We start from the raw sequence: 54,507 nt of genomic DNA, 5'->3' as shown, positions 1-54,507 counted from the left end.
GCTCGACGTCTCGACCTTCACGGCCGAGGAGCTGCGCGCTGCCGTCGAGGCCGCCGAGAACTGGGGCACCTACGTCACAGTTCATGCCTATACGCCCGCTGCTATCAAGCGTGCGATTGCGGCAGGCGTGAAATGCATCGAGCATGGCCATCTGATGGACGAGGCATCGGCCAAGCTGATCGCCGACAACGATATCTGGCTCAGCACGCAGGCTTTTCCCGATGAGATGGCCGAGGCGTTTCCGCCGGGCTCCGGCGAGCGCGCCAAGGCCTATTCGGTGTTCGCCGGAACGGAGAAGACATTCGAGCTGGCGAAAAAGTACAAGCTCAAGATCGCCTTCGGCACCGACATCCTGTTCTCGGCGCAGCTCGCGACCCGGCATGGCGAATTGCTCGCCAAGTTCGCTCGGTGGTTCACGCCTGCCGAGACACTCGCCATGGCGACCGGCACGAATGCCCGCCTTCTCGAGCTGTCCGGCCTGCGCAATCCCTATCCGGGCAAGCTCGGCGTGGTCGCAGCCAACGCCCTGGCGGACCTCTTGCTGGTCGACGGCAATCCGCTCGAAAACATCAACCTCGTCGCCGATCCCCACAGGAGTTTCGTGGTGATCATGAAGGATGGCCGGATCTTCAAGAATACGTTGGCGCGCTGACCGGAGCGCGGGGCCGACCCGGAGCCGGCTGCCTCCGCCGGACCTTCGGTTGCTCGAACGGGCCGCTTGTCCGCCGAACCGCCGTTCCTGCGCGAGCGGAACACGGTAGGCCGTGCTTGGTTGGAGTGCCTTGAAGGGCGCGCCTTCCAGCTTGGAGGCCAGCCGGAAGAAGCGCGGGGGGCATCATGATCATGATCGGTGAGATGGAGTTGATCGGCAGATTGCTCATCGGCACCGCTGCCGGCGTCGCCGTCGGCTTCGAGCGGACGCGCAAGCAGAAGAGCGCGGGGATTCGGACCTTCGGTCTGGTCGGGCTCGGGACTGCGGCGGCGGCCTCGATCTTCAGCGATCCCAGCCAGACCGATGCGGCGAGCCGCGTCGTGCAGGGTATCGTGACCGGGATCGGTTTCCTTGGTGCCGGCACCATCGTGCTGCGCGATCGCGAGCTGCACCCGCGCGGCCTGACGACCGCGGCCGCGATCTGGGTTACGGCCGCGCTCGGCTGCGCCGCCGGCCTCGGCGACTGGCCGATCGTCGTGACGGCGGTGTTCGTCGCTCTTCTGCTGCTCGCGGTCGACCATTCCATCGAGCGCTGGGCCGGCGGCGATCGGGACTTGGAGGCCGAGGCTTCGGGCGCCACGCAGGATCGCGAGGGCGCGCCCTCGAAGGCGCCGGAACCCTGATCCGATGTAGCCTTGGCGCCGGTCTCGCGGCGATCAGTGGATGGATTCGTCGCGGCGCAGTTCGAAGGCGAGCATGGCCTCGGCCAGTGCCTCCAGTTCGCGCGCCTTCTCGGGACTGTCGGGCGTAATGCTCAACTCGGCCACGCGCCGCTGCGCCTGCTCGTAGTCTTCGTCCGTGTGAACGGCGATCGGCGTCTTCATGGTCAAGCCCTCTCGCTGCTGCCGCGAAGGTGAGCTTGCGCGTGCAACCATGCGGCTTCAACGGATAAGGAGGCTGATGGTTCGTCCCGGATGGGCGCGCCGCCGCGGGATTCCGCCGTACCGCGAAGGCAGTAGGGCGCTACTCCCCCCGTCCCCAATTGCGCAATTGCCTGATCGACGGTCTCGCCCGCCAGAGATCAGCCGCGAGTCGCAGACCGAAGAACAGGGCGAAGCTCGGCAGGGCTGTCGCCACGGGCACGGTCGCCAGGCCCATCGCACAGCCGCCTGAATCGCCCGCGCCGCATTTCGGATCGAAGATCATCGCCGCGATCATGATCAGAACCGCCAGCACCGGGCCGACGACGAGGCCGAGAAGGCCGCTCTTGAAGGCGCGCCACAGCATTCCCGCGATCCTCCCAGGACCAGCGCCCGGCCGGCGCGCGCTCACGATAGCGCAGGGATTACGCAGCGTCGCGGCCGCACATGCGCGCGCGGTGACCCAGCCGCCATCTTGCCGCTGGCGGCGCGAGGCCGTAAACGCGCCGGAGCCGCGCCGCCATGATCACGCCCGAAAGCGGGGCCATGCGCTGCGCCCGATTGCGGGATCTGCCCGCGACCTCCCTGCGGCGTTCGGGCGGTCTGGTTCTGTAGCTCCGCAGATCGCGGCGGCAAGGAGTGTCGATGTCCTCGTTCGGCTCTGGGCTCGATCGGCTCGTTGGCTTCGCCTCGGCCAGCCATTGGCGAGCCTGCCTGCTTCTGGTCCTGCTTTCGCTCGGCGCCTTCCTGCCGGGTTTTTCCAGCTTGCAGCCATTCGACCGCGACGAGCCGCGCTTCGCCCAGGCCAGCAAGCAGATGCTGGAGACCCGCGACTTCGTCGATATCCGCTTTCAGGATGAAGCCCGCCACAAGAAGCCGGTCGGTATCTACTGGCTGCAATCGGCCACTGTCAGCGCCGGCGAGGCGCTGGGCGTGCCGGCGGCACGCACCACGATCTGGCTCTATCGCCTGCCATCGCTGATCGGCGCGGTCGCGACCGTGCTGCTGACCTACTGGGCGCTGCTCGCCTTCGTCGGTGCGCGCCTCGCGCTGCTCGGCGGCGCGCTGATGGCCGCCGCCGTGCTGCTCGGCGTCGAGGCCCGGATCGCCAAGACCGATGCGGTTTTGGCCGCCTGCGCCGTCGCGACAATGGGTGCGCTTGCCCGGACCTGGCTCGACTGGACGCGCTCGCTTGCCTTCGTGCCGAGCCGCCATAACTGGCTGGTGTTCTGGGGGGCGACGGCGCTCGCCTTGCTGATCAAGGGGCCAATAGTGCCAATGGTCTGGGGGCTAGCGGCGCTGGTGCTGAGCATCAGGGAGCGCTCCCTGCGCTGGTTCGCGCCGCTGCGGCCCAAGGCCGGCCTGCTGCTCTGCCTTATCGTCGTGCTGCCCTGGTTCATCGCCATCGCGCTGAAGAGCGGCGGCGAGTTCTTCGCCGAGAGCGTTGGCAAGGACATGCTCGGCAAGGTCGGCGAGGGGCAGGAGAAGCATTGGGGGCCGCCGGGTCTCTACCTCCTGCTGTTCTTCGGAACCTATTGGCCGTCGGCCGCGATCGCCGCCATGGCCGTGCCGTTCGCCTGGGTCCGGCGCCGCGAGCCGCAGATCCTCTTCCTGATCGCCTGGATCGTGCCGTCCTGGCTGGTCTTCGAGGCGGTGCCGACCAAGCTGCCGCATTACGTCCTGCCGCTTTACCCGGCGATCACGGCGCTGTTGCTGCTCGCGATGATCAATGGCGGCATCGACCGTTTCCGGCGCGGCGCGAGCCTCACGGCCGCGCTCGTCGTGCTGGTGCCGGCGGCGCTGGTCGGCGTCATCCTCTACGGCAACTGGACGCTCGACCGCACGCTGCCCTGGCTCGCCTTGCCGGTCCTGGCGCTGGCGCTGTTCTTCGCTTTCCTCGGCTTCCTTGCCTTCCAGCGCGGCGAAACCGAGGGCGCGCTCTGGCGTGGCGTGATCGCGAGCCTGCTGCTCAGCGCCGGTGTCTTCGGCCTCGCCGCGCCGAGCCTGCGCTCGCTGCAATTGTCGCCGCGGCTGGCGGAGGCGGTGCGCTCGGTCGGCTGCGCCGCGCCCAAGGTCATGACCGTCGGCTATCGCGAGCCCAGCCTCGTCTTCCTCGTCGGCACCGATCTCGCGATGGGCTATGACGGCGCTGCTGCCGCCGCCTTCCTGCGCGAGCCCGGCTGCCGTGTCGCGCTGGTCGAGCAGCGCGTCTCCCAGGGCTTCGCCGAAGGCATCGCCGGAATTTCGCCGGCGCCGCGCCTCGCCACCACGATCCAGGGCTTCAACCTCAATGGCGGCAAGCGCCTCTCGATCAGCGTCTATGTCCGCGACTGATCGGCGCTTGCCCCGTGGCGTCGCTTGACGCAGTTTGCGCCCGTAACTGCAGAAAGACCCGTTTCCGTGACCGAATCCGTGCCTTCCGCCGGCCCGCCGCGCCTCAGCATCGTCGTTCCCGTGCGCAACGAGGCGGGCAATATCGCGCCGCTGGTCGGCGACATCGAGGACGCCTGCAGCGCGATCGCGCCGTTCGAGGTGATCTATGTCGATGACGGCTCGAGCGACGGCACGGCCGCGGCGCTCGCCGAACTCGCTGGGAGCAGGCCCTGGCTGCGCATCGTCCGCCATGCTCAGTCCTGCGGTCAGTCGGCCGCCGTTCGCAGCGGGGTCCGGGTGGCAACGGCGCAGATCGTCGCGACGCTCGACGGGGACGGCCAGAACGACCCGTCCTTCCTGCCGGCGATGCTGGCACAGCTCGAAGCGGCCGGGCCCGGCGTCGGCCTGATCCAGGGGCAGCGCGTCGGCCGCAAGGACACCGGTTTCAAGCGCTTCCAGTCGCGCATCGCCAACAAGGTCCGCGGCGCCGTGCTGAAGGATGCGACCCGCGACACCGGCTGCGGGCTGAAATGCTTCCGCCGCGAAGCCTATCTCGCTTTGCCCTATTTCGATGCGCTGCATCGCTTCATGCCGGCGCTGGTCGTGCGTGAGGGCTATGCTGTCGCCCATCATGACGTGCGTGACCGCCAGCGCCTGACCGGCGTCTCGAATTACGGCTTCTTCGACCGGCTCTGGGTCGGCATGCTAGACCTGATGGGCGTATGGTGGCTGATCAGGCGCCGGAAGCGGGTGCCGCAGATCGTAGCGGAGGCGCGCTGATGCTCGTCGACCTGCAGAACATGATCGGGGACTATTTCCACGACGTCTTCGTCAACAATGTCGACTGGTGGGTGCTGCTCGGCGTCGTCGCGCAGGGCCTCTTCACCATGCGCTTCGTGGTGCAGTGGATCGCCAGCGAGAAGGCGCAGCGCTCTGTCGTGCCGATGACCTTCTGGTGGTTCTCGATCGGCGGCGGCACGCTGCTGCTCGTCTACGCGCTCTACCGGCGCGACCCCGTCTTCATCCTCGGGCAGGGATTCGGCGTCTTCGTCTACCTGCGCAATCTGCAGTTCATCCTGCGGGCCAAGGCGCGCGGCGAGGATACCAACTCCGGACCGGGCTGAGCGGCGCGCTCAGTACTCATCCGCGCCGAAGCCGTGGCGCGCCATCATGGCGCGTTGCCACTCGCTGCCCAGAAGTCTGACGAGCGCATCGTCGAAGCGCTGGCGCAGTGCCGCGCTTGACCTGCCGAAGGCGAAGGCGCCACTGGCGGGCGCTCCGTCGCTGGCGGTGACGACTGCAAGCGACGGATCCGGCCGGCGGGCGAGATGGCCGCGATGCGCCATGGCGACGCTGGCATAGGCGTCGGCCCGGCCATCGCTGACCGCCTGCACGGCTTCCTCCTGTGTCGCCACCCGCAGAATTTTCTCCGGCGCGATGCCGGCGCGCAGGCCAGCCTGCTCCTGCACCTGCCCGCCGACGACCACCAGCCGGGCATTGGCGCTCGCCACCGCCCGATAGCTCTTCAATCGCCCTTGGTCGCCCGAGCGCACCAGCAGTCCGTCAGCGAGCGACCAGACCGGCCGGCTGAAATCGACGATCGCCTGCCGCTCCGGGGTGATGAAGAGCGTCGTCGTGAGCGTCCAGCGGCCGGAGGTGAGGCCCGGCAGCAGCTCGGCGAAGGTGGTGAGCCGTGCCTCGAAGCTGGTGACGCCGAGCGCGCTGAGCGTCGCGGCCACGAGCTCGACGTCGCTGCCCGCGGCTCCGCCGCCCTGGCCGGGGTAGCAGAAAGGCGGCTCGTCGAGATAGGCGAAGACCACCGGGCCGGGCGGCATCGGCGTATCGGGCCTCAGGCGGCCGCTCGCAGCCGTGCGAAGCCGGCGTCGAGGTCCTCCTTGAGGTCCTCGAGGTCTTCCAGCCCGATATGCAGCCGGATCGTCGGCCCGGCGAAGCCAGGCTTGGTGGCCGTGCGGTAGGCCGTGCAGTCGAAGGGCAGGACGAGGCTTTCATAGCCGCCCCAGGACGCGCCCATGCCGAACAGGGAGAGCCCGTCCAGCATCGCGCCGACCGCCTTGGTCGGGACCGGCTTGAGTTCGATCGCGAACAGCGAGGAGGCGCCGGTGAAGTCGCGCTTCCAGATCGCGTGGCCGGGATCGCTCGGCAGGGCAGGGTGCAGCACACGCGCCACTTCCGGACGCGCCGCGAGCCAGTTCGCCATCTCGATGCCGGCCGGCATCTGCTCCTTCAGGCGAATGTGCATGGTGCGGATGCCGCGCAGGGTCAGGAAGGCATCCTCCGGCGCGATGATCACGCCGAGCGTCTCCCAGGCCTCGCGCAGGCGCTTATAGAGCTCCGGCGTCCGCGCCGAGACCGTGCCGATCAGCACGTCGGAATGGCCGGCATAGTACTTCGTCCCGGCCTGGACCGAGAGGTCGACGCCGAACTTGTGGGAATCGAAGAAGAGCGGCGTCGCCCAGGTATTATCCATCAGGACCAGCACGTCGCGGGCATGGGCCGCCTCGACGATGGCCGGGATGTCCTGCATCTCGAAGGTCTGCGAGCCCGGCGCCTCGGTCCAGACCGCCTTGGTGTTGGGCTTGAACAGCCCGGCGATGCCGGCGCCGATGGCGGGGTCGTAATAGGTGACCTCGACGCCCATGCGCTTCAGCATCTTGTCGCAGAAGATCCTGGTCGGCCGATAGACGCTGTCCGTCACCAGAAGGTGATCGCCGGAGGAGAGCACGGCCAGCATCGGCAAGGTGCAGGCGAGCAGCCCGGAGGGGCAGACTACGGTGCCGGCGCCGCCCTCCATCGTGTTCAGCGCCGCCAGCAGCGCGTCGATCGTCGGGTTGCCCTGCGTGCCATAGGTGTAGCGCGCCTTGCGGACCATGAAGTCTTCCATGTTCGGATAGACGACGGTCGACCCCCGGACGATAGGCGGATTGACGAAGCCATAGGAATCGGCCGGATCGCGGCCGGCAAGGACAAGGCGGGTCTTCTCGCGCAGGCGCGAGAATTCGGGCGAAGACAGCTTTTTCATGGGATCTCGGCCGGGCCGCGGGGCAGGAACGGGGCAGGAATCGGAGGCGGCCACACTTGACCACCCCCTGAAACTCGCATGTGATGTTTGAGGTGAAAAGAGGCAGGCGCGCAGGGGAGCCGTTGCTTGACGCTCATGGGTCGCTCTGGCAATCGACCGACGCCGGACACCACTCAGGAGTTGTGCATCAAACGGGACAACCAAGTCGCGACGATGCCAGGTTACCGGCACATTCCCGTCGGCAGTTGCCGGTGGGGAAACCAATGGGAGAGAGTACTATGAAAAAGATCATGGCAGCCGCGGTCGCCGGGCTGGGCCTGGCGTTCGCCGCGACGACGGCGCAGGCGCAGGCGCCGCAGACCCTGGCCCAGGTGAAGAGCCGCAATACCTTGAACTGCGGCTCCAATACGGGCCTTGCCGGCTTCGGTCTGCCGGATGCCCAGGGCAATTGGGTCGGCCTCGACGTAGACCTCTGCCGGGCGATCTCGGCGACGATCTTCAACGATCCGACCAAGATCAAGTTCATCCCGCTTTCCGCCAAGGACCGCTTCACCGCGCTGCAGTCCGGCGAAGTCGACGTGCTCGTCCGCAATTCGACCTGGACGATGTCGCGCGACACCGCCCTCGGCCTGCTCTTCACCGGCGTGAACTACTATGACGGCCAGGGCTTCATGGTCCGCAAGAAGCTCGGCGTCACCTCGGCGCTGCAGCTCTCCGGCGCCTCGGTCTGCACCCAGCAGGGCACCACGACCGAGCTCAACCTCGCCGACTTCTTCCGCGCCAACAACCTGAAGTACGAGGTCGTCGCCTTCGCCACCTCGGACGAGACGGTCAAGGCCTACGACTCCGGGCGCTGCGACGCCTTCACCACCGACGCCTCCGGCCTCTATGCCGAGCGCCTGAAGCTGACCGCGCCGGACGACCACATGGTCCTGCCGGAGATCATCTCGAAGGAGCCCCTCGGACCGGCGACGCGCAATAACGACGCGCAGTGGTTCAACCTGGTGAAGTGGGTGCACTTCGCCATGGTGAATGCCGAGGAGCTCGGCGTGACCAAGGCCAATGTCGACGAGATGCTGAAGTCGCCGAATCCGGAGATCAAGCGCCTGCTCGGCACCGAGGGCAAGTTCGGCGAGGCCATCGGCCTGACGCCCGACTGGGCCTACCGGATCATCAAGCACGTCGGCAATTACGGCGAGAGCTTCGAGAAGAATGTCGGCCAGGGCTCGCTGCTGAAGATCGCGCGCGGCCAGAACGCGCTCTGGACCAAGGGCGGCCTGCAATACGCCCCGCCGGTGCGTTGATTTGATCGGGGCGGCCGCTTCGGCGGTCGCCCCTTTCTTACCTCCAGAAGCGCTGGAAAAGCTGGTTTGCGCGGGCCGGGTGGGCCGGTTTTTGCCAGTCGACAGAGAACGGGCCGAACCCGTTCCACGAGACAGGGGAAAGGCATGATCAGAATCATCGGCGCGGCGCTACTCGTCGTCGCCAGCGTATTCGGCACTGCGCATGCGCAGGCGCCCCGGACTCTCGATCAGGTCAAGAGCCGCGGCGCCCTGAACTGCGGTGCCAATCCGGGCCTGATCGGCTTCGGCGCTCCCGACGCGCAGGGCAACTGGAGCGGGCTCGACGTCGAATATTGCCGCGCCATCGCCGCCGCGATCTTCGGCGACGCCTCCAAGGTCAAGTTCATCCCGCTCTCGGCCAATGACCGCTTCAAGGCGCTGCTGGCCGGCGAGGTCGACGTACTGATCCGCAATTCGACCTGGACGATCTCGAACGACACCCCGCCCGGACTGCTCTTCGTCGGCGTGAACTATTTCGACGGCCAGGGGATCATGGTCCGCCGTAAGCTCGGCGTCACCTCGGTGATGCAGCTCTCCGGCGCCTCGATCTGCGCGCAGCGCGGCACCACGACCGAGCTCAACCTCGCCGACTTCTTCCGCGTCAACAAGCTGAAGTACAAGGTCGTCTCCTTCGATACCGGCGCCGAGACGATCAAGGCCTATGACGCCGGCCGTTGCGACGCCTTCACCACGGATGCCTCATCGCTCTACGCCGAGCGGCTCAAGCTGACGGCGCCGGATGACCACATGGTGCTGCTGGAAATCATCTCGAAGGAGCCGCTCGGCCCGCTGACGCGCGACAACGACTCGCAATGGTTCAAGCTGGTGAGATGGGTTCACTTCGCCATGCTGAACGGCGAAGAACTCGGTGTCACCAAGGCGAATGTCGACCAAATGCTGAAGTCGGAGAATCCCGAGATCAAGCGCCTGCTCGGCACCGACGGCGCGTTCGGCGAGGGCCTCGGCTTGACCAAGGACTGGGCCTACCGGATCATCAAGCATGTCGGCAATTACGGCGAGAGCTTCGAGCGCACCGTCGGCAATCGCTCGGTATTGAAGATGATGCGCGGCCAGAACGCGCTTTGGACAAGTGGTGGCCTGCAGTACGCGCCGCCGATCCGGTGAGCTGAGACGGGAGCGGACACGCCAGATTCGTACGCTCCACACGCCTTTCTCGTTGCTGCCAGGAAAGGAGACCGGGCGGACCGGGGGCTGGTCCGGGACTTGCTAGCTAACCGAGAACGGGCAGGAACCCGTTCCGAAAACAGGGGACAGCAAGATGAAGAAGCTCATGGGCGCGGCGCTCATCGCCGCCGCCGGCGTGATGGGAGTCTCTGCAGCACAGGCGCAGGGCGGCGGTGTTCTGGCCCAGGTGAAGAGCAAGGGAACGCTTACCTGTGGCGTCGGCCCCGGTCTCGCCGGTTTCGGAATGCCCGACGCGCAAGGCAACTGGAACGGGCTCGACGTCGACCTCTGCCGTGCCATCGCCGCGGCGATCTTCAACGACCCTTCCAAGGTCAAGTTCATTCCGCTCTCGTCGAAGGACCGCTTCACGGCGCTGCAATCGGGCGAGGTGGACCTGCTCTCGCGCAACACGACCTGGACGATGTCGCGCGACACCTCGCTCGGCCTCAACTTCGCGGGCGTCAACTATTATGACGGCCAGGGCTTCATGGTCCGCAAGAAGCTCGGCGTCGACTCGGCGATGAAGCTCGAAGGCGCGTCCGTGTGCACGCAGCAGGGCACCACGACCGAGCTGAACCTTGCCGACTTCTTCCGCACCAACAAGATGAAGTACGAGGTCGTCGCCTTCGCCACCAATGACGAGACGGTCAAGGCCTATGAATCCGGACGCTGCGACGCCTTCACCACGGACGCGTCGGGGCTCTATGCCGAGCGCCTGAAGCTCAGCGTTCCCGCCGATCACATCGTGCTGCCCGAGATCATTTCGAAGGAGCCGCTCGGGCCGGTCGTCCGCCATGGCGACGATCTCTGGCTCGATGTCGTCAAATGGACGTATAATGCCATGCTGAATGCCGAGGAGCTCGGCATCACCAAGGCCAATGTCGACGACATGCTGAAATCGGAAAACCCCGAGATCAAGCGCCTGGTCGGCACCGAAGGCAAGTTCGGCGAGGCCATCGGCCTGACCAATGACTGGGCCTACCGGATCGTCAAGCATATCGGCAATTACGGCGAGAGCTTCGAGCGCAATGTCGGCATGGGCTCGCTGCTGAAGATCGCGCGCGGCCAGAATGCGCTCTGGACCAAGGGCGGCCTGCAATACGCGCCGCCTATTCGCTGAACTTTAGCGGCGTGCGGCTTTCGGGCCGCGCGCCGTCCACCTTGTCTCCGCATGGGTGAGCCGCACAAAAATGGCCGCGATCGGTCTTTCGAAGGATCGATTCCGGACCTCGGCCGCCAGATTTGAAAAGGGCGTCAGACGTGTCCACGATTTCCACGGAGCCGGTCCGACCGGGCAGAGCATCGCTTCTCTACGACCCCAAGATCAGGGGGTATGTCTATCAGCTGGCCTTGCTCGCCGTCGTCGGCTTTCTGATCTACTCCGCCGCGTCCAACGCCATCGAGAACCTGCGGGCGCAGAAGATCGCCTCGGGCTTCGGCTTCTGGCACAACGCCTCGGGCTTCGACGTCAACCAGAAGCTGATCCCCTATGATGCCTCGACCGGCACCTATGGCCGGGCCTTCTATGTCGGCTTGCTCAACACGCTGCTCGTCGCCGCGATCGGCATCGTGCTCTCGACCTTCCTCGGCTTCTTCGTCGGCGTCGCTCGGCTCTCGACCAACTGGGTCGTGGCGAAGATCGCGATGGTCTATGTCGAGGTCATCCGCAATCTGCCGCTGCTGCTGCAATTGTTCTTCTGGTACAATGCGGTGCTGAAACCGCTGCCCAATCCGCGCCAGTCGATCCAGCTGCCGGCGGGGGCACTGCTCAACAATCGCGGCCTCTACATTCCCGATCCGCATCTCGGCCCCGGCGGCAGCCTGATCGTCTGGGCCTTCCTGCTCGGTATCGTCGCAACGCTGGTCTTCCGTCATTGGGCCCACAAGCAGCAGGCGGCGACCGGCAAGCAGTATCCGATCGGGCTGGTTGCGCTCGGCCTGATCGTGCTCCTGCCGCTGGCGGTCTATTTCGTCACCGGGCGCCCGGTCTCCTTCGTCTATCCGGAGCTCGCCGGCTTCAACCTGCGCGGCGGCATCCAGATCTTCCCCGAGTTCGTGGCGCTGCTGCTCGGCCTGACCACCTATACGGCCGGCTTCATCGCCGAGGTCGTGCGCGCCGGCATCCTCGCTGTCTCCAAGGGCCAGACCGAAGCGGCCAATGCGCTCGGCCTCAGGGCCGGGCCGACGCTCAAGCTCGTGGTGATCCCGCAAGCGATGCGCGTGATCATCCCGCCGCTGACCTCGAACTACCTCAACCTGACCAAGAACTCCTCGCTCGCGGTCGCGATCGGCTATCCCGATCTCGTCCAGGTCTTCACCGGGACGGTGCTGAACCAGACCGGCCAGGCGGTCGAGGTCGTCGCCATCACCATGGCGGTGTACCTCACGATCTCGCTGGTGACGTCGCTGTTCATGAATATCTACAACCGGCGCATGGCGCTGGTCGAACGGTGAGGGCGCCCCGATGACCGATGCAACCACCGAACTGGCGCCCTACGCCTTCGTCCGCAAGGAAACCCTCGAACAGCAGGCGGCGCCGCTTTCCGTCGCCGGGCCACTGGCCTGGGTTCGCAACAACCTGTTCTCCGGACCGGTGAACACGCTGCTGACGCTGCTCTGCGTCTACATCGTCGTGGTCTCGGTGCCGGAGCTCGTCCGCTTCTACTTCATCGACGCGGTCTGGACCGGTGCCAATCGCGATGCCTGCCTCGCCGAAAAGGTCGGCCGGCCGGTCGGGGCCTGCTGGGCCTATGTCGGCGACCGCCTGCAGTACTTCATCTACGGCTCCTATCCGATCAGCGAGCGTTGGCGGGTCAACATCGTCTTCGCCCTGTTCGCGATAGGCGTGGTCTGGATGCTCTGGAACCAGGCTCCGAAGAAGAAGCTCGGCCTGTTCTACTTCTTCGTGCTGATGCCGATCGCCGCCTATGTGCTGCTCCTCGGCGGGGCTGGCGCCGAGCGCCTGCTGCGCAACGGCCTGATCGTGTCGCTGGTGCTCGCGGCGATCTATGTCGTGCTCTCCTTCGTCCCGCAGCTGGTCGGCTCCTATCTCGGAGCGGCCAACCTCGCCGTGGTCCGGGAGGCTTCGCCGCTGAAGCGCTTCTCCGGCCCCAAGCAGCTGGTGCTGTTCGCGCTGGTCGTTTTCGTGCTGCTCGGCCTGCTGGCGAGCTCGATCGGCCTGCCGCGCGTCGATACCGGCCTCTGGGGCGGCATGACGGTCACCTTCCTGATCGCGGCGGTGGGCATCGTCTTCTCGCTGCCCTTCGGCATCCTGCTCGCTTTGGGCCGGCGCTCGAAGCTGCCGATCATCCAGCTGCTCTCGGTGATCTTCATCGAGTTCGTGCGCGGCGTGCCGCTGATCACCGTGCTGTTCATGGCCAACACCATGCTGCCGCTGTTCGTGCCGCAGGAATGGTCGCCGGACCGGCTGCTGCGGCCGCTGGTCGGCGTCGCCATGTTCGCCGCCGCCTACATGGCGGAGGTGATCCGCGGCGGCCTGCAGGCGATGCCCAAGGGCCAGTACGAGGGCGCGATGTCGCTCGGACTCGGCTATTGGAGCATGATGCGGCTGATCATCCTGCCGCAGGCACTGCGGATCGTGATCCCGGGCATCGTCAACACCTTCATCGGGCTGTTCAAGGATACGACGCTGGTCACCATCGTCGGCATCTTCGACTTCCTGCGCACCATCGAGGCGACCCTGGTCGACCCGACCTGGGCGACACCGACCACCCGCGCGACCGGCTATGCCTTCGCTGCGATCTTTTATTTCCTGTGCTGTTGGGGCATGTCTCGCTATTCGATCTCGGTCGAGAAGCGGCTTGCCGCCGGCCAGAAGCGTTGAGGAGGACCAGAAACATGGCCATGGCAGAGACCAAGACCAGCGCCGCGCGCCCCGCCGCCCTGAAGCAAACCTCGCTGAACACGGCGACGGCGGTCGAGATGATCGGCGTCAACAAGTGGTATGGCGAGTTCCACGTGCTGCGCGACATCAACCTCAAGGTCGGTCGCGGCGAGAAGCTGGTGATCTGCGGCCCGTCCGGCTCGGGCAAGTCGACGATGATCCGCTGCATCAATCGGCTGGAGGAGCACCAGAAGGGCCAGATCATCGTCGACGGCACCGAGCTGACCAACGATCTCAAGAAGATCGACGAGATCCGCCGCGACGTCGGCATGGTCTTCCAGCACTTCAACCTGTTCCCGCATCTGACGATCCTCGAGAACCTGACGCTGGCGCCGATCTGGGTGCGCAAGATGCCGAAGAAGGATGCCGAGGAGATCGCGATGCACTATCTGCGCCGGGTCAAGATCCCGGAGCAGGCGGCCAAGTACCCGGGCCAGCTCTCGGGCGGCCAGCAGCAGCGCGTCGCGATCGCCCGCTCGCTCTGCATGAGCCCGAAGATCATGCTGTTCGACGAGCCGACCTCGGCGCTCGACCCGGAAATGGTCAAGGAGGTGCTCGACACCATGGTCTCGCTCGCCGACGAGGGCATGACCATGCTCTGCGTCACCCACGAAATGGGCTTCGCCCGCCAGGTCGCCGACCGGGTGATCTTCATGGACGCCGGCCAGATCGTCGAGATGAACGAGCCGAACGAGTTCTTCAAGAACCCGCAGCACGAGCGCACCAAGCTCTTCCTCAGCCAGATCCTGCACTGAGGTCGTCCATTTCCGACTTCAGCTCGGCTTTCGAGAGCGGCGTCCGCACAAGCGGGCGCCGTTTTTAGTCATGGCGGCGGTCGGGCGCGCCGCTTGGATCTGCGTTCACGATCGGTTCAAAAATTCTTGCCCATGGTCGCACCAAGTCCGCGGCAGCGTTATCGGCTGCCGCCGTGTTTGGAGAAAGACCATGAAGCGCATCATCCCCGCCCTCGTCGCGGTTCTGCTGGCCGGCGGCGGCGCCTATGCCCAGAGCCTGAACATCGGGCCGGGCGGCATCACGGTCGACCCGCGCACCCCGCATGAGCGCGCGATGGATCGCGAGATTCGGCGCGAGGAGAGGGCGCGCGAAATCCGTCGCGAAGAGCGCGCCCGCGAGCGCGAAGCCTATGAGCGCCGGCGCGATTGGGAGCGTCGTCGCGACTGGCGCGACGGCCGCCGGGGCGAGCGCTGCCGGACCATCACCACCACCGAGGAGACCCGCCGCGGCGCGGTGCGCCGCACAACCCGCATCTGTGATTGAGCGGGTTTTCCGGACGGCATCGGGCCGGCGCTAATCGCGCCGGCCTTTTTCGTTCCGGGCCCGTTCAAGGCCTACGCGGAACTTTTTGGCGATTTTCCCGTTGTTTGCCCCGAAAGCGGAGGAAAACGTCATGAAACTTCTTCTCAGTACGCTCGCCGTCGGTCTGATGCTCGGCACTGCGAGCGCGAGCGCCCAGTCCGTCAACATCGGTCCCGGCGGCGTCACCGTCGATCCCCGCAGCCCGCGTGAGCGCGCGATCGACCGGGATATTCGCCGCGAGGAGCGCTGGCGCGAGCGCGATCGTTATGAGCGCCGCCGCGACTGGCGAGCCGAGCGCGGACGCGATTGCCGGACTGTGACCGAGACCCGCGAGACCCCGCGCGGCGAGGTCAGGCGCACGACACGCGTCTGCGACTGACCACGCGAAATTCCACAGCAGGAATCGAAAGGCCCGTCCCGTGGCAACGGGGCGGGCCTCGCTCTTGTAGGTCTGCTGCGCGGTGCGGGTTACTTCGCGTCGCGCGCCTTCACGGCCGTGCCCGGAAAATCGGAGAACAGCCCGTCGATGCCGAGCGCAAGGAACGCCTTGTACTCGGCCGCCGGATCGCCCTTGAAGTCGGAGGCGAGGCGCTTGGGTTCGCTGCGGAAGGTCCAGGTGTGGACGAAGAGGCCCGCGGCGTGCGCGTCCTTGACGACATTGGTCGGCGCAATCAGCACCCGGTCCTGTTCGTCGATCTTGCCGTCGCCATTCAGGTCCTTCGGCTTGCCGTCGTCGCCGATCACCTGCTTGCCCGCCAGAATATAGGGCTTCCAGGGGCCGACACCATCGGCATAGGTCTTGATCTCCTTCAGACCCTCGGCGGTGACGAGATCCTTGAAGGTGCGCTTGTCGCCGGTGACGACGAAGTCGTAGGGCTTGTCGAAGGGGGCGGCGAGCACGATGCCGCCGTCCTTGTCGACATCGTCGGCATCGACCAGCTGGACGAGGCGCAATTGCGTCTTGCCGCGCAGATATTTGAGATTGGCGGTCTCGAAGCTCTGGATGATCGCCGGCGAGCTCTTCTCGGTCCAGCCGGCGGCCTTGAGCTGGTCGAGCAGGCGGTCCTCGAGCGGCAAGCCGATCGCGGCATGGAAGATCGGGTGCTTGGTCTCCGGATAGATCCCGATGGTGCGGCCGGTCCGGGCGCTCTCGGCCTTGGCGAGGTCGATCACCTGCTGCAGGGTCGGAATCTCGAACTTGCCGTTATGCGACTGGTCGCGATCGGCGAAGGCCTGCTTGGCGCGCAGGGTCTTGAGTTCGGCGAGGGTGAAGTCGCCGGCGAACCAGTCATTGGTGTCGACGCCATCGACCTTCCTTACGGTCTTGCGCGCGGCGAATTCCGGCCGGGTCGAGACGTCGGTGGTGCCCGACAGCATCGGCTCGTGTCGCGCCACCAGCACCCCGTCCTTGGTCGCGACCAGGTCCGGCTCGATGAAGTCGGCGCCCTGTTCGATCGCGAGCTTGTAGGCTTCCAGCGTGTGCTCGGGCAGGGTGCCGCTGGCGCCGCGATGGGCGACGATCAGCGCCGGCTTGCCGTCGAGCGTCGGAGCCTGGGCGAGGGCGGCTGGCGCCCCCAAAGCGAGGGCGAATATGGCCAGCAGCGAGGCCGAATGCAGCAAAGGCTTCATGACGATCCGATCCTTGGTCGCAAAATCAGGCGGCAAGCGTGGTCGGTCGATATGACAGCGCTTTGAAGGCGGCGCTCTTGTTATTGGGGCGCCGGTGTCCGGCGCCCATTCCGTCGAATATCAGCGCCGGCCGCTTTCCAGCTTGGTCTTGGCATCGACCGGCTTGGCCGGCGGCGGGGTCAGATCCTGCTGCTGGGTGGCGCAGGCGGCGAGCGAAAGGCAGAACAGGCCGGCGAGGGCAAGGCGGGTAAGCTTGGTCATTGACGGCGTCCCGAAGCTGGGTTGGCGTTGCGTAAGCTATTGTGTCGTCTTTCTGCTTGTGGAACGACGGCGTCAAGAGCCCCTAGCCCAGTTCAGAATCGGTCGAGATCGCGCACGATCCGACAGGCATAATCCCAGGAAGCCGGACATGACTCCCGCCGCCCGCATCAGCGCCGCCATCGAGGTCCTGGCCGATCTGATCCAGCGCCGCCGGCCCGCCGCCGATGCCTTGAAGGATTGGGGCCTGGCCCGCCGCTTCGCCGGCTCGAAGGATCGCGCTGCCGTCGCCTCGCTGGTCTACGACGCGCTGCGGCGCCGGGCGTCATCCGCCCACGCGCTCGGCGAGGAGACGCCGCGGGCGCTGGTGCTCGGCATGCTGGTCAGCCAGCGCGGACTTCGGCCCGACGAGATCGCCGCGCTGTTCAACGGCCAGAACCATGCGCCCGCGCCCCTGACCGAGTTCGAGGTCGCCGGGCTCGCCACCTTCGATCTCTCGGCTGCGCCGGGCTGGGTCCGGGCCGACGTTCCCGAATGGCTCTGGCCCTCCTTCGTCGAGGCCTTCGCCGAACATGCCGTCGCAGAAGGTGAGGGGCTTTCGGCGCGCGCACCCGTCGACATCCGCACCAACCGCCTGAAGACCGGGCGCGACGCGCTGCGCGCGGCACTGTCGCATCTGCAGCCGGAAATGGGCGCCTGGTCGCCGGATGCGCTGCGCTTCCAGCCCGGCCCCGACGGGCGTGGACCGACCCTTCAGAGCGAGCCCGCCTTTTTCGCCGGCGAGTTCGAGATCCAGGACGAGGGCTCGCAGCTCGTTGCTGCACTGGCCGGTGTGAAGCCCGGCGACACCGTGATCGATCTCTGTGCCGGCGCCGGCGGCAAGACCCTGGCACTCGCTGCCCTGATGGGCAATGAGGGCCGCATCTTCGCGACCGATCTCGACAGTCGCCGGCTCTCGCCGCTCCACGACCGGCTGACGCGCTCCGGCGCGAGCAATGTCGAAGTGCGCGTGCCGCGCAGCCGTGGCCATGACGCGCTCTCCGATCTCGCCGGCACCGCCGATCTCGTGCTGGTCGACGCCCCTTGCACGGGCTCCGGCACCTGGCGGCGCAATCCCGATGCCAAATGGCGCGTGCGCCCCGGCGCGCTCGCCGAGCGGATCAGGGAACAGGCCGAGGTGCTGGATCGCGCTGCCGGTCTGGTCAGGCCGGGCGGGCGGATCGCCTACATCACCTGCTCGGTCCTGCCCGAGGAGAACGATGTGGCGGTCGAGGCATTCCTGGAGCGCCATCCCGGCTTCGCCTTGGTCCCGATGCGCGACCTGCTAAGCGCTGGCGAGGTCGATTACGGCCTGCTCGCCCGTTTCGCGACGCAGAGCGGGCTGCAATTGTCGCCGGCGCGGACCGGGACGGACGGGTTCTATCTGAGCTGCCTCGCGGCGCCGGGCTGAGCTGCTCGCTGGGCCGTTGCGCGCTCGCCCGCGATGGCGTAACCGAGCGCGATGAGCGCCCAGCCCCAAAACCCCGTCCACGACTCCATCCTCATCATCGACTTCGGCAGTCAGGTGACGCAGCTGATCGCGCGTCGCGTGCGCGAGATCGGCGTGTATTGCGAGATCGCCCCGTTCCAGTCGGCTTCCGAGGCCTTCGCCCGGATGAAGCCGAAGGGCGTGATCTTCTCCGGTGGCCCCGCCTCGGTGCCGGACGCGAATTCGCCGCGCGCGCCGCAGGAGGTCTTCTCCTCCGGCCTGCCGGTCCTCGGCATCTGCTATGGCCAGCAGACCATGGCCCACCAGCTCGGCGGCAAGGTCGAGGGCGGCCACGCCGCCGAATTCGGCCGCGCCGATGTCGAGATCGTCACGCCTTCGGCGCTGTTCGCAGGCATCTGGGAGCAGGGCGGGCGCTATCCGGTCTGGATGAGCCATGGCGACCGGGTCACGCAGCTCCCGGCCGGCTTCAGCGTGAAGGCCACCTCCGAGAACGCGCCCTATGCGGTGGCGAGCGACGAGGATCGCCGCTTCTACTCGACCATGTTCCACCCCGAGGTCGTGCACACCCCGGACGGGGCGAAGCTGCTGCGCAACTTCGTCGTCGACATCTGCGGCTGCAAGCCCGACTGGAGCATGTCGGCCTATCGCGCCGAGATGCAGAAGAAGATCCGTGATCAGGTCGGCAAGGGCCGGGTGATCTGCGGGCTCTCCGGCGGTGTCGACTCGGCCGTCGCCGCGGTGCTGATCCACGAGGCGATCGGCGACCAGCTGACCTGCGTCTTCGTCGATCACGGTCTGATGCGGATGAACGAAGCCGAGGAGGTCGTTCGCCTCTTCCGTGACCACTACAACATCCCGCTGGTTCATGTTGAAGCCGAAGAGCTTTTCCTCTCCGAACTCGCCAAGTGCGGTTCCGATCCCGAGGCCAAGCGCAAGACCATCGGCCGGCTCTTCATCGACGTCTTCGACGCCGAGGCCGCCAAGCTCGGCGGCGCCGACTTCCTCGCCCAGGGCACGCTCTATCCAGACGTGATCGAGAGCGTCTCGTTCTCCGGCGGACCTTCGGTGACGATCAAGAGCCACCACAATGTCGGCGGCCTGCCCGAGCGGATGAAGATGAAGCTCGTCGAGCCGCTGCGCGAGCTATTTAAGGACGAGGTCCGCGTGCTCGGCCGCGAGCTTGGCCTGCCCGAGGCCTTCGTCGGCCGCCACCCCTTCCCGGGACCTGGCCTCGCCATCCGCTGCCCGGGCGAGATCACCAAGGAGAAGCTCGACATCCTGCGCAAGGCCGATGCGATCTATCTCGAGGAGATCCGCAAGGCCGGGCTCTACGACGTGATCTGGCAGGCTTTTGCCGTGCTGCTGCCGGTGCGCACTGTCGGCGTGATGGGCGACTACCGCACCTACGACCATGTCTGCGCGCTACGCGCCGTCACCTCGGTCGACGGCATGACGGCGGATTTCTACCCCTACGACATGGCCTTCCTCGGCCGCACCGCGACCCGCATCATCAACGAGGTCAAGGGCATCAACCGGGTGGTCTACGACGTGACGAGCAAGCCGCCCGGCACGATCGAGTGGGAGTGACCCGGTAGAGCCGACAGATCTCCGGAGGGGCGTCGAAGTTGTCGGCGCCCTTTTTTTGGGCCGACGCGCCCGAAACGGAGACGCGCCGCTACCCGGCGTGTCAGCACTTTGCCTCCCGAAGCGCGGTCGCGAGCTTGCTGACTGCGGCCTCGATCTCGTTCGGCGCATAGGCGGCAAAGCCCATCAGGAAGCCGGGCTGGCCGTGGCCGGCCGCGTGGAGCGACGACAGTCCCAGCAGCGCGATCCCTGCGCGTCGCGCTGCGTCGACGGCAGCGCGCTCGGACAGGCCGGGATGCAGCAGGCAGGGCATCTGCAGCCCGCCGGCAGGCACCTGCGCCTCGGCGATGCCATCCAGATGCTTGCCGACGAGGCCGGCCAGCAGACCAAGGCGCTCGGCGTAGATGCCGCGCATGGCGCGGACATGCGCGCCGAAATGCCCGCCTTCCATGAAACGGGCGAGCGTCATCTGCGCCAGCGGCGCCGAATGTCCGTCGAGCAGCGTGCGCGCCACCGTCATCGGCTCGATCAGCTCGCGCGGCAGCACGGCATAACCGATCCGAAGGCCCGGAAAGAGCGATTTCGTGAAGGTGCCGATATAGATGGTCCGCTCATGCGGATCGAGCCCCTGCACGCAGGCCGTCGGCTTGCCGGCATAGTGGAACTCGCTGTCGTAATCGTCCTCGATGATCCAGGCCTGATGGCGGGCGGCCCATTCGATCAGCGCTAGGCGGCGGTCGAGCGACAGCGTTGCGCCGGTGGGAAACTGGTGCGAGGGCGTGAGGAACACGGCCCTGGCCCGGCGCGGCTCTGAGACGATCTGCTCGACCAGCAGGCCTTGGTGGTCCAGTTGGATCGGGACGCACTCCAGCCCGGCGGCATCGAACGCCTTGCGCGCGCCGTAATAGACGGGGTCCTCGATGAAGATGCGCTCGCCGGCATCGAGCAGCACGCTCGCGCACAGTGCCAGCGCCTGCTGCGAGCTGGTCAGGATCAGAACCCGGTCGGCCGTGGCATGAGCCCCGCGCTCGAGGTTCACATAATCGGCTATCGCCCGCCGCAGCGGCTCGACGCCCTGCGGGTCGCCATGCAGCAACGCCGCGGTGCCGACCTCCTTTAGCACCTGCCGCTCCAGGCGTTCCCAGAGTCGGAGGGGAAAGCTGCGCGTCTCCGGTATCCCGGGTGCGAAGGGCCGCGGCGACAGGAGCTCGCGAACGCCGCCGCTGCGGAACATCGACTCGCCGCGCCGGCTGAGGTTTGGTGCCTGGCTGCGGAAGGCCGTGTCGCGCGAGGCGTGACGACGACTGGACGCCAGCTCCGTCGCTTCAGCCACGAAGCTGCCGCTGCCGACGCGCCGCTCGATGAAGCCCTCGGCATGAAGCTGTGCGTAGGCGGTCTCGATCGTGTCGCGCGACAGGCCGAGCGATTTTGCGAGGGCGCGCGAGGCGGGCAGCGGCTTCCCGCGCCCGAGGGCGCCGTCGAGGATGAGCTGGCGGATCGCGCGCTGGATTCTGGCATGCAGCGGGAGCGCGGCATGGGCGGGATGGGCCAGCCAGGCTTTCACTGTCTCCAGTTGGGAATGCTTGAACAAATGGTCTGGATCTCTGCCGGAAAGTGGCTGGGATTGTCAGACCATTGATCGGCTAGTTGTCAACGCGCCCCGCAGCGACTGCGCCCATCTCTCGGAAGACCTGTCACGACCATGCCGTCCGGTTTCGCGCCATCCAGCCGCCTCAACGATCTCGCGCATCCCGTCGTCGCGGGGCTGATCTCGGTGATCGTCAACTATGGCGGCACCTTCATCCTGGTCTTCCAGGCCGCCAAGCTCGCCGGCCTCAGCCCTGAGCTGACTGCCTCCTGGGTCTGGTCGGTCTCGATAGGCGTCGGGCTGACGGGCCTTGTCCTGAGCTGGCGCTATCGCGAGCCGATCATCACCGCCTGGTCGACGCCGGCGGCGGCCTTCCTCGTCACCGCGCTCGCGACCACGCCCTATGCCGAGGCGGTGGGGGCCTACATGATCTCCGCGGCAGCCTTCGTCGCGCTCGGCCTGTCGGGCTGGTTCGACAAGGTCATCCGCCTGATCCCGCCCGGAATTGCGTCCGGCCTGCTGGCCGGCATCCTGCTGCAATTCGGTATCGGCGCCTTCGGCGGCGCAAGCGTCGATCCGCTGCTGGTCGGGCTCTTGATCCTCACCTATCTCGCCCTGAAGAGATGGTCGCCGCGCTATGCCGTGGTCGGCATCCTCGTTCTCGGGCTCGCCTTCCTGCTGGTGCAGGGCAGGGTGGACCTGTCGGGCCTGCGGCTTCAGCTCGCGGCGCCGGTCTTCACCATGCCGGAGTTCTCGCTGAACGCGCTGCTCAGCGTCGCGCTGCCGCTGTTCCTGATCACCCTGACCGGCCAGTATATGCCGGGGATGCTGGTCCTGCGGAACGATGGCTTCAAGACCAGCGCCGATCCGATCGTCACCGTGACCGGCCTCGGTTCGCTGCTGATGGCGCCCTTCGGCTCCCACGCTTTCAACCTCGCCGCGATCACGGCGGCGATCGCCACCGGCAAGGAGGCTCATGAGGAGCCCGCGAGGCGCTGGATCGCCGGCATCGCCGCCGGCTGCCTCTACGTGCTGGTCGGGGTGTTCGGCGTCACGCTCGCGGCAGTATTCATGGCATTCCCCGCGACCTTCATCACGACGCTCGCCGGCCTTGCTTTGCTCGGCACGATCGGCGGCAGCCTGGCGGCGGCGCTGGCCGACCCGGCCTCCCGCGAAGCGGCGCTGATCACCTTCCTGGCCTCGGCCGCCAACATCCAGTTGCTCGGCATCGGCGGCGCGTTCTGGGGCCTGCTGATCGGCCTCGCCGCCTACGCCGTCCTGAACGGCCACCTGCCGCGCCGCGCGCGCAGCGTTGTGGTCGCGAGCGGCGGGGCCGGGAAGTGAGGGCGGTCACGCTCGCCGCCGGGCCGCTCTGCGGCAGTGCCGGACGGTCTTAGCGAGGCCGCCGCACGACCCTGAGCACGCCGATCTTGCCGCCGCCGCAGTAGAAGCGGTCGCCGCCATCGGCCTCGAGACCCGAGACGCCGGTGCCGGCCGGCATGTCGAGCCGTTCCAGCACCGCCCCGGTTTGCGGATCGACGCGCCGGAGCTCGCTCTCGTCGTTTTCCCAGGTGCCGTGCCAGAGTTCGCCATGGCTCCAGGTCACGCCGGTGACGAAGCGGTTCGACTCGATGGTGCGCAGGATGGCGCCGGTTTCCGGGTCGATCTGGTGGATCTTGCGGTCGCGATGCTGGCCGACCCAGAGCGTGCCCTCCGCCCAGGCCAGCCCGGAATTGCCGCTGCCCGGTGCCGGGATCGTATTCAGAACCGTGCCCGTCTGCGGGTCGATCTTCTGGATGCGGTCCTCGGCGATCTGGAACAGGTTCTGGCCGTCGAAGGCGGTGCCGGCATCCGCGGCGACATCGAGCGAGCGTTCCGTCTTTCCGCTCTCGGGATCGAGCGCGTTCAGCCTGCCGTCGGTCGCGAACCAGACATGCCGGCCGTCATAGGAGACGCCGTGAACGCCGTCGACGCCGGGGAAGGGGCCGTATTCGCGGATGATCTCGGCTGCTGATCGTTTCATGGCGCGGCTCCGGAACGGGGCGGGGGCTTGCGGATCTGGTTGTCGTAATCCCTTCTAGCTGCCCGGCGGCGGGGCCGGGAGTAACAAGACTGTCGGGAAGCCGGGCACTGGCGGCGTCACCCAGCGGCGCGCCGGCCCGCGGCCGAAGGATTGGACCCGGCCTGCCGAGGCGAGGGCGTCGAGGGCGCGCTGCACGCTGCGCGAGCTCGTCCCGAGCGCGAGCGCGAGCCCCGAGCTCGACCACGCCTCGCCATCCGCGAGCAGGGCCAGGAGTGTCGCATGCCGTTCCTCGACCGGCGGCGCCAGAACCACGATGCCGGAGGCGCGATGCGGCAGGAGGGCGAAACCGTCGGCGGTGGCGCTGATCTCGGCGAGCCCCCGAAGCGCGGCGCGCAACCGCCCGATCTCGACCCGCAGCCGGGCGCGATGCGATTCATCGGCCTCCTTCGCCCGGAACGCCCGCGCGACCAGTGCGTTGCGGGAGACGTCGCCGGGCCAGGCTTCCGCAAGGGCGCGCGCGAGCGCGAACAGCACCGGCCGGGTGGCGAGCGCAACTATCGCATCGGCGGTCCGCACGCTGTTCCGGCAGGCGTCGATGATCAGCGCGCCCGTTGCGGGAAGTCTCTCGACCTCCTCCAGCAGGAGCAGCCTGGCCCCGCCGCGCGCGATCAGGCGCGCAGCCGGGGCGCGCAGCAGAGCCGTCGCGCTTTCGACCTCGGCGACCAGCGCCTCGATGCCGGAGTGACGCGCGGCGCGCGCGGCCTGCGCCAGGGCCGTGCGGGCGACCTGCGTCCGCAGCCGCCTGATCGCGATGCCGGCGATGACGAGTTCGTGCGCCGCCCGCAGGGCCGGCGGCAAGGGGGACGGGTCGATTTCGGCGAGCGTCTGCTCCGCCTCGTCGAGCCGGCCGATCAGCACGAGGCGCCGCACCGAAAGATGCCGGGCATGGGCGGCGTTCAGCCGGTCGCCGCGCCGCTCCAGCGTCGCCCGCGCCGCTTCGAGGCTCTTGGCAGGCCAGCCGAGATCGCGCGAGACCAGGGCGATCTCGGCCTCGGCGACAATGCACCTTGCGCGGGCCACCGCTTCCCTCGGGCCGAAGCCGCGCGCCGCCTTCTGCAGCAAGGCTTTGGCGCGGGCAAAGTCGCCGAGCCGGGCCATGGCGATGCCGCGCAGGGCCAGTGCCGGAGGGTCTTCGCGCAGCGCGACGCGGTTCAGCACTCCGAGCAGATCGCCCGCCGCCAGCGCACGCGCCGCGGCCGTGATCATCGAGTCCATTCAGATCCCGCCAAACTTGTCACTCCCACCGTCTCACGGCCGGCGACTACCAACAAGGCGACGCCGCACCGCCACGAAAACCCGCGGCGGTGGACAGGCGACGACAGGAGACGAGACCGATGACGATGCATCAGACCGGTTCCCGCGACGAATGGCTCGCAGCCCGCATTGCGCTGCTCGAGAAGGAAAAGGAGCTGACGCGGCTCAGCGACGAGCTCGCCCGGCAGCGCCAGCAACTACCCTGGGTCCGTATCGACAAGGCGTTCCGCTTCGAGACCGAGGAGGGCACGGCCTCGCTGGCCGATCTGTTCCGCGGGCGCTCGCAGCTCCTTGTCTACCACTTCATGTTCGGGCCCGATTACAAGGCGGGCTGCCCGTCCTGCTCGGCGATCGCCGACGGCTTCAACGGCATCACGGTGCATCTCGCCAACCACGACGTGACGCTGACGGCGGTGTCGCGGGCGCCGCTGGCCAGGCTCCTCGCCTACCGTGAGCGCATGGGCTGGCGCTTCCCCTGGGCCTCGTGCTCGGACGGCGCCTTCAATTTCGACTTCAACGTCTCCTTCACCGAGCAGCAGCAGCGCGACGGCTCGATCGAGTACAACTTCCAGCGCGAGCCGGCCTTCGTATGGCGTTCGCGTCTGGAGGGCGACAGCGCCTCGGTCACTGAGCGCTTCGCCGCCACGACTGGCACCGATGTGGCGAGCTATACTCGCGAGCGGCCGGGAGTGAGCGCCTTCATCATCGAGGATGGCGTCGTCTATCACACCTATTCGACCTATGCGCGCGGCGTCGACGGCATCTGGAGCATGTATCCCTGGCTCGACCGGGCTCCCAAGGGCCGCAACGAGGCGAACGGCCCTTGGTGGCGTCGTCATGACGAATACGGCCAGAGCTGAGGCGGCCATGGCGAGCCGTCCCGATTTCGCCGGTGTCGCATCTCTCCGCGCGGCGGACTGGCTGGCCTTGGCCGCTGCGCCGACCTTCGCTGCCATGGGCCTGCTCACCCTGGTCTTCGAGAACGGCGCGCCGACGCTGCCTTGCGCCGCCATGCCGGGCGCCGCGCCGATGAACGGCATGGCCGCGATGTACCTGCTGATGAGCGTCTTCCATCTGGCGCCCTGGCTCAGGCTGGCCGCCGGCCTGAGTTCAAGCACCTCGGCCTGATGCCGGCAGCAAGGCGGGCGCGCTCGCCTTGCTGAAAATTCGCCTGCCGGCGCCAGGTTCTTGTTCTTTTGTTCTCTATATGTTCTAATTCATCGTGGGGGCGCATCCGAGGAGAGGCGCATGTTCATGGTCGAACCGGGCGGGTATTCCCGCCACCAGCCTATCAATAACTATTTCTTCGCGATCGTGCCGACCGCCGAGGCGGGCAGGGAGATCGACCGCATCGCCGACGGTTTCCGGCGATTGCACGATCTCCGCGGTTCGATCATCGGTACCGGCCGCTACCATATCTCGCTCTGCGGTGTCGGAGGGCCCGGTCCGGCGCCGGACGAGGTGCTGTCCAAGCTGCAGGCCATCGGCGACCAGGTTCGTTGCCAGCCATTCGATGTCGGCTTCGACCATGCGGTGAGTTTCAGCCAGGGCGCGCGCAAACGGCCTCTCGTCCTCGCCAACAGCGAGGGCTTGCCGGCGCTGGGCTGGCTTCAGGCCGGACTCAGGCGCGCGATGGCAGCCTGTGAACTCCAGGCGAAGAGCCAGTTCAATCCGCATCTGACCATGCTCTATGACGAGCAGATCGTGCTGGAGACCGGAATTCGGCCGCTGCGCTGGACGGTGCACGACTTCGTGCTGATCCAGAGCGTCAATGGCGAAAAACGGCATCGCCATCTGGCGCGCTGGCCGCTGGGCGGCGGGTAAGCGTGCCCGCGTTCTTCAGGCGCTCTCCGCTGCCTCCGGCGCCGTGCGCGGGACGGTGCGCAGCACTTCCGCCCGGATGCCGCCTTGGGCGAGGCGCTCGCGGCCGCTCATGCCCTCGATCTCGAAGACGAAGAGCGCCGTGTCGCAACGGCCGCCGAGCCGGCGGATCAGCCGCGCCGTCGCTAGCGCCGTACCGCCCGAGATCAGGCAGTCGTCGACGATCGCGACATGGCGGCCCGCCAGCCCGGCGCCTTTCGAGATCACGACACCTTCGCCGAGTTCGTAGTTCGCGATGATGCTGCGCATCACCTCGTTGCGCAGCGAATCGACCTTGCGGATGTCGATGAAGCCGAGGCCGTTGCGATAGGCCAGCGCTCCGGCGAGGCCGAGCCCACCGATGTCGATGCCGGCGAGCACCTCGACATCGGCCGGTATCCGCGACGCGAGCGCATCGACGATGGGGCGCGTCCGGGCCGCATCGCTGGTTGCGATGGAGAGGTCGGGGAAATCCACCCCGGCAGCCGGATGGTTCTTCCAGGAGCGGAACGGAATATCGAGCTCGTCGTCGCGCTTCGCGGCCTGTTGCAGCTGATCGATCATGACGCGTCCATGCGATTCTCCGCCCGCCCGATACATGCCATCGTTGCCGATCGGATGACGGAACGCGAGAGACGGCTGCTTGTCCGCGCTATTCGGCCCGATCAGCGCGCCTGGCATGCCGATACCCTGTAGCGCGCCCGCTTGATCTCGTATGGCCGCCATGCCAACCCCGCGCCGACAGCAATCGAGGACAGGCGCGACGATGGTTACGCTCTACGGCATCAAGAACTGCGACACGATGAAGAAGGCCTGGAGCTGGCTCGACGCGAACAAGGTCCCCTACGCCTTCCACGATTATCGTGTCTCCGGCATCGACAAGACGAGCCTCGAGGCCTGGTGCCGCGAGCTCGGCTGGGAAAAGGTGCTCAATAAGGCCAGCACCACCTTCCGGGCCCTGCCCGAGGCGGAGAAGCAGGGGCTCGATGCCGGGAAGGCAGTTGCTCTGATGCTGGCACAGCCGACCATGATCAAGCGCCCGGTGCTCGATCTCGGCGAACGTCGCCTGCTCGGCTTCAAGCCGGACGCCTACGCGGCGGCTTTCGCCACCAAGGCCTGACGCGGCAAGCCGTTCGGCGGCGCCGGAACGTCCGGTCGGCGTCGGCTGCACTTCCTTCGCCGGCCCGGCTGGGCTAGGCCGGCGAAATGACAACCGATTTCAGCTTCCATCTGCTCGGCCGCGATGGTGCGGCGCGCACCGGCGAGGTCCGGATGCCGCGCGGCGTGATCCGCACCCCCGCCTTCATGCCGGTCGGCACGGCCGCGACCGTCAAGGGCATGTATCCGGAGCAGGTCAAGGCGCTCGGCGCCGACGTCGTGCTCGGCAACACCTACCATCTGATGCTGCGCCCGGGTGCGGAGCGCGTCGCCAAGCTCGGCGGGCTGCACAAGTTCATGAACTGGCCGCATCCGATCCTGACCGATTCCGGCGGGTTCCAGGTGATGTCGCTCGCCAATCTGCGCAAGCTGACCGAGGAGGGCGTGACCTTCCGGTCCCATATCGACGGCTCCAAGCACGTGCTGACGCCGGAGCGCTCGGTCGAGATCCAGAACCTGCTCGGTTCCGACATCGTGATGCAGCTCGACGAGTGCGTCGCCCTGCCTTGCGAGCACAAGGTCGCCGAGAAGGCGATGCGGCTTTCGCTGCGCTGGGCCGAGCGCTGCAAGGCGGCCTTCGGCACGCAGCCGGGCAGGGCCCTGTTCGGGATCGTCCAGGGCGGCGACGTGCCCGCTCTGCGCGTCGAGAGCGCCCGCGAGCTCGCGGCCATGGACCTCAAGGGCTACGCCATCGGCGGGCTAGCGGTCGGCGAGCCGCAGGAGGTGATGCTGGCGATGATCGAGACGGTCGAGCCGCACATGCCGCAGGAGAAGCCGCGCTATCTGATGGGCGTCGGCACGCCAGACGACATCGTCGAGGCGGTTCGCCGCGGCGTCGACATGTTCGATTGCGTGATGCCGACCCGGGCCGGGCGCCATGGCCAGATCTTCACCCGCTTCGGCCGAATGAACCTGAAGAACGCCAAGCATGCCGAGGACACGAGGCCGATCGATCCGCAATCGAGCTGCCCGGCGGCGAACACCTATTCGCGCGCCTATCTCCATCACCTCGTCAAGGCCGAGGAAATGCTCGGCAAGATGCTGCTGACCTGGATCAACCTCGCCTATTACCAGGATCTGATGGCGGGGCTGCGCGCCGCGATCGCGGCTGGGCGTCTCGACGATTTCATCGCCGAGACCAAGCAGGGCTGGGAGCGGGGCGAACCGGCGTGATCGAGCCCTGGCTCGGCCTGCTGCTCATGAAGATGGCGGTCGCGGCCGCCATCGTCGTCAGCTGTTCGCTGCTCGCCGAGCGGTCGGGGCCGCTGCTCGCGGCGATGATCGCGACGCTGCCTATCTCGGCCGGGCCGGTCTATGTCTTCCTGGCGCTCGATCACGATGCGGCGTTCATCGCCGGCAGCGTGCTCGGCAGCATGAATTCCAATCTCGCCAATGCCGGGCTGTCGCTGGTTTACGTCCTGCTTGCGCAGCGCTTCGGCACGGTCATCTGCCTCGCGGCGGCCTTGCTGACCTGGCTACTGATCGTCAGCGCCCTGCAGAGGCTGGCATGGCCGTTCGTCGTCGCATTGGCGGTGACGCCGATCGTCTTCCTGACCTTGCACCGTATCGTTCACCCGTACCTCGCGGCGCGTCCGGCGATCACGCCGCGGCGGCCATGGTATGCGATCCCCTTGCGCGCCGCTGCGGTCGCGATGCTGGCGGGAACGGTCACCACCATCAGCGCCCGCGTCGGTCCGGCCTGGTCGGGCGTTCTGGCGACCTTTCCGATCGTTCTGTCGAGCCTGATCGCGATCCTGCAGCCGCGCATCGGCGGGCCGGCCAGCGCAGCGGTGATCGCCAACGGTGTCCTCGGCCTGCTCGGCTTCGGCTTCGCGCTCGCGCTGGTCCATGTCACGGCGGTGCCGCTCGGTTCCTGGGCGGCGCTGAGCCTCGGCCTGCTGGTCTGTATCCTGTGGAATCTCGGCCTGATGGCGCTGGCGCGCATTTCGGTCGGCCGGAAGCGGCCGAACGGATAGAGCTCGCGCGGGCTCCGGGCGAATGCCCTAGCGCGCCGGGCGCCGCCATGAGGCGATGAACAATCCGCCGATAATCATGGCGATGCCGCCGATCTGGAGGCCGCTCGGGATTTCGCCGAGCATGGGAATGGCGAGCAGCGTGCCGACGACGGGGATCATCGGCGGGAAGCGCCCGGCGACCGAGGGACCGAGCACCGGCGTCGACCAGCTCCAGATCCACAGCCCGACGATGACGTTGAGCACGCCCTGATTGATCGCGTGCGCCAGCAGCACCCACCAGGGCGCCACGTCGAAGCCGCGGAAATAGAAGGCGAAGTAGATCGGCAGATAGGCCATCGACAGCACGGACACGACCGCGGTCGCCTTCAGCGCATCGACACGCCAGAGCTGGATCAGCAAGGGGTAGCCGCCCCAGATCAGTCCGACCCCGAGGAAGCAGAGATCGCCGAAGACGATGCCCGGATTGGCATAGGCGGTGCCGGCGATGCCGAGGCAGGCGAGGCCGATGAGCACGGCCGCGACACCGAGCACGAGCTGCCGGGTCAGTACCGCGCCGAACAGGACGACGCTGCCGACGATCCCGATCACCGTGACGGTGCCGGGGCCGATCACCGCGCCATGCGCCGCCGGGGCGTAGGTCAGCCCGGTCATGAGCAGGAAACTCATCGGGAAGCCGCTCATCACCGCCAGGACGAGGCCGCGCCCCCAGCCGAGCCCGGCGCAATCGCGCAGTCCCCCGGCCATCATGAAGCTGGGCAGCAACAGGAAGCCGGCGGTCACGAAGCGCAGCGCCAGCATGTCGTGCGAGGAGAGGCCGTTCAGCACCGCATGGCGGCTGACGACGAAATTGGCCCCGAAGATCAGCATGGCAACGGCCATGCCGACAAAGGCGAGCTTGCGACGCCGGCGCAAACGCTCGTCCGAAAGGGGCACGGTCTGATGCATGCTCCGGCTTAGCGCCGGAGCATGGTCTTCGTTAGTGGGTTTGCCGCATGGGCCGTGCGCGCCGCTGGCGCTGCAGCGCACAAGAAACCGTCAGGCGAGCGCCTTCAGGGCTGAACGACCGGCATAGATCGCCTGGTCGCCGAGCTCCTCCTCGATGCGCAGGAGCTGGTTGTACTTCGCCGTCCGGTCGGAACGGGCGAGCGAGCCGGTCTTGATCTGCCCGCAATTCGTCGCGACCGAGAGGTCGGCGATGGTCGAATCCTCGGTCTCGCCCGAGCGATGCGACATCACCGCGGTGTAGCCGGCGCGCTGGGCCATCTCGACGGCGGCAAGGGTCTCGGTCAGCGTGCCGATCTGGTTGACCTTGACCAGGATCGAGTTGGCGGTCTTCGTCTTGATGCCCTGCGACAGGCGGGTGACGTTGGTGACGAAGAGGTCGTCGCCGACGAGCTGGCACTTGGAGCCGACGAGATCGGTCAGCGCCTTCCAGCCCTCCCAGTCATCCTCGGCCATGCCGTCCTCGATCGAGACGATCGGATAGCTGCCGACGAGCTTGGCGAGGTACTTGGCCTGTGCCTTCGGATCGCGGGTTTTGCGTTCACCCGCATAGACATAGGCGCCGTCCTTGAAGAACTCGGTCGCGGCGCAGTCGAGCGCCAGCGCGATGTCCTCGCCCGGCTTGTAGCCGGCCTTCTCGACCGCCTGCATGACGAAATCGAGCGCCGCTTCCGCCGACTTGATGTTGGGGGCGAAGCCGCCCTCGTCGCCGACATTGGTGTTGTGGCCGGCGTCGTGCAGCGCCTTCTTCAGCGTGTGGAAGATCTCCGCGCCCATGCGCAGGCCTTCGGCGAAGGAGGCGGCGCCGATCGGCATCACCATGAATTCCTGGAAGTCGATCGGGTTGTCGGCATGGGCGCCGCCATTGACGATGTTCATCATCGGCACGGGCAGGACGCGGGCCTGGGTGCCGCCGACATAGCGGTAGAGCGGCAGGCCGGAGGCGTCGGCGGCGGCCTTGGCGACGGCGAGCGAGACGCCGAGGATCGCATTGGCGCCGAGCTTGCTCTTGTTGGGCGTGCCGTCGAGATCGATCATCGCCTCGTCGATGGCGACCTGGTCCTCGGCGTCCATGGCGACGAGCGCTTCGGCGATGGTGATGTTGACGGCCTCGACCGCCTTCTGCACGCCCTTGCCGAGATAGCGGCTCTTGTCGCCGTCGCGCAGCTCGACCGCCTCATGCGCGCCGGTCGAGGCGCCCGACGGGACGGCGGCGCGGCCCATCGAGCCGTCCTCGAGGATGACGTCGACCTCGACCGTCGGGTTGCCGCGGGAATCGAGGATCTGGCGGCCGATGATGTCGATGATCGCGGTCATGGCTGGCTCCGGAGAAGAGGCGGGAACGGATGGATGCCGCGCTTCTAGACATAAGGAGCGGCGACGGGAAGGGGCGGTGGCGTTTGCGGGGTGTCGGCGATACAAGCCGCGCTTGAAAAGAACCGGACGCCGCTTGCCGGCGCTGTCACTGAAACATCCCCGATCTCTAGCGGCGCGTTCTTTCGAGCGTTCCTCGGGATGCGGGATGGATGTCGATTGGAGCGACCATGACCCTCGATGCCTCGACCCTGCAGCTCGGCCAGGCGAGCGCCCTGCCGCAATCGCCGGAGGAAGCCCGCCTCGACCGCGTGCCGAACCCGCATGCCGGCACGGACTATCTCGCCCGCTTCACCTGCCCGGAATTCACCTCGATCTGCCCGGTCACCGGCCAGCCCGATTTCGGCATCCTGGTGATCGACTATCTGCCGGGTGATTGGCTGGTCGAGTCGAAGTCGCTGAAGCTCTATCTCGGCGCCTTCCGCAACCACGGCGCCTTCCACGAGGACTGCACCGTCAACATCGGCAAGACGCTGGTCGACCTGCTGCAGCCGAAGTGGTTCCGGATCGGCGGCTACTGGTATCCGCGCGGCGGCATCCCGATCGACGTGTTCTTCCAGACCGGCGAGCCGCCCAAGGGCCTGTGGCTGCCCGACCAGGGCGTGGCGCCCTATCGCGGGCGCTGAACCGTCGTCCTTCCGGGCCTTTCGACATGCGAAGGTCCGGAGGGAGGTCGGTCGTTCTCAGGTCCTGCTGCCTCCGAGCCGCAGGGCCCGCGGAACCAGGAGGCCGAGCAGTCCGACCGCCACGGCGAAGGACAGGATCGCGCCGCTGGTGCCGAACAGGTGCAGGGCCGTGCCCATCAGCAGCGGCCCGAGCGCATGCCCGCAGAACAGCGCGCAGGCGAACAGCGCCACCGCCGAGCCGCGAGCGCTCGGCGCGAGCTCGGTTGCCAGCGCCTGGAAGGTGCCGTGCATCAGGAAGAAGCCGAAGCCGCTCAGTGTGAAGATCGCGATCGCGCTCCACCAGGGCAGCATCGGCAGTGCGAACAGGCAGTAGGCCAGCGCCATCAGGGCACCGCCGGCCGTGGTCATCCGGGCCGGGCCGAGCCGCTCGACCAAAACCCGTGTCAGGATGCCGTAGACGATGCCGCCGAGGCCGGTGCCGGCGATGACGATGCCGGCCTGCGAGGGGCCGACCCCGGCCCGCTCGTGCAGAATCGCCGCGACATAGGGGGGCATGCCGAAGACCAGCGCGCCCTCGATGATGACGAGGCCGTAGAGCACCTTGGTCTGCGGGTTGGCGAAGACGGTGGCGTAGCGCGCCAGTGCGCCTGAAAAGCTCAGCTTCGGGCGCTGCGCGTCCGGCCGGGGCTTCAGCACGATCATCACGAGGACGCCGGCGATGGCGGCGAGCGCGCCGGCGACCAGGAAGACGCCGCGCCAGCCGATATGCGCAGCGATCAGGCCGGAGCAGGCCGCCCCCGCCATCTGGCCGACGATCATCAGCACGAGGAAGCGCCCGAGCTGGACTTGGCGCTCGGCCATCGGGGCCCGATCGCCGATCGCTGCCATCGCTGCGGGAATCACGCCGCCGGCGACGATGCCGGCTGCGGTGCGCATGATCGTCAGGGCATCGAAGGACCAAGCGAACGCTGCCGCTGCCGAGAGCGTGGCAAGCAGCAGCAGGCAGGTCGAAATGGTGCGCAGCTTGCCGAAGGAATCCGCCACCGGCCCGAGGAAGGGCTGGCCGACGGCATAGGCGAAGGAGAAGGTGGTCGCGATCGTAGCGACCTGCGGGATGCTGCGCGTAAACTCGTTCGCCAGCGTCGGAACCAGCGGATCGAGGACCCGCATGGTGAAAGTCGAGGCGAAGCCGCAGGCACCGAGGACGAGGATCAGCGCCTTGAGCGAGCCGGGGGCGGGCCGCGGCTGCGCCGCCTCAGCCATGGGTTGGCGCGGCCTGCGCGAGGCGCTTGGCGACGCGGTCGAACTCCTGCAGCTGGCTGATCAGAGCCGGGAATTCGCGCAGCGGCACCATGTTGGGGCCGTCGGACGGCGCCTTGTCCGGGTCGGGATGGGTCTCGATGAAGACGCCGGCGACGCCGACCGCCACCGCCGCGCGGGCCAGAACCGGCACGAATTCGCGTTGTCCGCCGGTCGAGGCGCCCTTGCCGCCGGGCTGCTGCACAGAATGGGTGGCGTCGAAGATCACCGGCGCGCCGATCTCGGACATGATCGGCAGGCTGCGCATGTCGGTGACCAGCGTGTTGTAGCCGAAGGAGGCGCCGCGCTCGGTCAGCATCACGTTCGGATTGCCGCTCTCCGTGACCTTGGCGGCGACGTTGACCATGTCCCAGGGCGCCAGGAACTGGCCCTTCTTGACGTTGACGATCTTGCCGGTCGCAGCGGCCGCGACGAGCAGGTCGGTCTGGCGGCAGAGGAAGGCGGGGATCTGCAGGACGTCGACGACTTCGGCGACGGCCGCGCATTGGCCGGCCTCGTGCACGTCGGTCAGCACCGGCAGGCCGGTGCGCTCGCGAATCTCGGCGAAGACGGGCAGGGCGGCTTCCAGTCCCATGCCGCGCTGGCCCTTGACGCTGGTGCGGTTGGCCTTGTCGAAGGAGGTCTTGAAGACGAGGCCGATGCCGAGCTTCTCGGAAGTTTCCTTCAGCGCCAGCGCGACTTCCAGCGCATGCTCTCGGCTTTCCATCTGGCAGGGGCCGGCGATCAGGGCGAGCGGCAGGGCGTTGCCGAAGCGGACCGGCTGGGCGAGATCGGCGCCGGCGGTGACGATGGCGTTGGCGCTCATGGCAATCTGATCCTGCTGTCGGGCGGGCCGATGGCCCTCGCGCCGGGCAGGGGATCGATCGGTCTGCCGCGGTCCGCGGTGCCACCCCTCCGACGCGCCCCGGCTCTAGGGCCTCGGCAGGTCGCAGGTCAAGCTGGCGCGGTCCGCGCTGCGCTCACGACAGCGCCAGATAGGCGGCCACCACCAGCATGCAGGCGCCGAAGACGATGCCCTGGACCCGGAGTGCGCCTGGCGAACGGAAGCGCCCGAGAATCACCTTGCCGCCATAGATCCAGGGGAAGTGACAGGCGATGCCGACCAGCAGGAAGGCCAGGGTGAACTGCCCCACCTGGGCCGTAGTCGAGCCGGCGGGATCAAGAAACTGCGAGAACATCACCGCGATCGTCGAATGGATCTTGGAGTTGAGCACGACCGCCAGGAAACCGTCGGCGAAGCTCAGCCTTGCCGGGTTCGCAGCTTCCGGCTCGGCCGCCGGTACCGAGCTGCGGATGAAGCTCCAGCCGAGATAGACGAGGTAGACGATGCCGCCCCATCTCAGCGCGAACTCGAACTCCGGGTGGCCCAGCAATGCCCGCCCGAGCCCCAAGCCGTAGAGAAAGCATAGAGCGACGTTCGCGGCCTCGAAGCCGGTCCAGAATGGCACGGTCCCGCCGACGCCGAAGCGTGCGCCGGCCGTCGCCAGCAAGGTGTTGCCCGGCCCCGGACTGAACACCATCGGAACAGCGAACCCCAGGAACAGCAGCCAGACATCCCAGGCGATCATCGTTCTCATCCACATTGGCGGGGAGCGCCGGGCAACACCTTGCTGACGCCGGCGGCGCGAATAGAGCTCGCTTCCAGGGGCCGGCAAAGCGAACTATCCTCACCCGCTCGATAAGCTGGGATCATCGAGCATGCGTCGTCTTCCGCCGCTCGGCGCACTGCGCGCCTTCGAGGCCGGCGCCCGTCATCTCAGCTTCACCCGGGCGGCGAACGAGCTCTGCGTGACGCAGGCGGCGATCAGCCATCAGGTGCGCCAGCTCGAGGACTGGCTGGGCGTGCGGTTGTTCGCGCGACGCGGGCACGCCCTGGCGCTGACGCCGGAGGGCGCGGCCTACCTGCCCGAGCTGACCGAGGCGCTGGACCGGATGGCCGCGGCGACGCAGCGCCTGCGCCGGCGCACGGACGGGCCCTTGCGCCTGACCGTGCTGCCATCCTTCGCCATGTGCTGGCTGGTGCCGCGTCTCGGCCGCTTTCGGGCTTTGCATCCGCAGATCGATCTCCGGCTGACGACAACGGCGGAGCTCTGGAACTTCGCGAATGAGGGCTTCGATCTCGCCATTCGTTCCGGTCTGGGCCGTTGGCAAGGGCTGCGGGCGGACCTGATCGCGCGCGAGAACCTGAGCCCGGTCTGCAGCCCGGACCTGGCCGCAGGCCCGCTGCCGCTGCGCGAGCCGGCCGATCTGCGAAACGCGACGCTGCTGCACGATACGCCGCGCTCCGGCTGGGCGCGCTGGCTCGCCCATGCCGGCATTACGGGTGTCGATGCCGGGGCCGGCATCGCCTTCGACGATGCCGGTCTGGTGCTGCAGGCGGCGGCCGAGGGGCAGGGCATCGCACTCGGACGGCTCACTCTGGCGGCCGCAGCCCTGCAGGCCGGGCGGCTCGTCCAGCCCTTCGAGACCGTGCTGCCGAACGATTACAGCTATTGGCTCGCCTATCCTCGGCTGGTGCTGGAGCGGCCGGAGGCCGTCGCGTTCAGGGACTGGCTTCTGGCCGAGGCGAGGAAGGGCGCAGCCTTCGAAAGCTCGCCCAATTGAGATTCAGCGATCCGGCTCGCAATCTGCCGGCGAAAGTGCTACCCGGCAGGGCAGCAAGCATTCCGAGGCGTTATGTCCGATATTTTCCGCGAGATCGACGAGGAGGTCCGCCGCGAGAAGGCGGCCGCCATCTGGAGCAAGTACAGCACCGTCTTCATCACCGTCGCCGTGATCGCGGTGGCCGGCGTTGCCGGTTGGCAGTTCTGGCAGCACCAGGAGCGGCAGAAGGCCGAGGCCGTCGGCGCGAAGTTCGAAACCGCGGTCCGCGCCGCCCGCGACGGCAATGGCAGCGAGGCCGAGTCGCTCCTGTCCGAGCTTTCGGCCAATGCGCCGGCCGGTTACCGCCAGCTCGCCCGCTTCCGCCTCGCCGGCGAAGTCGGCAAGCGCGATCCGGCGGCCGGCGCCGCGGCCTTCGATGCGCTCGCCAATGACGGCTCGCTCGATGCGAACTATCGCGATCTCGCCCGGCTGCGGGCCGGGTTGCTCCGTGTCGACCTCGTGCCTTATGCCGAACTGCGGAGCGCGCTCGAGCCGCTTGCGACGCCGACCGGCAACTGGCGCCATTCCGCCAGGGAGGCACTCGGCATCGCCGCGCTGAAGGGCAACCTCTTTGAGGATGCCGGTCGCTGGTTCGACGCCATCGTGACCGATGCCGACGCCCCGCCGGGACTGCGCCAGCGGGTCGAACTCTATCTCACTCTGGTACGCGGCGGCGTCGTCGAGACCAAGAACTGACGCCGAGCGCCGGTCCGTATCGGCCGGTGCCGGCCCAACTGGACGGATCATGACCGCGACCATCGCCATTGTCGGCCGCCCGAATGTCGGCAAGTCGACCCTGTTCAACCGGCTCGTCGGCAAGAAGCTGGCGCTGGTCGACGACCGGCCCGGCGTCACGCGCGACCGGCGCGAGGGCGAAGCCAGCCTCGGCCATCTGCGCTTTTCGGTGATCGACACCGCCGGCCTCGAGGAAGCCGACGAGAACACGCTCGCGGCCCGCATGCGGGCGCAGACTGAGACTGCGATCGAGCAGGCCGACGTCATCCTGTTCATGATCGACGCCAGGCTCGGCCTGACGCCGATGGACCAGGTTTTCGCCGATCTGGTGCGCCGCTCCGGCAAGCCCGTCATCCTGCTCGCCAACAAGGCGGAGGGGAACAAGGGCAAGGACGGCGTCATGGAGTCCTATTCGCTCGGTCTCGGCGACCCCGTGCCTTTTTCCGCCGAGCATGGCGAGGGCACCTCCGACCTGCTCGAAGCCCTGATGCCCTACGTCGCTGACGAGCCGGAGGAGGAGGACGAAGAGGAGGCCTGGGCCGATGCGCCCGCCGCGCTGGCGGACGATGAGGACGAGGGCGACGACCCCAACAAGCCGCTGCGCGTGACCATCATCGGCCGCCCCAATGCCGGCAAGTCGACCCTGGTCAACCGGATGATCGGGCAGGACCGCCTGCTGACGGGCCCGGAGGCCGGCATCACCCGCGACACCATCTCGGTCGACTGGGAATGGCGCGGCCGTCCGGTCCGGCTGTTCGACACGGCGGGCATGCGCAAGCGTGCCCGTATCGAGGAGAAGCTTGAGAAGCTCTCGGTTGCCGATGCGCTACGCGCCATCCGCTATGCCGAGGTTGTCGTCGTGCTGCTCGATTCGACGATCCCCTTCGAGAAGCAGGATCTGACGCTGGTCGACCTGACCGAGCGCGAAGGCCGCTGCGTCGTCATCGGCCTCAACAAATGGGACCTCGTCGCCGACAAGCAGGGCCTGCTCGCCGAGCTCAAGGAGAAGGCGCACCATCTCCTGGCGCAGGTCCGCGGCGTCGAGATCGTGCCGCTCTCCGGCCTTGCCGGCGAGGGCATCGACCGGCTGATGCAGGCGGTCTTCCGCGCTTATGGCGTCTGGAACCGCCGTGTCTCGACGGCGCGGATCAACCGTTGGCTCGAAGGCGTGCTCTCGGCCCATCCGCCGCCGGCCGTCGCCGGCCGCCGGATCAAGATCCGCTACATGACGCAGGCCAAGGCTCGCCCGCCGACCTTCGCGCTGTTCGGCAACCAGCTCGACCATCTGCCGGTGTCCTACACGCGCTATCTCGTCAACAATCTGCGCGACGCCTTCGAGCTGCCGGGCACGCCGATCCGGCTGCACACCCGCGGCGGCGACAATCCGTTCGACAAGAACAAGCGCTGATGGGGAGCGCGCCCGAGACGGTCAGCGCGCTTTTCCTCAGATCGGACGGCAAGGTCCTGCTCGGATTGCGCGCCTCCTGGAAGCGCGCCTGGGCGGACCATTGGGACGCAATCGGCGGGCGGGTCGAAGCCGGTGAGGGATTGGACGAAGCCTTGCTGCGCGAATGCGGCGAGGAGGTCGGGCTCGTGCCGACGAGCTATCGCCTGATGCTCTCCGCGCCGGAGTATTTCCCGGAGCGCAACGGCGCGGCGCTGCATCACATCTATGTGGTTTCGGCCTGGGACGGCGGCGAGGCGGAAAACCTCGGCGACGAGCACAGCGAGATCGCCTGGTTCTCGCTCGACGAAATGGCGGCCCTGCCGAACCTGACGGTGGCCGAGCTCATCGCGGTGGTGCGGGCGTACCGGGCGGCGCCGTAAGGGCGCGTCATGCTCGGGCTTGCCCCGAGCATCTCGTGACGAGAAAGGCGCCCTGTCGGCGAGAAAATCTCGGCTTTTCGCAACGCTCCTGCCGAGAATGACGGCCCTACGCAGGCATCTGCGGCGTCAGCACCTTCCCCTGCGGGAAATCGAAGATCTTGCCGGTCTCGCTCCAGTCGGGCGAGGCGAGCTTGACGAGATGCGGCGCCAGCTCCTCCGGCGTCCTCAGTGTCTGCGGATCCTCGCCGGGCATGGCCTCGGCGCGCATCCGCGTCCGCAGCGGGCCCGGATTGACCAGCATGACGCGCAGCGGGGTCGTCAGCGTCTCGTTGGCGTAGCTGCGTGCCATCGCTTCCAGAGCAGCCTTCGAGGCCGAATACGGCCCCCAATAGGCCATGCATTTATGTGCGGCGCCGGAGGAGAGCATGATCACCCGGCCCGCATCGGAGGCCTGCAGCGCGGGCTCGACCGATTTCAGCAGGCGCCAGTTGGCGGTGACGTTGATGTCGAAGACCTTCGCCCATTCCTTGGGGCTGGCATGGGTCAGCGGCGACAGCGGGCCGAGGATGCCGGCATTGGCCAGGAAGATGTCGAGCTTGCCCCAGCGCTGCAGCAGGGCCGGCCCCAGGCGCTCGATCGCGCCGGCATCGGCGAGGTCCGCCGGCACCAGCGTGGCGCTGCCGCCGACCGCCTGGATCGCGTCGTCGAGCTCCTCGAGCGCCCCCGTGGTGCGCGCCATCGCAACGACATGGGCGCCGGCTTCGGCATAGGCGATGGCCGCAGCACGGCCGATTCCGCGCGAGGCGCCGGTGACGAGCGCGACGCGCCCTTGCAAAGGCTTGGTCATGACAATCCGCCGAAGGTTCAGCCGGCTTCGGCCAGCAGCGACAATTTCTGCTTGGCGCTCTCGCCGATCACGTCGGTCAGCGAGGTCGGGTAGTCGCCGGTGAAGCAGTGATCGGTGAAGGCCGGCTTGGCCGGGTCGCGGCCGGGGTGCCCCATGGCGCGGTAGAGCCCGTCGACCGAGAGGAAAGCCAGCGAATCGGCGCCGACGAACTGGCGCATCTCCTCGAGCGTATGCGTCGCGGCGAGCAGCTTCTCGCGGTCGGGTGTGTCGATGCCGTAATAGTCGGGGTGGGTGATCGGCGGCGAGGAGATGCGGAAATGCACCTCGCGGGCTCCGGCCTCGCGCATCATCTTGACGATCTTGAACGAGGTCGTGCCGCGTACGATTGAATCGTCGACGAGGACGATACGCTTGCCGGCGACGACGCTGCGATTAGCCGAGTGCTTCAGGCGCACGCCGAGCTCGCGGACCTTCTGGGTCGGCTCGATGAAGGTGCGGCCGACATAGTGGTTGCGGATGATGCCGAGCTCGAACGGGATGCCGCTCGCCTGGGCATAGCCGAGCGCAGCCGGGACACCGGAGTCCGGCACCGGCACGATCACGTCGGCGTCGGCCGGCGACTCGGCTGCGAGCTGGGCACCCATGCGCTTGCGGCGCTCGTAGATGCTCTGGCCCTTCACGACGGAGTCGGGACGGGCAAAATAGATGTACTCGAAGATGCAGGGGCGCTCGGGCGCCGGCGGGAAGGGCTTGTGGCTCTCGATGCCCTGCTCGGAGATGACGATGACCTCGCCATTCTCGACTTCGCGCACGAACTTGGCGCCGATGATGTCGAGCGCGCAGGTCTCGGAGGCGAGGATCGGGCAGCCGTCGAGCTCGCCCAGCACCAGCGGCCGGATACCGAGCGGATCGCGCACGCCGATCAGCTTCTTGTTGGTGATGCCGACGAAGGCATAGGCGCCCTCGATCTGGCGGATCGCCTCGACGAGGCGGTCGATGAAGCGGCCCTTGCGGCTGCGCGCCACCAGATGCAGCAACACCTCGGTATCCGAGGTCGACTGATAGATCGCGCCGTCGCGGACGAGGTTGCGCCGCAGCGTTAGCGCATTGGTCAGGTTGCCGTTATGGGCGACCGCGAAGCCGCCGCCATGCAGCTCCGAGAAGAGCGGCTGGACATTGCGCAGGATGGTCTCGCCGGTGGTCGAGTAGCGCACATGGCCGATCGCCTGCGTGCCCTTGAGCTTGTCGATGACGCCTGCGTCCGAGAAGGCGTCCCCGACGAGGCCGAGGCGCCGCTCGGAATGGAAACGCTTGCCGTCGAAGGAGACGATGCCGGCCGCCTCCTGGCCGCGGTGCTGGAGCGCATGCAGGCCGAGCGCCGTCAGCGCCGCTGCATCGGCGTGCCCGAAGATGCCGAAGACGCCGCATTCCTCACGCAGACGGTCGGCATTCGGGTCGAACGCAGCCTCGCTATCGCGGATTTGGCTCATCTTTGGCTCCATCGGGAGGGGCTCTCCAGTCAGGGACGCGGTGCGGCCGGGGCGGTGGTTCCGGTCGGGCCGTTGGAATCGATCACGCGCTGCAGCGCCTGTCGGTCGGTCGCGCCCGGGGCCTGGGTGCGCCGCTGCGGATCGGTCGAAGGCGTGCCCGCCGGCGGGGTGCGCGGCTCCTCGGCCGGCGCCTCGGTCGGCTCGCCGCCGGTCTTGGGCTGAAGCAGCTTCTTGATGAACTCGGAATCGATGTCCTGCGGCAGCATGGTCAGCAGGCTGCGGCCGGTCTCTTCCAGAATCGGCTTCGAGCGGGAATCGCGCGCCCAGGCCGGCTGCATCTTCTCGGGAACGAGCGCGGTGAAGAAGAGATAGCCGACGACCGCCAGCAAAAGGCCGCGGCCGGCGCCGAAAACGAAGCCGAGAGTGCGGTCGAGCGCGCCGATGCGCGAATCGAGCACGAAGTCGGAGATCCGCGCCGTGATCAGCGAGACGATGATCAGCGTTGCCAGGAAGAGCCCGGCGATCACCACGACCAGCGCCACGGTCTTGTTCGGAATGTGCTGCTGGGCGATCGGCAGGAGTTGCGGATGGAATATCCACGCGACGACCGCCGCGGCCGCCCATGAGGCGATCGCGAGCACCTCGCGGGTAAGCCCGCGCACCGCCGCGAGCAAAGCGGAAACGAGAACCACGCCGATGACGACGAGATCGAGAAGGGTCACAGGCATGTCGGGGCCGCTTCGCTGAGAAACCGGGGCCAGCCCCCGAGAGATGGGGAGGCCATGCGGGTTTTGCTATACAAGTTCGCGTGTCGCACGTCACCCATGCAGTCGGCTCATTTTGCACTGCGAGAGCCGGGGCCGAGCAGGGGGTATCCAGAGTGAGCGGTGAACCGGTCTCGCCATGGTCGGACAGGGGCGCCTTACCGGTCGGCTTGCTGGGCGCGCTGGCCGGAACGCGCGCGCGGCGCCATTGCGGCGATCTCCGCGACGAGCTCGCCTACATGGCCGAGCCGCTTCAGCCCGAGGCCGCCACCATCGCCCGATTCGGCACCGCCTGCGGGCATGACCGCGCTGCCGAAGCCGAGCTTGGCAGCTTCGCGCAGCCGGGCCGCCGAGACCGAGACCGGGCGGATGGCGCCTGAAAGCGCGATCTCGCCGAAATAGACCGATCCCGCCGGCAGGATCGCGCCGGTCAGGGACGATACCAGCGCCGCCGCGACCGCGAGGTCTGCCGCCGGCTCGGCGACGCGCAGGCCGCCGGCGACGTTGAGATAGATATCGTGCTGGCCGAGCTTCAGCCCGCCATGCGTCTCCAGCACGGCGAGCACCATGGCGAGGCGGCTGTTCTCCCAACCGACCACGGCGCGCCGCGGCGTACCGAGCGCGGTCGGCGCGACCAGCGCCTGGATCTCGACCAGCACCGGCCTCGTGCCCTCGACGCTGGCGAGGACTGCGGCGCCGGGTGCTCCCTGATCGCGGCCGGTCAGGAACAGGGCCGAGGGGTTGCCGACCTCGGACAGGCCCTGTCCGGTCATCTCGAAGACGCCGATCTCGTCGGTCGCCCCGAAACGGTTCTTCTGGCCGCGCAGGATGCGGAAAGCGTGCGCGCCTTCGCCCTCGAAGGAGAGTACGGCATCGACCATGTGCTCGACGACGCGCGGACCGGCGATCTGCCCGTCCTTGGTGACATGGCCGACCAAGATCAGGCAGGCACCCGAGGTTTTGGCATAGCGGATCAGCGCCTGGGCCGAGCCGCGGACCTGGGTCACCGTGCCCGGGGCGCTTTCGACCTCGCCCGACCACATGGTCTGGATCGAATCGATCACCACCAGGGCAGGGCGCTCGCCCTGGCCGAGGGTCGCGATGATGTCCTCGACATTGGTCTCCGAGGCGAGGTCGACCGGCGCCTCGGCGAGGCCCATGCGCTGCGCCCGCAGACGGACCTGGCTGGTCGATTCCTCGCCCGAGACATAGACGACGCGGCGCCCGGTCAGCGCCATGGCGGCGCAGGCCTGCATCAGCAGCGTCGACTTGCCGATGCCGGGATCGCCGCCGATCAGCAGGACCGAGCCCGGAACGAAGCCACCGCCGGTGACGCGGTCGAGCTCGCCGATGCCGGAGACGATGCGCGGCGCGTCCTGCGTCTCGCCCTTCAGGCTCTCGAGCGCGAAGATGCGGCCGCGCGCCCGCCCGCCGGCTGGCGCCCTGCCGCCGCCGGGGACCGGGGCGGCCTGCGCCTCCTCGGACAGTGACGACCAGGTACCGCAGGCATCGCACTTGCCCTGCCAGCGGTGATAGACCGCGCCGCAGGCCTGGCACGCATAGGTCGGGCCACGCTTCGCCATTACGGCCTAGAGTCCGGTATAGCGCCGGGCGTGGCGCCAGCCGAGGCTGGTGAGCACCTCGTAGCCGATGGTCTTGGCGCCGGCGCCGACCGTTTCGAGATCGAGTTCGCCGCCGATCAGGGTGACGGGTGCACCACGCACCGCCGCACCGGCAGGGGCATGGGTGACATCGACGATGATCAGGTCCATCGAGACCGTGCCGACGAAGGGGCAGCGCAGCCCGCCGACCAGGGCCGAGCCGCCCGGCGTGATATCGGTCCAGCTCGCATTGCGCGGATAGCCGTCGGCATAGCCGAGACTGATCGTCGCCAGCTTGCGGCGCCCTGGCGCCGTCCAGCGGCCGTTATAGCCGACCTGCGTGCCGCCCGCGATCTCGCGGACCTGGATGATGCGCGCCTCGAGGCCGATGACCGGCTGCATCGGATTGGGTTGGCCGGGGGTCGGATTGCCGCCATAGAGCGCATAGCCCGGGCGGGTGAGCTGGTAGGACGGGCAATCCGGCAGGAAATGCGCCGACGAGTTCTTCAGCGAGGCCGGCACGCCCGGAAAGGCTGCCGCGATCTCGGCGAAAGCGGCGATCTGGCGGGCATTGGCCGGATTGGCCAGGTCCTCCGAAGCGGCGAAATGGCTCATCACCAGCCCGATCCCGGCGGCGGCAATGACGCCGGAGCGCTCGCGGGCGAGGTCGAGCCCTTCGCCAGCCCAGAGGCCGAGCCGATTCATCGCCGTATCGACATGCAGCGCCGCCGGCCGGACCTTGGCACCGCTCTGGCGGAAGCCGGCCCATTCGAGCAGCTCTTCATGCGAGCCGAGCACCGGCGAAAGGTCATGCTCGGCGAACAGCCCGGAACTGTCCGGAGGCAGGCCGTTCAGCACATAGATCGTCGCGTCGGGAGCGGTCGCGCGGGCACGGATGCCTTCGGAGAGATGCGCGACGAAGAAAGTGCGGCAACCGGCGGCGGCGAGAGCCGTCACGGCCGGCTCGATGCCGATGCCGTAGGCGTCGGCCTTGACCACGGCGGCCGCTTCGGCGCCGGCCCGCGCGCCGAGTGCGCGCCAATTGGCGACGAGCGCGCCGAGGTCGATCGTCAGCAACGGGCCGTGGTCAGCATTGGTCGGCGTGTCGAAGGGGTTCATTCAAGACGCTCCGGAAGTCCACTCTGGTCGGCCCTGTCGGAGAAGCGCGTCACGTCGGCGTCGAACTGCAGGGCGATGGTGCCGGTCGGGCCGTGGCGCTGCTTGCCGATGATGAGCTCGGCGAGGCCATGGGCCGCCTCCATCTCGATCTGCCACTTGTTGTGCTCTTCGGTGCCGGGGCGCGGCTCCTTGCCCTTCAGATAGTACTCGTCGCGGTAGACGAACATGACCACGTCGGCGTCCTGCTCGATCGAACCTGATTCACGCAGGTCGGAAAGCTGGGGGCGCTTGTCGTCACGGGATTCGACCTGACGCGAGAGCTGCGAGAGCGCGATGATCGGGACGTTGAGTTCCTTGGCCAACGCCTTCAGGCTGGTCGTGATCTCGGTCAGCTCCTGCACGCGGTTCTGGCTGTTCTTGGAGGAGCCGGCGAGCAGCTGGAGATAGTCGATGAACAGGACGTCGAGCCCCTTCTGGCGCTTCAGGCGCCGGGCGCGCGCCATCAGCTGGGCGATCGAGATACCACCGGTCTGGTCGATGTAGAGCGGCAGCTTTTCGATCTGCGCGGCGACGTCGCTGAGCCGGGCGAACTCGCCCTCGGTGAGGCGGCCTTGCCTGATCTTGTAGGAGGAAATGCTCGCCTGCTCGGCGACGATACGGGTCGCGAGCTGGTCGGACGACATTTCGAGCGAGAAGAAGCCGACGATGCCGCCATCGACGGATTTGAGCTCGCCGTTCTCCTGGCGCTCGGCCCGCCAGGCCTTGGCGATGTTGAAGGCGATGTTGGTGGCGAGCGAGGTCTTGCCCATCGCGGGGCGGCCGGCGAGCACGATCAGGTCGGAGCGCTGCAGGCCGCCCATGCGCGCATCGAGGTCGCGCAGGCCGGAGGAAATGCCGGAAAGGCCGCCCGCGCGCTGGAAGGCGCTGGCCGCCATGTCGATGGCGAGGCGCATCGCCTGGTCGAATTTCTGGAAGCCGCCTTCGTAGCGGCCCTTTTCGGCGAGTTCGTAGAGCTTGCGCTCGGCGTCCTCGATCTGCTCGCGCGGCGCCATCTCGACCGGCGCGTCATAGGCGACGTTGACGAGTTCCTCGCCGACGCCGATCAGCTGGCGGCGGATCGCCAGATCGTAGATCGTGCGTCCGTAGTCCTGGGAGTTGATGACGGTCGTCGCCTCGGCCGCGAGCCGCGCCAGATACTGCGAGGCGGTGATTCCGCCGAGGTCGAGCTCGCCGACATAGGTCTTTAGCGTGATCGGCGTCGCGATCTTGCCGGCGCGGATCAGCCCCGACATCAGCTCGAAGATGCGCCGGTGCAGCTCCTCGAAGAAGTGCTCCGGCTGCAGGAAGTCCGAGACCCGGTAGAAGGCTTCGTTGTTGACCAGGATCGCGCCCAGCAGCGCCTGCTCGGCCTCGATGTTGTGAGGCTGGACGCGGAAATTCGCCTCGCTGTTGTCGAGGCGGGCGATGAGGGCGGTAGCGCTGGACATGGCCTTGGATAGGTCAGAGTCGCGGAGTCATGAACCTGAACAAAGTGGGAACGGAGGGAATAGCCGGAACTCTGCCCGCTGTCCACAGCGCCAACGAAAAGGGCGCCGTGTTGCCACGGCGCCCATTGACTCCAATCTGGGTCGCCGCGCGTCCGATCGCGGCGATCCATTTCATTGTTATCGCATCGAAGCTTCCGAAAGTGGGATCCGCTTTTCGGTCCGATGCTATCGCCGAAAGACCGATCAGCGATCGTCGTCCTCGCCGGCCTCGGCCAGCGCGGCACCGACCTCGAGGCCGAGATCGTCGAGATCGAAGGTCTCGCGAGCGGTGACGTCCTCGCCGCGCACCTGGCGCTCGGCCTCTTCGGCCGAACGGGCGATGTTGACGGTGACGGTGACCGAGACTTCCGGATGCAGCACGACCGGGACCGAGTGCAGGCCGAGCGTCTTGATCGGCGCGTTCAGGGTGATCTGACCGCGGTCGACCGAGAAGCCGTCATTGCTCAGCGCCTCGGCGATGTCGCGGGTCGAGACCGAGCCGTACAGCACGCCCGATTCGCCGGACTGGCGCAGCATCACCACCGAGTGGCCGTCGAGCGTCTCGGCGACCGAGTCGGCCTCGCGCTTCAGCTCGAGATTGCGGGCCTCGAGCTGGGCGCGCTGGTTCTCGAAGCGCTTCTTGTTCTCCTCGGTCGCGCGCAGGGCCTTGCCGCGGGCGAGCAGGTAGTTGCGGCCGTAGCCGTCGCGCACGCGCACGGTCTCGCCCATCTGGCCGAGCTTGGCGACGCGTTCGAGCAGGATCACTTCCATGGTCTTTCTCCTTGATGTTCGTCGATAGGATTGATGTCAGGCGGTAGGCGGCGTCGACGATCTGCGCCGGCGCAAGTCGATCAGCGCGTCGGCAATGCCGAGCAGCGCGAGGAAGGGGAACACCGTGATCAGCATGATCAGCAGCGCCAGATAGACCGCGAACAGGGTCGGCATCCGCCAGGCCTTGCCGCGACTGAGGTCGTGAACCGCGGCGAGCCCGGCGAGCCCGAAGGCTGCGATCAGTGCGCCGGTCATGGCGGCGCCGGCCAGGCCGACGAAGCCACCCATCAGGCTCAGCAGGAAGCCCGCGCCGAGCGCAGCGACGGCCTTGGCAGGAAGGCGGGTCGCCGGAATGAAGGGCCAGGGGCGGGGCAGGCGGCCCGAAAGCTGGACGGCCTTGGCCGCCAGCCAGAGATTGGCGACGATCATCGGCACGAAGGAGGCGCCGGCGGCGGCCGGAACCAGCGCGGCGAGGCGGGCTGCGAGATCGGCGACATCGATACCGCTCGGCAGGCGAACGGACGGGCCGACGCCCTCGCCGCCGCTGAGCACCAGCTGCAATCCGCGCGTCATCACGCTGCGATAGGTCTCGTAGTCGGAAGAGATCGCAAGCGCGCCGCCGATCGTCACCAGGGTGGCGACCGCGGCGATCCAGACCAGCAGACGCCCGAGCGGATACCATTCGCTGGTGCCGTCGCCATTGTCGCGGGCCAGCAGGGCGAGATAGGCGATCCACCAGGCCGGCAGCGCGGCGCCGATGGCAAAGGCGAGCCCGAGCGGGACCTTCAGCACGAGTGCGACGGCGGCCGTCCCGCAGGCGGCCGCGACCAGTCCGGCACGATGGTTCCAGCCGAGCGCTGCGATGAAGACCGGGAGCGGGGCGACATAGGACAGCAGCAGCGCCAGCGGCGATCCGGTGATCACCACTGTGAAAAGGAGGGCTGAAACCAGCCCGGCGCCGATGCCGACGATGGGTAGCATGTCCGTCCTGCTGTCCCGCTGCTCTCGCGTGCTTTCCGTCAGACCGGAACTGGCTCGCGGCAGGGTGAGAGGGCTCTTTGCCTCAACATACCCGGAGGGGTTTCACCGCCGGGCGACTAATGGTCTATCGGTCTAGGAAACCGGTGGCGCCGAAGCGCCACCGGGAAACATTCAGCCGCTCAGCGGATGACGTAGGGCAGCAGGCCGAGGAAGCGGGCGCGCTTGATCGCCTGGGCGAGCTCACGCTGCTTCTTGGCCGAGACGGCCGTGATGCGCGACGGCACGATCTTGCCGCGCTCGGAGATGTAGCGCGAGAGCAGACGCACGTCCTTGTAGTCGATCTTCGGAGCGCCTTCGCCCGAGAACGGGCAGGACTTGCGACGGCGGAAGAAGGGGCGACGGGCGCCAGCAGATGCGGTCGACATGGATCAGGCCTCCCCGGCGGGGGTTTCGGTGGCTTCGTCTTCGCGGCGCGGACGCTCGCGGCGCGGGCCACGGTCGAAGCGATCGCCGCCGCCAGGGCCGCGGTCGAAACGGTCGCCGCGCTCGTCGCGGTCGCGCTTCTGGAGCATGACCGACTGGCCGTCCTCGAGAGCCTCGACGCGGATGGTCATGAAGCGCAGCACGTCTTCATTGATGCGCATCTGGCGCTCCATCTCGGCCACGGCGGCCGCCGGGGCGTCGATGTTCAGCAGCGAATAATGCGCCTTGCGGTTCTTCTTGATGCGGTAGCCCAGGGACTTGACGCCCCAGTACTCGACCTTGGCGACGGAGCCGCCATTGGCCTCGAGGATGCCCTTGAACTGCTCGACAAGGGTCTCGACCTGCTGCGCGCTGACATCTTGTCGCGCGAGCATCACATGCTCGTACAATGCCATGAGTGGCCTTCCTTCTTTCACCTGCTTCGTCCGGCGCGGAGCCCTCCGAGCCCTGGATAAGGCCCGACAGGATTTCATCGAAGGCGGAGACACGGGATGATGGCTGCCCAGGAGAGAAGCCGAGCGGAGCACCTCCGGAAAGGAAAGCTCCGCCATCCGTTCAGCCTCCGGCCGAACAAGCAGAGGGCTCGTTACAGGGAGACGGCCTTCCGCGCAAGCCGAAAACATCGGAAAATGTCCGTGCAAGTCGAGTTTGGGGCTGTCGAAGCCTTGACTTGCCGGGCCGCACGGTGCGACTGCGCCCCGCAACGTTAACCAGGCGCGATCTTCAGGACCAGCAGGACATGGCGACGGCTTTCATCTTTCCAGGGCAAGGTTCGCAGGCGGTCGGCATGGGCAAGGGCCTGGCCGAGGCCTTTCCGGCGGCCCGCGCCGTCTTCGACGAGGTCGATGCGGCTCTGTCGCAGAAGCTCTCGACGCTGATGTGGGAAGGGCCGGGCGAGGAGCTCACCCTTACCGCCAATGCCCAGCCGGCGCTGATGGCGGTGAGCCTGGCGACGATCCGCGTGCTCGAGGCGGAGGCGGGCCTGTCGCTGGCGCGCGATGCCGCCTTCGTCGCCGGCCATTCACTCGGCGAGTACTCGGCCCTGGCCGCCGCCGGCACCTTCTCGATTTCCGATGCGGCGCGCCTGCTGCGCATTCGCGGCGACGCGATGCAGAAGGCCGTGCCGGCGGGCGAGGGCGCCATGGCGGCGCTGCTCGGCGTCGATCTGGAGCAGGCCCGCGCGATCGCCGCCGATGCGGCCGAGGGCCAGGTCTGCGAGGCCGCCAACGATAACGGCGGTGGGCAGGTCGTGCTCTCCGGTGCCAAGGCCGCGGTCGAGCGCGCCATCGCCCTTGCAGGCGAGCGCGGCGTGCGCCGCGCCATGCTGCTGCCGGTCTCGGCTCCGTTCCATTGCGCATTGATGCAGCCGGCTGCCGACGCGATGCAGACTGCCCTGGCCGAGGTCTCGATGCAGGCGCCTGCCGTGCCCGTGATGGCCAATGTCGGCGCCGCGCCGCTGAGCGATCCGGCCGCGATCCGTGCCTCGCTTGTGGCGCAGGTCACCGGCACCGTTCGCTGGCGCGAATGCGTCGAGGCGATGGCCGGCGCCGGCGTGACGCAGTTCTACGAGATCGGCTCGGGCAAGGTGCTGGCCGGGCTGGTCAAGCGCATCGCCGCCGGGGCGTCGTCCGCATCGGTCGGGACGCCTGACGATATCGCGAGCTACAAGGCCCAGCAGGGCGTCTGAGTGGCTGTGACGAGACGGGCCGGCTCCTCGCATGAGCCGGCCGAGAAGACGGCAGAACGCCGAAAAGGAGGAAGAATGCTTGATCTGACCGGAAAGAAGGCGCTGGTCACCGGCGCCACCGGCGGGCTCGGCGGCGCCATCGCACGGCGGCTGCATGCGCAAGGCGCCACCGTCGCCTTGTCGGGGACCCGGGTCGAGGCGCTGGAGGCTCTGGCGAAGGAACTGGGTGAGCGTGTCGAGGTCGCGCCGTGCAATCTCTCCGATCGCGATTCGGTCGAAGCGCTCGTGCCGGCGGCCGAGGCCAAGCTCGGCGGGCTCGATATCCTCGTCAACAATGCCGGCGTGACCCGCGACAACCTGTTCATGCGCCTCAAGGATGAAGACTGGGACCTCGTCCTTGCCGTCAACCTGACCGCGGCCTTCAGGCTCTCGCGCGCGGCCGTGAAGAGCATGATGCGCCGGCGCTATGGCCGCATCATCTCGATCGGCTCGGTGGTCGGCACCTCCGGCAATCCCGGCCAGGGCAACTATGCGGCGTCGAAGGCCGGCCTGATCGGCATGTCGAAGTCGTTGGCAGCCGAGGTCGCCAGCCGCAACATCACCGTGAACGTCGTCGCGCCGGGCTTCATCGAGTCGCCGATGACCGAGGTGCTGAACGAGAAGCAGCGCGAGTCCATCCTCGCCGACGTGCCGATGGGCCGTTTGGGTGTGGGTGATGACATTGCCGCCGCGGTGGCCTATCTCGCCAGCTCGGAAGCCGGCTACGTCACCGGTCAGACGCTTCACGTAAACGGCGGAATGGCAATGATCTGAGGCGGTTGCAGTATTTTCCTGGAGCGGTTTGAGGCTTTGGGACAACTCTCGCCAGCCCATTACGAGTGTGTTAACTAGCCAGCCGGCCGCGTGACGATCGGCAACCGGGGGGCTTGACGCCAACCTGGTTGTTGCGTTTGTGCAGCCATGAACACCCCGACCGGCGCGCCGCAAGGTGCGAGCGCCGGCCGGGAAACCGATTTCAACCACGCGTCGCTTCCGGCGGTGTGTTTTCAAGGTTTGAGGAAAGACCCATGAGCGATGTCGCCGAGCGCGTGAAGAAGATCGTGATCGAGCACCTCGGCGTCGACGCCGACAAGGTGGTCGAAGGCGCGAACTTCATCGAGGATCTGGGTGCGGACAGCCTCGATACCGTCGAGCTGGTCATGGCCTTCGAAGAGGAATTCGGCGTCGAGATCCCCGATGACGCCGCCGAGACGATCGTGACGGTCGGCGACGCCGTCAAGTTCCTCTCGAAGTCCGCCTGAGCGGCTCAGAGTCTGGCGCGCGATCCAGCGTCTTGACCGAGCGAGGAATACCGATGCGGCGCGTCGTCGTCACCGGACTTGGCATGGTGACCCCGCTTGGATGCGGGGTCGATGCGACATGGTCCCGTCTGATTGCCGGCGAGAGCGGCGCAGGGCCGATCACGAGCTTCGACGCTTCTGATCTGCCTGCGCAAATCGCATGCAATATTCCGCGTGGCGACGGCTCGGCCGGCACATTCAATCCCGACGATTGGATGGAGCCCAAGGAGCAGCGCAAGGTCGACGACTTCATCGTCTTCGCCATGGCTGCAGCGACCCAGGCTCTGCGCGACGCAGACTGGAAGCCGCAGTCCTATGAGGACCAGATCGCGACCGGCGTCGCGATCGGCTCCGGCATCGGCGGACTGGGCGGCATTTATGAAGCCTCGATCCTGCTGAAGGAGCGTGGCCCGCGGCGCCTCTCGCCCTTCTTCATCCCGGGGCGACTAAGCAATCTCGCGGCCGGCTACGTCTCGATCGAGCACGGGCTGAAGGGCCCGAACCATGCCGTCGTCACCGCCTGCTCGACCGGCGCGCACGCCATCGGCGATGCGGCCCGTATGGTCGCGCTGGGCGATGCCGAGGTCATGGTCGCCGGCGGCACCGAATCGGCGATCAACCGGATCGGCATTGCCGGATTCTGCGCCTGCCGCGCATTATCGACCAGTTTCAACGACACGCCCGAAAAGGCTTCGCGGCCTTACGACAAGGACCGTGACGGCTTCGTCATGGGCGAAGGCGCCGGCGTCGTCGTTCTCGAGGAACTCGAGCACGCCCTGGCGCGTGGCGCGAAGATCTATGCCGAGGTCGTCGGCTACGGCATGTCGGGCGACGCCTATCACATCACCTCGCCGGCTGAGGACGGGGACGGCGCCTATCGCTGCATGCAGGCCGCGCTGAACCGCGCCGGCTTGCGTGCCTCCGATGTCGACTACATCAATGCCCACGGCACCTCGACGCAGGTCGGCGACGAGATCGAGCTGCGCGCGGTCGAGCGTCTGCTGGCCAATGCGCCGCAGCGGCCGGCCATGTCCTCGACAAAATCGGCGACCGGCCATCTGCTCGGAGCCGCCGGTGCGATCGAGGCGATCTTCTCGGTCCTGGCGATTCGCGACCAGGTTCTGCCGCCGACGATCAATCTCGACAATCCCTCCGTCGAGACCGAGATCGACCTCGTGCCGCACAAGGCCAAGAAGCATAAGGTCGACGTAGCGCTTTCCAATTCCTTCGGTTTCGGCGGCACCAACGCCTCGCTGGTGATGCGGCGTTTCGTCGGCTGATTCCGCGACAGCGCGCTTTCGCCATAATTTTCGCTAGCCTGTCGCCGCTGCCGTGCCAGAATGCCTGGAGCGCGGCCGACAGGTGGAATCCATGCCGGCAAAGCGGATCGTGATGTCGGGAGATCGAGCGTAAGCATCATGAATCAGCCGCCCCGCGTTGCGCCGAGGAGCCCGAACGAGGCGTTGAAGCCGGTCGCGCCGCCATCACCGCCGCCGAAGGTGCGCCGCCGCCGGCGCTCGCCCTTTATCGCCATGCTGAGCGGCCTGTTCACCACAGCTCTGGTGCTGGCTGGTGCGGTGGGGGGCGGCATCGCCTATCTCGACAGTCGCAGCAAGGCGCCCGGGCCGCTCGCGACCGATCGCGTCCTGATCATCCCGAAAGAAAATGGGGTGACGGAGATCGCCGATCTGCTGCAGCGCGAGGGCCTGATCGAGCATCCCTGGGCGTTCAAGGTCGCGGCCTATACATCGGGCAAGGCAGCGAGCCTCAAGGCCGGCGAGTACCTGTTCAAGGCACGCGCCAGCCAGAAGGACATCCTCGACATCATCGCCGAGGGCAAGGCTGTCGAGCACTCCGTCACCATCCCCGAGGGCCTGACCAGCGAACAGATCATCGCCCGCCTGAAGGAGAACGATCTGCTCTCCGGCGAGATCATCCAGGTTCCGCGCGAGGGTGCCATTCTGCCGGACACCTACAAGTTCCAGCGTGGCTCGACCCGGCAGGCCATGGTCGACCGGATGACCCGCGACCAGCGTCGCATCCTCAACGACATCTGGGCCCGCCGTCCGGCCGACCTGCCGATCAAGACTCCCCAGGAGCTCGTGATCCTGGCTTCGATCGTCGAGAAGGAAACCGGGCGCGCCGACGAGCGCACCCGCGTCGCCGGCGTCTTCATCAACCGGCTCAACCGCAAGATGAAGCTGCAATCCGATCCGACGATCGTCTACGGGCTGGTCGGCGGCAAGGGCACGCTCGGACGCGGAATCATGCGGACCGAGATCACCCAGGCGACGCCCTACAACACCTATGTGATCGACGGCCTGCCGCCGGGGCCGATCGCCAATCCCGGCCGGGCCGCGCTCGAGGCGGTGGTCAACCACTCGCGCACCAAGGATCTCTATTTCGTTGCGGACGGCAGCGGCGGCCACGCCTTCGCCGAGACGCTGGAGCAGCACAACCGCAATGTTGCGCGCTGGCGCCAGGTCGAGGCCAACAGGCGCGAGGCGGGCAAGCCGGCGCCGGAGGCCAGCATCGACAAGGCCGAACCGCCCCCGTCGCCCGATTCCCGCACCGAAGCGCCGGGCGGCGCCGGGCAGGGCATGCAGGCCGCGGGGCAGCCCGAGAGCTTCCCGGTACCGGGCAACCGCCGTGCCGGCCAGACGGCGCAGGGCGGGACTGACGGTACCCGCGCGCGCGCCTTCGACGCCTCGGAAGGAACCGATCGCGATCCGCTGCGCAACCGGACCTTCGACCTGAA

General features: G+C 67.6%; 57 protein-coding genes (2 of these 57 cut by a window edge). 32 read left to right on the top strand and 25 right to left on the bottom strand.

The features are described from left to right. Positions 1–652, top strand: the end of a protein-coding gene (locus RKE40_RS05705) for a metal-dependent hydrolase family protein (protein ID WP_316017270.1). It extends 710 nt beyond the left edge of the window; only the last 652 of its 1,362 coding nucleotides appear in the window; its start codon lies off the left edge, out of view; it ends in the stop codon at positions 650–652. 185 nt (positions 653–837) lie between these two features. Further along, positions 838–1,335 carry an MgtC/SapB family protein gene (locus RKE40_RS05700; RefSeq protein WP_316017269.1) on the top strand — a complete coding sequence of 166 codons (498 nt, stop codon included), beginning with the start codon at positions 838–840 and terminating at the stop codon, positions 1,333–1,335. 33 nt (positions 1,336–1,368) lie between these two features. On the opposite strand, the gene RKE40_RS05695 is transcribed toward RKE40_RS05700, so the two are convergent. Then, on the bottom strand, positions 1,369–1,536 hold the full coding sequence (locus RKE40_RS05695) for a hypothetical protein (protein ID WP_316017268.1): 168 nt from the start codon (positions 1,534–1,536) through the stop codon (positions 1,369–1,371). 139 nt (positions 1,537–1,675) lie between these two features. After that, positions 1,676–1,939 (bottom strand): hypothetical protein, encoded by a 264-nt coding sequence (locus RKE40_RS05690; RefSeq protein ID WP_316017267.1) that lies wholly within the window; start codon positions 1,937–1,939, stop codon positions 1,676–1,678. 278 nt (positions 1,940–2,217) lie between these two features. Here RKE40_RS05690 and RKE40_RS05685 point away from each other — a divergent pair, with 278 nt between their 5' ends. The 3 genes from RKE40_RS05685 to RKE40_RS05675 all read left to right on the top strand — a co-directional run bounded on the left by RKE40_RS05685 (position 2,218) and on the right by RKE40_RS05675 (position 5,069). Next, entirely contained in the window at positions 2,218–3,906 is a 1,689-nt protein-coding gene (locus tag RKE40_RS05685) for an ArnT family glycosyltransferase (RefSeq protein ID WP_316017266.1), read from the top strand. A 66-nt stretch (positions 3,907–3,972) separates the two neighbouring features. Continuing rightward, the gene (locus RKE40_RS05680) at positions 3,973–4,725 is read left to right on the top strand and encodes a glycosyltransferase family 2 protein (RefSeq protein WP_316017265.1); all 753 of its coding nucleotides are present in this window, start codon (positions 3,973–3,975) and stop codon (positions 4,723–4,725) included. Further along, complete coding sequence (locus tag RKE40_RS05675; protein ID WP_316017264.1) at positions 4,725–5,069, top strand: lipid-A-disaccharide synthase N-terminal domain-containing protein; 345 nt, start codon at positions 4,725–4,727, stop codon at positions 5,067–5,069. The genes RKE40_RS05680 and RKE40_RS05675 overlap by 1 nt, the downstream gene beginning before the upstream one ends. Positions 5,070–5,078: 9 nt before the next feature. Here RKE40_RS05675 and RKE40_RS05670 read toward each other — a convergent pair whose 3' ends face one another. Together RKE40_RS05670 and metC are read right to left on the bottom strand one after the other, a co-directional pair. After that, positions 5,079–5,780, bottom strand: a complete 702-nt coding sequence (locus tag RKE40_RS05670; RefSeq protein ID WP_316017263.1) for a transporter substrate-binding domain-containing protein — start codon at positions 5,778–5,780, stop codon at positions 5,079–5,081. A gap of 14 nt (positions 5,781–5,794) precedes the next feature. Then, positions 5,795–6,985, bottom strand: a complete 1,191-nt coding sequence (metC, locus tag RKE40_RS05665) for a cystathionine beta-lyase (RefSeq protein ID WP_316017262.1) — start codon at positions 6,983–6,985, stop codon at positions 5,795–5,797. Between the two features lie 278 nt (positions 6,986–7,263). Here metC and RKE40_RS05660 point away from each other — a divergent pair, with 278 nt between their 5' ends. The 8 genes from RKE40_RS05660 (at position 7,264) to RKE40_RS05625 (ending at position 15,113) form a co-directional block, all read left to right on the top strand. Beyond that, a complete protein-coding gene (locus RKE40_RS05660) occupies positions 7,264–8,289 on the top strand; it encodes an amino acid ABC transporter substrate-binding protein (protein ID WP_316017261.1) in 1,026 nt (341 codons plus the stop codon). A gap of 144 nt (positions 8,290–8,433) precedes the next feature. Continuing rightward, positions 8,434–9,453 (top strand): amino acid ABC transporter substrate-binding protein, encoded by a 1,020-nt coding sequence (locus RKE40_RS05655; protein WP_316017260.1) that lies wholly within the window; start codon positions 8,434–8,436, stop codon positions 9,451–9,453. Between the two features lie 154 nt (positions 9,454–9,607). After that, positions 9,608–10,633 carry an amino acid ABC transporter substrate-binding protein gene (locus RKE40_RS05650; protein ID WP_316017259.1) on the top strand — a complete coding sequence of 342 codons (1,026 nt, stop codon included), beginning with the start codon at positions 9,608–9,610 and terminating at the stop codon, positions 10,631–10,633. A gap of 140 nt (positions 10,634–10,773) precedes the next feature. Then, positions 10,774–11,967 carry an amino acid ABC transporter permease gene (locus RKE40_RS05645; RefSeq protein WP_390893249.1) on the top strand — a complete coding sequence of 398 codons (1,194 nt, stop codon included), beginning with the start codon at positions 10,774–10,776 and terminating at the stop codon, positions 11,965–11,967. A 10-nt stretch (positions 11,968–11,977) separates the two neighbouring features. Beyond that, a complete protein-coding gene (locus RKE40_RS05640) occupies positions 11,978–13,357 on the top strand; it encodes an amino acid ABC transporter permease (RefSeq protein ID WP_316017258.1) in 1,380 nt (459 codons plus the stop codon). A 20-nt stretch (positions 13,358–13,377) separates the two neighbouring features. Next, positions 13,378–14,172: an amino acid ABC transporter ATP-binding protein gene (locus RKE40_RS05635; protein ID WP_390893257.1), complete on the top strand. Its 795-nt coding sequence runs from the start codon at positions 13,378–13,380 to the stop codon at positions 14,170–14,172. Between the two features lie 190 nt (positions 14,173–14,362). Beyond that, positions 14,363–14,695, top strand: a complete 333-nt coding sequence (locus RKE40_RS05630) for a hypothetical protein (protein ID WP_316017257.1) — start codon at positions 14,363–14,365, stop codon at positions 14,693–14,695. Between the two features lie 130 nt (positions 14,696–14,825). Continuing rightward, the gene (locus tag RKE40_RS05625; RefSeq protein WP_316017256.1) at positions 14,826–15,113 is read left to right on the top strand and encodes a hypothetical protein; all 288 of its coding nucleotides are present in this window, start codon (positions 14,826–14,828) and stop codon (positions 15,111–15,113) included. Positions 15,114–15,202: 89 nt separating this feature from the next. On the opposite strand, the gene RKE40_RS05620 is transcribed toward RKE40_RS05625, so the two are convergent. Further along, entirely contained in the window at positions 15,203–16,363 is a 1,161-nt protein-coding gene (locus RKE40_RS05620; RefSeq protein ID WP_316017255.1) for a glycerophosphodiester phosphodiesterase, read from the bottom strand. A 120-nt stretch (positions 16,364–16,483) separates the two neighbouring features. After that, entirely contained in the window at positions 16,484–16,624 is a 141-nt protein-coding gene (locus RKE40_RS05615) for a hypothetical protein (protein WP_316017254.1), read from the bottom strand. Between the two features lie 148 nt (positions 16,625–16,772). Between RKE40_RS05615 and RKE40_RS05610 the strand changes: the two genes are divergently transcribed. Together RKE40_RS05610 and guaA are read left to right on the top strand one after the other, a co-directional pair. Beyond that, entirely contained in the window at positions 16,773–18,071 is a 1,299-nt protein-coding gene (locus tag RKE40_RS05610) for an RsmB/NOP family class I SAM-dependent RNA methyltransferase (protein WP_316017253.1), read from the top strand. 51 nt (positions 18,072–18,122) lie between these two features. Next, complete coding sequence (guaA, locus tag RKE40_RS05605; protein WP_316017252.1) at positions 18,123–19,697, top strand: glutamine-hydrolyzing GMP synthase; 1,575 nt, start codon at positions 18,123–18,125, stop codon at positions 19,695–19,697. A 100-nt stretch (positions 19,698–19,797) separates the two neighbouring features. Here the strand turns inward: guaA and pdxR are convergent, their stop codons facing one another. Continuing rightward, the gene (pdxR, locus tag RKE40_RS05600; protein ID WP_316017251.1) at positions 19,798–21,285 is read right to left on the bottom strand and encodes a MocR-like pyridoxine biosynthesis transcription factor PdxR; all 1,488 of its coding nucleotides are present in this window, start codon (positions 21,283–21,285) and stop codon (positions 19,798–19,800) included. A gap of 111 nt (positions 21,286–21,396) precedes the next feature. Between pdxR and RKE40_RS05595 the strand changes: the two genes are divergently transcribed. Continuing rightward, positions 21,397–22,626: a benzoate/H(+) symporter BenE family transporter gene (locus RKE40_RS05595; RefSeq protein WP_316017250.1), complete on the top strand. Its 1,230-nt coding sequence runs from the start codon at positions 21,397–21,399 to the stop codon at positions 22,624–22,626. Between the two features lie 49 nt (positions 22,627–22,675). Here the strand turns inward: RKE40_RS05595 and RKE40_RS05590 are convergent, their stop codons facing one another. Next, positions 22,676–23,305, bottom strand: coding sequence for a Vgb family protein (locus tag RKE40_RS05590; protein WP_316017249.1), 630 nt, complete (start codon positions 23,303–23,305; stop codon positions 22,676–22,678). A gap of 54 nt (positions 23,306–23,359) precedes the next feature. Next, positions 23,360–24,580: a helix-turn-helix domain-containing protein gene (locus RKE40_RS05585; protein WP_316017248.1), complete on the bottom strand. Its 1,221-nt coding sequence runs from the start codon at positions 24,578–24,580 to the stop codon at positions 23,360–23,362. A gap of 119 nt (positions 24,581–24,699) precedes the next feature. Here RKE40_RS05585 and RKE40_RS05580 point away from each other — a divergent pair, with 119 nt between their 5' ends. From RKE40_RS05580 to RKE40_RS05570, 3 genes are all read left to right on the top strand, one after another. Further along, positions 24,700–25,479, top strand: a complete 780-nt coding sequence (locus RKE40_RS05580; protein ID WP_316017247.1) for a DUF899 domain-containing protein — start codon at positions 24,700–24,702, stop codon at positions 25,477–25,479. Positions 25,480–25,486: 7 nt separating this feature from the next. After that, positions 25,487–25,747, top strand: a complete 261-nt coding sequence (locus tag RKE40_RS05575; protein WP_316017246.1) for a hypothetical protein — start codon at positions 25,487–25,489, stop codon at positions 25,745–25,747. Positions 25,748–25,867: 120 nt separating this feature from the next. After that, positions 25,868–26,443 carry a 2'-5' RNA ligase family protein gene (locus RKE40_RS05570; protein WP_316017245.1) on the top strand — a complete coding sequence of 192 codons (576 nt, stop codon included), beginning with the start codon at positions 25,868–25,870 and terminating at the stop codon, positions 26,441–26,443. Positions 26,444–26,458: 15 nt separating this feature from the next. Here the strand turns inward: RKE40_RS05570 and RKE40_RS05565 are convergent, their stop codons facing one another. Continuing rightward, positions 26,459–27,043, bottom strand: a complete 585-nt coding sequence (locus RKE40_RS05565; RefSeq protein ID WP_316017244.1) for a phosphoribosyltransferase family protein — start codon at positions 27,041–27,043, stop codon at positions 26,459–26,461. Between the two features lie 202 nt (positions 27,044–27,245). Here RKE40_RS05565 and RKE40_RS05560 point away from each other — a divergent pair, with 202 nt between their 5' ends. The 3 genes from RKE40_RS05560 to RKE40_RS05550 all read left to right on the top strand — a co-directional run bounded on the left by RKE40_RS05560 (position 27,246) and on the right by RKE40_RS05550 (position 29,613). After that, entirely contained in the window at positions 27,246–27,599 is a 354-nt protein-coding gene (locus RKE40_RS05560; RefSeq protein ID WP_316017243.1) for an ArsC family reductase, read from the top strand. Positions 27,600–27,685: 86 nt separating this feature from the next. Further along, a complete protein-coding gene (gene tgt, locus RKE40_RS05555; protein WP_316017242.1) occupies positions 27,686–28,810 on the top strand; it encodes a tRNA guanosine(34) transglycosylase Tgt in 1,125 nt (374 codons plus the stop codon). After that, a complete protein-coding gene (locus RKE40_RS05550) occupies positions 28,807–29,613 on the top strand; it encodes a hypothetical protein (RefSeq protein WP_316017241.1) in 807 nt (268 codons plus the stop codon). Before tgt ends, RKE40_RS05550 begins: the two co-directional genes overlap by 4 nt. Positions 29,614–29,640: 27 nt before the next feature. On the opposite strand, the gene RKE40_RS05545 is transcribed toward RKE40_RS05550, so the two are convergent. Both RKE40_RS05545 and eno read right to left on the bottom strand, forming a co-directional pair. Next, a complete protein-coding gene (locus RKE40_RS05545; protein ID WP_316017240.1) occupies positions 29,641–30,558 on the bottom strand; it encodes a DMT family transporter in 918 nt (305 codons plus the stop codon). Positions 30,559–30,648: 90 nt separating this feature from the next. Then, the gene (gene eno / locus RKE40_RS05540) at positions 30,649–31,932 is read right to left on the bottom strand and encodes a phosphopyruvate hydratase (RefSeq protein ID WP_316017239.1); all 1,284 of its coding nucleotides are present in this window, start codon (positions 31,930–31,932) and stop codon (positions 30,649–30,651) included. Between the two features lie 227 nt (positions 31,933–32,159). Here eno and queF point away from each other — a divergent pair, with 227 nt between their 5' ends. After that, entirely contained in the window at positions 32,160–32,615 is a 456-nt protein-coding gene (gene queF, locus RKE40_RS05535; RefSeq protein ID WP_316017238.1) for a preQ(1) synthase, read from the top strand. Between the two features lie 57 nt (positions 32,616–32,672). On the opposite strand, the gene RKE40_RS05530 is transcribed toward queF, so the two are convergent. The 3 genes from RKE40_RS05530 to RKE40_RS05520 all read right to left on the bottom strand — a co-directional run bounded on the left by RKE40_RS05530 (position 32,673) and on the right by RKE40_RS05520 (position 35,503). Next, the gene (locus tag RKE40_RS05530; protein WP_316017237.1) at positions 32,673–33,878 is read right to left on the bottom strand and encodes an MFS transporter; all 1,206 of its coding nucleotides are present in this window, start codon (positions 33,876–33,878) and stop codon (positions 32,673–32,675) included. After that, positions 33,871–34,740 carry a 3-deoxy-8-phosphooctulonate synthase gene (gene kdsA, locus RKE40_RS05525; RefSeq protein ID WP_316017236.1) on the bottom strand — a complete coding sequence of 290 codons (870 nt, stop codon included), beginning with the start codon at positions 34,738–34,740 and terminating at the stop codon, positions 33,871–33,873. The genes RKE40_RS05530 and kdsA overlap by 8 nt, the downstream gene beginning before the upstream one ends. Positions 34,741–34,894: 154 nt before the next feature. After that, entirely contained in the window at positions 34,895–35,503 is a 609-nt protein-coding gene (locus RKE40_RS05520) for a LysE family translocator (protein ID WP_316017235.1), read from the bottom strand. 130 nt (positions 35,504–35,633) lie between these two features. On the opposite strand from RKE40_RS05520, the gene gcvA reads away from it, so the two are divergent. The 4 genes from gcvA to RKE40_RS05500 all read left to right on the top strand — a co-directional run bounded on the left by gcvA (position 35,634) and on the right by RKE40_RS05500 (position 39,140). Next, positions 35,634–36,539, top strand: coding sequence for a transcriptional regulator GcvA (gcvA, locus tag RKE40_RS05515; RefSeq protein ID WP_316017234.1), 906 nt, complete (start codon positions 35,634–35,636; stop codon positions 36,537–36,539). Positions 36,540–36,611: 72 nt separating this feature from the next. Next, a complete protein-coding gene (locus RKE40_RS05510) occupies positions 36,612–37,274 on the top strand; it encodes a tetratricopeptide repeat protein (protein WP_316017233.1) in 663 nt (220 codons plus the stop codon). A gap of 49 nt (positions 37,275–37,323) precedes the next feature. Then, positions 37,324–38,721: a ribosome biogenesis GTPase Der gene (gene der, locus RKE40_RS05505; RefSeq protein ID WP_390893244.1), complete on the top strand. Its 1,398-nt coding sequence runs from the start codon at positions 37,324–37,326 to the stop codon at positions 38,719–38,721. Then, a complete protein-coding gene (locus RKE40_RS05500) occupies positions 38,721–39,140 on the top strand; it encodes an NUDIX hydrolase (protein ID WP_316017232.1) in 420 nt (139 codons plus the stop codon). Before der ends, RKE40_RS05500 begins: the two co-directional genes overlap by 1 nt. A gap of 106 nt (positions 39,141–39,246) precedes the next feature. On the opposite strand, the gene RKE40_RS05495 is transcribed toward RKE40_RS05500, so the two are convergent. The 10 genes from RKE40_RS05495 to rpsF all read right to left on the bottom strand — a co-directional run bounded on the left by RKE40_RS05495 (position 39,247) and on the right by rpsF (position 49,117). Further along, positions 39,247–39,987, bottom strand: a complete 741-nt coding sequence (locus RKE40_RS05495; protein WP_316017231.1) for an SDR family NAD(P)-dependent oxidoreductase — start codon at positions 39,985–39,987, stop codon at positions 39,247–39,249. A gap of 17 nt (positions 39,988–40,004) precedes the next feature. After that, on the bottom strand, positions 40,005–41,477 hold the full coding sequence (gene purF / locus RKE40_RS05490) for an amidophosphoribosyltransferase (protein ID WP_316017230.1): 1,473 nt from the start codon (positions 41,475–41,477) through the stop codon (positions 40,005–40,007). A gap of 29 nt (positions 41,478–41,506) precedes the next feature. Next, positions 41,507–42,205, bottom strand: coding sequence for a CvpA family protein (locus RKE40_RS05485; RefSeq protein WP_316017229.1), 699 nt, complete (start codon positions 42,203–42,205; stop codon positions 41,507–41,509). A gap of 194 nt (positions 42,206–42,399) precedes the next feature. After that, on the bottom strand, positions 42,400–43,824 hold the full coding sequence (gene radA / locus RKE40_RS05480) for a DNA repair protein RadA (protein WP_316017228.1): 1,425 nt from the start codon (positions 43,822–43,824) through the stop codon (positions 42,400–42,402). A gap of 6 nt (positions 43,825–43,830) precedes the next feature. After that, entirely contained in the window at positions 43,831–44,961 is a 1,131-nt protein-coding gene (gene alr, locus RKE40_RS05475) for an alanine racemase (RefSeq protein WP_316017227.1), read from the bottom strand. After that, positions 44,958–46,448, bottom strand: a complete 1,491-nt coding sequence (locus RKE40_RS05470) for a replicative DNA helicase (protein WP_316017226.1) — start codon at positions 46,446–46,448, stop codon at positions 44,958–44,960. Before RKE40_RS05470 ends, alr begins: the two co-directional genes overlap by 4 nt. A 243-nt stretch (positions 46,449–46,691) precedes the next feature. Further along, on the bottom strand, positions 46,692–47,258 hold the full coding sequence (rplI, locus tag RKE40_RS05465) for a 50S ribosomal protein L9 (protein ID WP_316017225.1): 567 nt from the start codon (positions 47,256–47,258) through the stop codon (positions 46,692–46,694). 36 nt (positions 47,259–47,294) lie between these two features. After that, a complete protein-coding gene (locus tag RKE40_RS05460; RefSeq protein WP_316017224.1) occupies positions 47,295–48,239 on the bottom strand; it encodes a DUF2232 domain-containing protein in 945 nt (314 codons plus the stop codon). Between the two features lie 179 nt (positions 48,240–48,418). Continuing rightward, positions 48,419–48,664: a 30S ribosomal protein S18 gene (gene rpsR, locus RKE40_RS05455; protein WP_038367644.1), complete on the bottom strand. Its 246-nt coding sequence runs from the start codon at positions 48,662–48,664 to the stop codon at positions 48,419–48,421. A gap of 3 nt (positions 48,665–48,667) precedes the next feature. Continuing rightward, entirely contained in the window at positions 48,668–49,117 is a 450-nt protein-coding gene (gene rpsF / locus RKE40_RS05450; protein WP_316017223.1) for a 30S ribosomal protein S6, read from the bottom strand. Positions 49,118–49,461: 344 nt separating this feature from the next. On the opposite strand from rpsF, the gene fabD reads away from it, so the two are divergent. The 5 genes from fabD to mltG form a co-directional block, all read left to right on the top strand. Then, entirely contained in the window at positions 49,462–50,409 is a 948-nt protein-coding gene (gene fabD, locus RKE40_RS05445; protein WP_316017222.1) for an ACP S-malonyltransferase, read from the top strand. A 75-nt stretch (positions 50,410–50,484) separates the two neighbouring features. Continuing rightward, entirely contained in the window at positions 50,485–51,222 is a 738-nt protein-coding gene (fabG, locus tag RKE40_RS05440; protein ID WP_316017221.1) for a 3-oxoacyl-[acyl-carrier-protein] reductase, read from the top strand. 254 nt (positions 51,223–51,476) lie between these two features. Further along, a complete protein-coding gene (locus RKE40_RS05435) occupies positions 51,477–51,710 on the top strand; it encodes an acyl carrier protein (RefSeq protein WP_066468900.1) in 234 nt (77 codons plus the stop codon). 53 nt (positions 51,711–51,763) lie between these two features. After that, positions 51,764–53,029: a beta-ketoacyl-ACP synthase II gene (gene fabF / locus RKE40_RS05430; RefSeq protein WP_316017220.1), complete on the top strand. Its 1,266-nt coding sequence runs from the start codon at positions 51,764–51,766 to the stop codon at positions 53,027–53,029. A 138-nt stretch (positions 53,030–53,167) separates the two neighbouring features. Further along, positions 53,168–54,507 carry the 5' portion of an endolytic transglycosylase MltG gene (gene mltG / locus RKE40_RS05425; RefSeq protein WP_316017219.1) on the top strand. Its footprint extends 34 nt past the window's final position, so only the first 1,340 of its 1,374 coding nucleotides appear in the window; it begins with the start codon at positions 53,168–53,170; its stop codon lies off the right edge, out of view.

The sequence above is a fragment of the Allobosea rubneri genome (assembly GCF_032464875.1).
Taxonomy (GTDB): Bacteria; Pseudomonadota; Alphaproteobacteria; order Rhizobiales; family Beijerinckiaceae; genus Allobosea; species Allobosea rubneri.
The sequence above is the reverse complement of the archived record's forward strand: the minus strand, read 5'-3'. Positions and strand labels throughout refer to the sequence as shown.

Bases quoted from the DNA above. Each gene is read 5' to 3' on its own strand.
- RKE40_RS05700 (WP_316017269.1), top strand. From the start codon at position 838: ATGATCATGATCGGTGAGATGGAGTTGATCGGCAGATTGCTCATCGGC.
- RKE40_RS05695 (WP_316017268.1), bottom strand. From the start codon at position 1,536: ATGAAGACGCCGATCGCCGTTCACACGGACGAAGACTACGAGCAGGCG.
- RKE40_RS05690 (WP_316017267.1), bottom strand. From the start codon at position 1,939: ATGCTGTGGCGCGCCTTCAAGAGCGGCCTTCTCGGCCTCGTCGTCGGC.
- RKE40_RS05685 (WP_316017266.1), top strand. From the start codon at position 2,218: ATGTCCTCGTTCGGCTCTGGGCTCGATCGGCTCGTTGGCTTCGCCTCG.
- RKE40_RS05675 (WP_316017264.1), top strand. From the start codon at position 4,725: ATGCTCGTCGACCTGCAGAACATGATCGGGGACTATTTCCACGACGTC.
- RKE40_RS05670 (WP_316017263.1), bottom strand. From the start codon at position 5,780: ATGCCGCCCGGCCCGGTGGTCTTCGCCTATCTCGACGAGCCGCCTTTC.
- metC (WP_316017262.1), bottom strand. From the start codon at position 6,985: ATGAAAAAGCTGTCTTCGCCCGAATTCTCGCGCCTGCGCGAGAAGACC.
- RKE40_RS05660 (WP_316017261.1), top strand. From the start codon at position 7,264: ATGAAAAAGATCATGGCAGCCGCGGTCGCCGGGCTGGGCCTGGCGTTC.
- RKE40_RS05655 (WP_316017260.1), top strand. From the start codon at position 8,434: ATGATCAGAATCATCGGCGCGGCGCTACTCGTCGTCGCCAGCGTATTC.
- RKE40_RS05650 (WP_316017259.1), top strand. From the start codon at position 9,608: ATGAAGAAGCTCATGGGCGCGGCGCTCATCGCCGCCGCCGGCGTGATG.
- RKE40_RS05640 (WP_316017258.1), top strand. From the start codon at position 11,978: ATGACCGATGCAACCACCGAACTGGCGCCCTACGCCTTCGTCCGCAAG.
- RKE40_RS05635 (WP_390893257.1), top strand. From the start codon at position 13,378: ATGGCAGAGACCAAGACCAGCGCCGCGCGCCCCGCCGCCCTGAAGCAA.
- RKE40_RS05630 (WP_316017257.1), top strand. From the start codon at position 14,363: ATGAAGCGCATCATCCCCGCCCTCGTCGCGGTTCTGCTGGCCGGCGGC.
- RKE40_RS05625 (WP_316017256.1), top strand. From the start codon at position 14,826: ATGAAACTTCTTCTCAGTACGCTCGCCGTCGGTCTGATGCTCGGCACT.
- RKE40_RS05620 (WP_316017255.1), bottom strand. From the start codon at position 16,363: ATGAAGCCTTTGCTGCATTCGGCCTCGCTGCTGGCCATATTCGCCCTC.
- RKE40_RS05615 (WP_316017254.1), bottom strand. From the start codon at position 16,624: ATGACCAAGCTTACCCGCCTTGCCCTCGCCGGCCTGTTCTGCCTTTCG.
- RKE40_RS05610 (WP_316017253.1), top strand. From the start codon at position 16,773: ATGACTCCCGCCGCCCGCATCAGCGCCGCCATCGAGGTCCTGGCCGAT.
- guaA (WP_316017252.1), top strand. From the start codon at position 18,123: ATGAGCGCCCAGCCCCAAAACCCCGTCCACGACTCCATCCTCATCATC.
- RKE40_RS05595 (WP_316017250.1), top strand. From the start codon at position 21,397: ATGCCGTCCGGTTTCGCGCCATCCAGCCGCCTCAACGATCTCGCGCAT.
- RKE40_RS05590 (WP_316017249.1), bottom strand. From the start codon at position 23,305: ATGAAACGATCAGCAGCCGAGATCATCCGCGAATACGGCCCCTTCCCC.
- RKE40_RS05585 (WP_316017248.1), bottom strand. From the start codon at position 24,580: ATGGACTCGATGATCACGGCCGCGGCGCGTGCGCTGGCGGCGGGCGAT.
- RKE40_RS05580 (WP_316017247.1), top strand. From the start codon at position 24,700: ATGACGATGCATCAGACCGGTTCCCGCGACGAATGGCTCGCAGCCCGC.
- RKE40_RS05575 (WP_316017246.1), top strand. From the start codon at position 25,487: ATGGCGAGCCGTCCCGATTTCGCCGGTGTCGCATCTCTCCGCGCGGCG.
- RKE40_RS05570 (WP_316017245.1), top strand. From the start codon at position 25,868: ATGTTCATGGTCGAACCGGGCGGGTATTCCCGCCACCAGCCTATCAAT.
- RKE40_RS05565 (WP_316017244.1), bottom strand. From the start codon at position 27,043: ATGATCGATCAGCTGCAACAGGCCGCGAAGCGCGACGACGAGCTCGAT.
- RKE40_RS05560 (WP_316017243.1), top strand. From the start codon at position 27,246: ATGGTTACGCTCTACGGCATCAAGAACTGCGACACGATGAAGAAGGCC.
- tgt (WP_316017242.1), top strand. From the start codon at position 27,686: ATGACAACCGATTTCAGCTTCCATCTGCTCGGCCGCGATGGTGCGGCG.
- RKE40_RS05545 (WP_316017240.1), bottom strand. From the start codon at position 30,558: ATGCATCAGACCGTGCCCCTTTCGGACGAGCGTTTGCGCCGGCGTCGC.
- eno (WP_316017239.1), bottom strand. From the start codon at position 31,932: ATGACCGCGATCATCGACATCATCGGCCGCCAGATCCTCGATTCCCGC.
- queF (WP_316017238.1), top strand. From the start codon at position 32,160: ATGACCCTCGATGCCTCGACCCTGCAGCTCGGCCAGGCGAGCGCCCTG.
- RKE40_RS05530 (WP_316017237.1), bottom strand. From the start codon at position 33,878: ATGGCTGAGGCGGCGCAGCCGCGGCCCGCCCCCGGCTCGCTCAAGGCG.
- kdsA (WP_316017236.1), bottom strand. From the start codon at position 34,740: ATGAGCGCCAACGCCATCGTCACCGCCGGCGCCGATCTCGCCCAGCCG.
- RKE40_RS05520 (WP_316017235.1), bottom strand. From the start codon at position 35,503: ATGATCGCCTGGGATGTCTGGCTGCTGTTCCTGGGGTTCGCTGTTCCG.
- gcvA (WP_316017234.1), top strand. From the start codon at position 35,634: ATGCGTCGTCTTCCGCCGCTCGGCGCACTGCGCGCCTTCGAGGCCGGC.
- RKE40_RS05510 (WP_316017233.1), top strand. From the start codon at position 36,612: ATGTCCGATATTTTCCGCGAGATCGACGAGGAGGTCCGCCGCGAGAAG.
- der (WP_390893244.1), top strand. From the start codon at position 37,324: ATGACCGCGACCATCGCCATTGTCGGCCGCCCGAATGTCGGCAAGTCG.
- RKE40_RS05500 (WP_316017232.1), top strand. From the start codon at position 38,721: ATGGGGAGCGCGCCCGAGACGGTCAGCGCGCTTTTCCTCAGATCGGAC.
- RKE40_RS05495 (WP_316017231.1), bottom strand. From the start codon at position 39,987: ATGACCAAGCCTTTGCAAGGGCGCGTCGCGCTCGTCACCGGCGCCTCG.
- purF (WP_316017230.1), bottom strand. From the start codon at position 41,477: ATGAGCCAAATCCGCGATAGCGAGGCTGCGTTCGACCCGAATGCCGAC.
- RKE40_RS05485 (WP_316017229.1), bottom strand. From the start codon at position 42,205: ATGCCTGTGACCCTTCTCGATCTCGTCGTCATCGGCGTGGTTCTCGTT.
- radA (WP_316017228.1), bottom strand. From the start codon at position 43,824: ATGGCGAAGCGTGGCCCGACCTATGCGTGCCAGGCCTGCGGCGCGGTC.
- alr (WP_316017227.1), bottom strand. From the start codon at position 44,961: ATGAACCCCTTCGACACGCCGACCAATGCTGACCACGGCCCGTTGCTG.
- RKE40_RS05470 (WP_316017226.1), bottom strand. From the start codon at position 46,448: ATGTCCAGCGCTACCGCCCTCATCGCCCGCCTCGACAACAGCGAGGCG.
- rplI (WP_316017225.1), bottom strand. From the start codon at position 47,258: ATGGAAGTGATCCTGCTCGAACGCGTCGCCAAGCTCGGCCAGATGGGC.
- RKE40_RS05460 (WP_316017224.1), bottom strand. From the start codon at position 48,239: ATGCTACCCATCGTCGGCATCGGCGCCGGGCTGGTTTCAGCCCTCCTT.
- rpsR (WP_038367644.1), bottom strand. From the start codon at position 48,664: ATGTCGACCGCATCTGCTGGCGCCCGTCGCCCCTTCTTCCGCCGTCGC.
- rpsF (WP_316017223.1), bottom strand. From the start codon at position 49,117: ATGGCATTGTACGAGCATGTGATGCTCGCGCGACAAGATGTCAGCGCG.
- fabD (WP_316017222.1), top strand. From the start codon at position 49,462: ATGGCGACGGCTTTCATCTTTCCAGGGCAAGGTTCGCAGGCGGTCGGC.
- fabG (WP_316017221.1), top strand. From the start codon at position 50,485: ATGCTTGATCTGACCGGAAAGAAGGCGCTGGTCACCGGCGCCACCGGC.
- RKE40_RS05435 (WP_066468900.1), top strand. From the start codon at position 51,477: ATGAGCGATGTCGCCGAGCGCGTGAAGAAGATCGTGATCGAGCACCTC.
- fabF (WP_316017220.1), top strand. From the start codon at position 51,764: ATGCGGCGCGTCGTCGTCACCGGACTTGGCATGGTGACCCCGCTTGGA.